The 57,671-nt window shown below is 63.4% G+C and carries 47 protein-coding genes and 1 pseudogene (1 of these 48 running past the window's edge); 21 read left to right on the top strand and 27 right to left on the bottom strand.

What is annotated here, in order from left to right:
- Nucleotides 1–678: the 3' portion of a GMC family oxidoreductase gene (locus FFS10_RS11165; RefSeq protein WP_137894489.1), read on the top strand. The gene continues 936 nt to the left of window position 1, outside the view; 678 of the gene's 1,614 nt are visible here — the last part of the coding sequence; the start codon falls outside the window, past its left edge; the stop codon is at nucleotides 676–678.
- Nucleotides 679–991: 313 nt separating this feature from the next.
- Here the strand turns inward: FFS10_RS11165 and FFS10_RS11160 are convergent, their stop codons facing one another.
- The 3 genes from FFS10_RS11160 to FFS10_RS11150 form a co-directional block, all read right to left on the bottom strand.
- Nucleotides 992–2,497: an aldehyde dehydrogenase gene (locus FFS10_RS11160; RefSeq protein ID WP_137894487.1), complete on the bottom strand. Its 1,506-nt coding sequence runs from the start codon at nucleotides 2,495–2,497 to the stop codon at nucleotides 992–994.
- Between the two features lie 199 nt (nucleotides 2,498–2,696).
- On the bottom strand, nucleotides 2,697–3,461 hold the full coding sequence (locus FFS10_RS11155; protein ID WP_137894485.1) for a glucose 1-dehydrogenase: 765 nt from the start codon (nucleotides 3,459–3,461) through the stop codon (nucleotides 2,697–2,699).
- Nucleotides 3,462–3,623: 162 nt separating this feature from the next.
- Nucleotides 3,624–4,610, bottom strand: a complete 987-nt coding sequence (locus tag FFS10_RS11150) for a Bug family tripartite tricarboxylate transporter substrate binding protein (RefSeq protein WP_137894483.1) — start codon at nucleotides 4,608–4,610, stop codon at nucleotides 3,624–3,626.
- A 427-nt stretch (nucleotides 4,611–5,037) separates the two neighbouring features.
- Here FFS10_RS11150 and FFS10_RS11145 point away from each other — a divergent pair, with 427 nt between their 5' ends.
- The 3 genes from FFS10_RS11145 (at nucleotide 5,038) to FFS10_RS11135 (ending at nucleotide 7,989) form a co-directional block, all read left to right on the top strand.
- Nucleotides 5,038–6,006 carry a Bug family tripartite tricarboxylate transporter substrate binding protein gene (locus tag FFS10_RS11145; protein ID WP_137894481.1) on the top strand — a complete coding sequence of 323 codons (969 nt, stop codon included), beginning with the start codon at nucleotides 5,038–5,040 and terminating at the stop codon, nucleotides 6,004–6,006.
- Between the two features lie 618 nt (nucleotides 6,007–6,624).
- On the top strand, nucleotides 6,625–6,852 hold the full coding sequence (locus tag FFS10_RS11140) for a tautomerase family protein (RefSeq protein WP_137894479.1): 228 nt from the start codon (nucleotides 6,625–6,627) through the stop codon (nucleotides 6,850–6,852).
- A 243-nt stretch (nucleotides 6,853–7,095) separates the two neighbouring features.
- A complete protein-coding gene (locus tag FFS10_RS11135) occupies nucleotides 7,096–7,989 on the top strand; it encodes a LysR family transcriptional regulator (RefSeq protein ID WP_137894477.1) in 894 nt (297 codons plus the stop codon).
- 339 nt (nucleotides 7,990–8,328) lie between these two features.
- Here the strand turns inward: FFS10_RS11135 and FFS10_RS11130 are convergent, their stop codons facing one another.
- The 12 genes from FFS10_RS11130 to FFS10_RS11070 all read right to left on the bottom strand — a co-directional run bounded on the left by FFS10_RS11130 (nucleotide 8,329) and on the right by FFS10_RS11070 (nucleotide 21,239).
- Nucleotides 8,329–9,291 (bottom strand): Bug family tripartite tricarboxylate transporter substrate binding protein, encoded by a 963-nt coding sequence (locus FFS10_RS11130; RefSeq protein WP_137894524.1) that lies wholly within the window; start codon nucleotides 9,289–9,291, stop codon nucleotides 8,329–8,331.
- 155 nt (nucleotides 9,292–9,446) lie between these two features.
- A complete protein-coding gene (locus FFS10_RS11125; protein WP_137894475.1) occupies nucleotides 9,447–9,770 on the bottom strand; it encodes a hypothetical protein in 324 nt (107 codons plus the stop codon).
- A gap of 57 nt (nucleotides 9,771–9,827) precedes the next feature.
- Nucleotides 9,828–10,817 (bottom strand): Bug family tripartite tricarboxylate transporter substrate binding protein, encoded by a 990-nt coding sequence (locus FFS10_RS11120; protein WP_137894473.1) that lies wholly within the window; start codon nucleotides 10,815–10,817, stop codon nucleotides 9,828–9,830.
- A gap of 101 nt (nucleotides 10,818–10,918) precedes the next feature.
- Nucleotides 10,919–11,968, bottom strand: coding sequence for a zinc-dependent alcohol dehydrogenase family protein (locus FFS10_RS11115; protein ID WP_137894521.1), 1,050 nt, complete (start codon nucleotides 11,966–11,968; stop codon nucleotides 10,919–10,921).
- A gap of 83 nt (nucleotides 11,969–12,051) precedes the next feature.
- Nucleotides 12,052–12,978, bottom strand: a complete 927-nt coding sequence (locus FFS10_RS11110) for a LysR family transcriptional regulator (protein ID WP_137894471.1) — start codon at nucleotides 12,976–12,978, stop codon at nucleotides 12,052–12,054.
- A gap of 442 nt (nucleotides 12,979–13,420) precedes the next feature.
- Nucleotides 13,421–14,458, bottom strand: a complete 1,038-nt coding sequence (locus FFS10_RS11100; RefSeq protein WP_137894467.1) for an amidohydrolase family protein — start codon at nucleotides 14,456–14,458, stop codon at nucleotides 13,421–13,423.
- Between the two features lie 33 nt (nucleotides 14,459–14,491).
- Nucleotides 14,492–15,256 carry an SDR family NAD(P)-dependent oxidoreductase gene (locus tag FFS10_RS11095; protein ID WP_171015951.1) on the bottom strand — a complete coding sequence of 255 codons (765 nt, stop codon included), beginning with the start codon at nucleotides 15,254–15,256 and terminating at the stop codon, nucleotides 14,492–14,494.
- A 28-nt stretch (nucleotides 15,257–15,284) separates the two neighbouring features.
- The gene (locus FFS10_RS11090; protein ID WP_137894463.1) at nucleotides 15,285–16,256 is read right to left on the bottom strand and encodes a Bug family tripartite tricarboxylate transporter substrate binding protein; all 972 of its coding nucleotides are present in this window, start codon (nucleotides 16,254–16,256) and stop codon (nucleotides 15,285–15,287) included.
- A 92-nt stretch (nucleotides 16,257–16,348) separates the two neighbouring features.
- The gene (locus FFS10_RS11085; RefSeq protein ID WP_171015952.1) at nucleotides 16,349–17,263 is read right to left on the bottom strand and encodes an NAD(P)-dependent oxidoreductase; all 915 of its coding nucleotides are present in this window, start codon (nucleotides 17,261–17,263) and stop codon (nucleotides 16,349–16,351) included.
- A 269-nt stretch (nucleotides 17,264–17,532) separates the two neighbouring features.
- Nucleotides 17,533–19,671, bottom strand: a complete 2,139-nt coding sequence (locus tag FFS10_RS11080; protein ID WP_137894459.1) for a xanthine dehydrogenase family protein molybdopterin-binding subunit — start codon at nucleotides 19,669–19,671, stop codon at nucleotides 17,533–17,535.
- Nucleotides 19,668–20,666 (bottom strand): FAD binding domain-containing protein, encoded by a 999-nt coding sequence (locus FFS10_RS11075; RefSeq protein ID WP_137894456.1) that lies wholly within the window; start codon nucleotides 20,664–20,666, stop codon nucleotides 19,668–19,670. The genes FFS10_RS11080 and FFS10_RS11075 overlap by 4 nt, the downstream gene beginning before the upstream one ends.
- 3 nt (nucleotides 20,667–20,669) lie before the next feature.
- The gene (locus FFS10_RS11070) at nucleotides 20,670–21,239 is read right to left on the bottom strand and encodes a (2Fe-2S)-binding protein (protein ID WP_137894454.1); all 570 of its coding nucleotides are present in this window, start codon (nucleotides 21,237–21,239) and stop codon (nucleotides 20,670–20,672) included.
- A 194-nt stretch (nucleotides 21,240–21,433) separates the two neighbouring features.
- On the opposite strand from FFS10_RS11070, the gene FFS10_RS11065 reads away from it, so the two are divergent.
- Complete coding sequence (locus FFS10_RS11065; RefSeq protein ID WP_137894452.1) at nucleotides 21,434–23,041, top strand: GMC family oxidoreductase; 1,608 nt, start codon at nucleotides 21,434–21,436, stop codon at nucleotides 23,039–23,041.
- A 34-nt stretch (nucleotides 23,042–23,075) separates the two neighbouring features.
- Nucleotides 23,076–24,553: pseudogene (locus FFS10_RS11060) on the top strand (NAD-dependent succinate-semialdehyde dehydrogenase).
- Nucleotides 24,554–24,732: 179 nt separating this feature from the next.
- Here FFS10_RS11060 and FFS10_RS11055 read toward each other — a convergent pair.
- The 4 genes from FFS10_RS11055 to FFS10_RS11040 all read right to left on the bottom strand — a co-directional run bounded on the left by FFS10_RS11055 (nucleotide 24,733) and on the right by FFS10_RS11040 (nucleotide 29,086).
- On the bottom strand, nucleotides 24,733–25,095 hold the full coding sequence (locus FFS10_RS11055) for a LysR family transcriptional regulator (protein WP_137894450.1): 363 nt from the start codon (nucleotides 25,093–25,095) through the stop codon (nucleotides 24,733–24,735).
- Between the two features lie 432 nt (nucleotides 25,096–25,527).
- The gene (tcuB, locus tag FFS10_RS11050; protein WP_137894448.1) at nucleotides 25,528–26,685 is read right to left on the bottom strand and encodes a tricarballylate utilization 4Fe-4S protein TcuB; all 1,158 of its coding nucleotides are present in this window, start codon (nucleotides 26,683–26,685) and stop codon (nucleotides 25,528–25,530) included.
- A complete protein-coding gene (gene tcuA / locus FFS10_RS11045; RefSeq protein WP_137894446.1) occupies nucleotides 26,672–28,075 on the bottom strand; it encodes an FAD-dependent tricarballylate dehydrogenase TcuA in 1,404 nt (467 codons plus the stop codon). Before tcuA ends, tcuB begins: the two co-directional genes overlap by 14 nt.
- Nucleotides 28,076–28,132: 57 nt before the next feature.
- Nucleotides 28,133–29,086 (bottom strand): LysR family transcriptional regulator, encoded by a 954-nt coding sequence (locus FFS10_RS11040; protein ID WP_137894444.1) that lies wholly within the window; start codon nucleotides 29,084–29,086, stop codon nucleotides 28,133–28,135.
- 489 nt (nucleotides 29,087–29,575) lie between these two features.
- On the opposite strand from FFS10_RS11040, the gene FFS10_RS11035 reads away from it, so the two are divergent.
- The 15 genes from FFS10_RS11035 (at nucleotide 29,576) to FFS10_RS10965 (ending at nucleotide 46,360) form a co-directional block, all read left to right on the top strand.
- Nucleotides 29,576–31,336, top strand: coding sequence for an FAD-dependent oxidoreductase (locus FFS10_RS11035; protein WP_137894442.1), 1,761 nt, complete (start codon nucleotides 29,576–29,578; stop codon nucleotides 31,334–31,336).
- A gap of 49 nt (nucleotides 31,337–31,385) precedes the next feature.
- Entirely contained in the window at nucleotides 31,386–31,682 is a 297-nt protein-coding gene (locus FFS10_RS11030; RefSeq protein ID WP_137894440.1) for a hypothetical protein, read from the top strand.
- Complete coding sequence (locus FFS10_RS11025; protein ID WP_137894438.1) at nucleotides 31,679–33,454, top strand: thiamine pyrophosphate-binding protein; 1,776 nt, start codon at nucleotides 31,679–31,681, stop codon at nucleotides 33,452–33,454. The genes FFS10_RS11030 and FFS10_RS11025 overlap by 4 nt, the downstream gene beginning before the upstream one ends.
- Nucleotides 33,455–33,472: 18 nt before the next feature.
- Complete coding sequence (locus tag FFS10_RS11020; protein WP_137894436.1) at nucleotides 33,473–33,880, top strand: Zn-ribbon domain-containing OB-fold protein; 408 nt, start codon at nucleotides 33,473–33,475, stop codon at nucleotides 33,878–33,880.
- 22 nt (nucleotides 33,881–33,902) lie between these two features.
- A complete protein-coding gene (locus tag FFS10_RS11015) occupies nucleotides 33,903–35,069 on the top strand; it encodes a thiolase C-terminal domain-containing protein (protein ID WP_137894434.1) in 1,167 nt (388 codons plus the stop codon).
- Between the two features lie 30 nt (nucleotides 35,070–35,099).
- Nucleotides 35,100–35,567: a MaoC/PaaZ C-terminal domain-containing protein gene (locus FFS10_RS11010; protein ID WP_137894432.1), complete on the top strand. Its 468-nt coding sequence runs from the start codon at nucleotides 35,100–35,102 to the stop codon at nucleotides 35,565–35,567.
- A 65-nt stretch (nucleotides 35,568–35,632) separates the two neighbouring features.
- Nucleotides 35,633–36,853 carry an acyl-CoA dehydrogenase family protein gene (locus FFS10_RS11005; RefSeq protein ID WP_137894430.1) on the top strand — a complete coding sequence of 407 codons (1,221 nt, stop codon included), beginning with the start codon at nucleotides 35,633–35,635 and terminating at the stop codon, nucleotides 36,851–36,853.
- Nucleotides 36,854–36,929: 76 nt separating this feature from the next.
- A complete protein-coding gene (locus FFS10_RS11000; RefSeq protein WP_171015954.1) occupies nucleotides 36,930–39,005 on the top strand; it encodes an acetate--CoA ligase family protein in 2,076 nt (691 codons plus the stop codon).
- A 10-nt stretch (nucleotides 39,006–39,015) separates the two neighbouring features.
- Nucleotides 39,016–39,798 (top strand): enoyl-CoA hydratase/isomerase family protein, encoded by a 783-nt coding sequence (locus FFS10_RS10995; RefSeq protein WP_137894426.1) that lies wholly within the window; start codon nucleotides 39,016–39,018, stop codon nucleotides 39,796–39,798.
- Nucleotides 39,799–39,834: 36 nt separating this feature from the next.
- The gene (locus FFS10_RS10990) at nucleotides 39,835–41,259 is read left to right on the top strand and encodes an aldehyde dehydrogenase family protein (RefSeq protein WP_137894424.1); all 1,425 of its coding nucleotides are present in this window, start codon (nucleotides 39,835–39,837) and stop codon (nucleotides 41,257–41,259) included.
- A 37-nt stretch (nucleotides 41,260–41,296) separates the two neighbouring features.
- On the top strand, nucleotides 41,297–42,046 hold the full coding sequence (locus FFS10_RS10985) for an electron transfer flavoprotein subunit beta/FixA family protein (RefSeq protein ID WP_137894422.1): 750 nt from the start codon (nucleotides 41,297–41,299) through the stop codon (nucleotides 42,044–42,046).
- 2 nt (nucleotides 42,047–42,048) lie between these two features.
- Nucleotides 42,049–42,981: an electron transfer flavoprotein subunit alpha/FixB family protein gene (locus tag FFS10_RS10980; protein WP_137894420.1), complete on the top strand. Its 933-nt coding sequence runs from the start codon at nucleotides 42,049–42,051 to the stop codon at nucleotides 42,979–42,981.
- An 88-nt stretch (nucleotides 42,982–43,069) separates the two neighbouring features.
- The gene (locus tag FFS10_RS10975) at nucleotides 43,070–44,236 is read left to right on the top strand and encodes an MFS transporter (RefSeq protein ID WP_137894418.1); all 1,167 of its coding nucleotides are present in this window, start codon (nucleotides 43,070–43,072) and stop codon (nucleotides 44,234–44,236) included.
- Nucleotides 44,237–44,419: 183 nt separating this feature from the next.
- Nucleotides 44,420–45,187 (top strand): SDR family NAD(P)-dependent oxidoreductase, encoded by a 768-nt coding sequence (locus FFS10_RS10970; protein WP_137894416.1) that lies wholly within the window; start codon nucleotides 44,420–44,422, stop codon nucleotides 45,185–45,187.
- Nucleotides 45,188–45,376: 189 nt separating this feature from the next.
- The gene (locus tag FFS10_RS10965) at nucleotides 45,377–46,360 is read left to right on the top strand and encodes a LysR substrate-binding domain-containing protein (RefSeq protein WP_137894414.1); all 984 of its coding nucleotides are present in this window, start codon (nucleotides 45,377–45,379) and stop codon (nucleotides 46,358–46,360) included.
- Nucleotides 46,361–46,378: 18 nt separating this feature from the next.
- Here the strand turns inward: FFS10_RS10965 and FFS10_RS10960 are convergent, their stop codons facing one another.
- The 8 genes from FFS10_RS10960 to FFS10_RS10925 form a co-directional block, all read right to left on the bottom strand.
- The gene (locus tag FFS10_RS10960) at nucleotides 46,379–47,371 is read right to left on the bottom strand and encodes a Bug family tripartite tricarboxylate transporter substrate binding protein (protein WP_137894412.1); all 993 of its coding nucleotides are present in this window, start codon (nucleotides 47,369–47,371) and stop codon (nucleotides 46,379–46,381) included.
- Between the two features lie 38 nt (nucleotides 47,372–47,409).
- Nucleotides 47,410–49,083: a GMC family oxidoreductase gene (locus FFS10_RS10955; protein ID WP_137894410.1), complete on the bottom strand. Its 1,674-nt coding sequence runs from the start codon at nucleotides 49,081–49,083 to the stop codon at nucleotides 47,410–47,412.
- A 66-nt stretch (nucleotides 49,084–49,149) separates the two neighbouring features.
- A complete protein-coding gene (locus tag FFS10_RS10950) occupies nucleotides 49,150–50,637 on the bottom strand; it encodes an aldehyde dehydrogenase family protein (protein ID WP_137894408.1) in 1,488 nt (495 codons plus the stop codon).
- 165 nt (nucleotides 50,638–50,802) lie between these two features.
- Nucleotides 50,803–51,882, bottom strand: a complete 1,080-nt coding sequence (locus FFS10_RS10945; protein WP_249931249.1) for an amidohydrolase family protein — start codon at nucleotides 51,880–51,882, stop codon at nucleotides 50,803–50,805.
- Nucleotides 51,883–52,029: 147 nt separating this feature from the next.
- Complete coding sequence (locus FFS10_RS10940; RefSeq protein ID WP_137894406.1) at nucleotides 52,030–53,025, bottom strand: Bug family tripartite tricarboxylate transporter substrate binding protein; 996 nt, start codon at nucleotides 53,023–53,025, stop codon at nucleotides 52,030–52,032.
- A gap of 525 nt (nucleotides 53,026–53,550) precedes the next feature.
- Entirely contained in the window at nucleotides 53,551–54,753 is a 1,203-nt protein-coding gene (locus tag FFS10_RS23490; RefSeq protein WP_249931248.1) for an SDR family oxidoreductase, read from the bottom strand.
- Nucleotides 54,754–54,803: 50 nt separating this feature from the next.
- Nucleotides 54,804–56,039: an ABC transporter permease subunit gene (locus FFS10_RS10930; protein WP_249931247.1), complete on the bottom strand. Its 1,236-nt coding sequence runs from the start codon at nucleotides 56,037–56,039 to the stop codon at nucleotides 54,804–54,806.
- A 9-nt stretch (nucleotides 56,040–56,048) separates the two neighbouring features.
- Nucleotides 56,049–57,611, bottom strand: coding sequence for a sugar ABC transporter ATP-binding protein (locus FFS10_RS10925; protein ID WP_137894404.1), 1,563 nt, complete (start codon nucleotides 57,609–57,611; stop codon nucleotides 56,049–56,051).
- Nucleotides 57,612–57,671: the final 60 nt, after the last annotated feature.

The following is a 57,671-nucleotide window of genomic DNA, read 5'->3' as shown; positions in this document are numbered from 1 at the left end:
CGTGGCCTGCGGAAGTACTGGCAGGGCTTGCGTTACCTGTTGACGAAGACTGGGTACCTTGCCTTGGGGTCTTCTCAAGTCGCTGCCTTCGTGAAGAGCCGACCGGAGGAGGACTATGCGGATCTTCAGATCAGCTTCAGACCGATGTCGTTCACCTACCATGGGAACGGTGTCGTCGAGGTAGACCGCGAGCCATCGATTGCAGCGTCTGTTTACAAGTTGCGTCCGGCGGCGAGCGGAACCCTTACTCTTCGCTCGCCTGATCCATCCCAGCCTCCTGTGATCCAGCCCGAGTTCTTGACACATCCGGAAGATGTCAATGCCGTGATTGCGGGCATCCGACAGATTCGCCAAATTCTGGCGACAGAGCCGCTGGCCTCTCGGGTCATCGAGGAAGTCATGCCAGGTTGTTCCGTGCAGACCGACGAACAACTTCTGGAGTACATGCGGGCACATGGAAACTCTGCGATGCATCCTGCGGGCACCTGCAAAATGGGGCGGGACCCCATGGCGGTAGTCGACGAGCGACTGCGTGTCAGGGGTGTCGACCGGCTCCGCGTCGTCGATGCATCGATCATGCCGCACGTGACTTCCGGAAACACGAATGCCCCGACGATGATGATCGGCGAGAAGGGCGCAGACATGATCGCGGAGGATGCCATCGCGCGCCGTCAATGAAGGCATGAAAGTGGCAGGATTCACGCTGGAGTCGGAGGTGCACACGAACGCGGTATCTGTCTGGTCCAGCTCCAGCCCGGACGGCCGATGCAGAACGGCTGGATCGAGAGCTTCGAGGGGAAGTGCCGCGGCGTGCGTCTCAACGAGCAGTGGCTCAAGATCTTGACGAGGCACGCTGCGCCGCGGCCACTTGGCGATAGAACTGCAGCGAGGTCGGGCCTCGCTGCGCGAGGCCCTGGACGCCAAGAAGATGGGCAACCTGCGTTCAAAGACCGAGCCAACGCAGTCGGACCTGCCCGCGCTCCCTGAACGACTAGGCGTAGAGATTCGGGAACTGCCCTGTAGTGCTGATCATTGTGGTTCGATTCTCCAAGAATGGAGCCAGAGCGTCGATGCCCATCTCGCGGTCCCACCCGCTGGCCTTGAAGCCGCCGTAGGGCGCCGACCAGCGCGTCGCGTTGTAGGTATTGACCCATACCATGCCAGCCTCGATGCGCTGGGATACGCGCAGCGCGCGGCCCACGTCGCGCGTCCACAGCCCTGCCGTCAATCCGAATGGCGTGTCGTTGGCGATGGCAATCGCCTCTTCCTCCCCGTCGAACGGGATCATCGAGGCCACCGGGCCAAAGATCTCCTCGCGGGCGATGCGCATCTGGTTGTTGACGCCAGCAAACACGGTAGGTTCGACGAAATAGCCATTGGCGAGCTCAGCGGTTTCAATGCGCCGTCCGCCAGTCACGAGTTCGGCGCCATCGTTCTTGCCGATCTCCACATAGGACAAAGTCTTCTTCAGCTGAGCCTCGTTCGCCTGCGGACCCATGCGCGAGGCCTCGTCGAGCGGCATGCCCACGCGCACCGTCTTGGCACGCTCGCGGAACATGTCGACGACGCGGTCGTAGATGGGTCGCTCGACCAACACCCGAGATCCCAGCGCGCAGCTCTGACCGCAGTTCCGCCACGCCATCGCGGTGGCGGCATTGACGGCCTGTTCGAGATCAGCGTCAGCGAAAAGGATGTGCGGTGCCTTGCCACCCAGCTCGAAGCTGAAGCGTTTGAGCGTTTCGATGCCGCCATGCAGCATCTTCTTGGCGGTGCCTCCCTCGCCTGTGAACGTGATCCTGCTGACGTCCGGGTGCTGGACGAGGTGCGCGCCCGCGCTGTGACCGTAGCCAGGCACCACATTGAACACGCCGGGCGGGAAGCCGGCTTCGTGAGCCAGGCGCGCCAGCTCCAGCGCCGTTACAGAAGTGTGCTCGGACGGTTTCAGGATCACCGGGCAGCCGGCGGCAAGAGCCGGGCCAATCTTCACGCAGGTCGTGAACAGTGGCACGTTCCACGGCGTGATGGCGCCGACCACGCCAATGGGCTCCATGGTCGTGAAGACGTGCATGCTGTCGTCGATCGGAATCGTGCGACCCTGTGCCTTGTCGGCGAGCGAGGCAAACCATTGGTAGTACTGCGCCTGTGCCGCGATGCTGACGCGCAGGTCGCGGATGACGCCACCGCAGTCGCGCGCTTCCAGCACGGACAGTTCGGGCACCGCGTCGCGAAACAGGTCGGCGAAGCGGCGCAGCAGCGCGGCGCGCTCATGTCCCGGCATGCGCCGCCAGGGACCCTGGAAAGCCTGCCGCGCAGCGGCAACGGCTCGGTTGATATCCTCGACCCCTCCCATCGGCACAACGGCCCAAGGGCGACCGGTCGCAGGATCGATGCTCTCGGCAAGACCACCGTCAATGGGCTTGACCCATTCGCCCCCGATGTAGAGGTGCTCGTAACGATGCAAGGCGGCGTTCGAAGAATATTGAGTTGCGATATCCATGGACGACTTCTCCTTTGCTGGATTTTTCTGTGAAACCCGAACTGCAGCGAATGGAGGCCATTCGCTCAGCGGTTGCTAAATTTGCTCTTGTATCGGATGGGCCAGTAACCAAGCCCATCCCATTACAGTCATGACACGCCGTCCATGCGTTCCAGCGCGCACCTAGGCAGCTTGTCTACTCCACGACGGGGCAGTGGGCTCAGCCAGCCATATATCCGCCATCCACGGTGAATGCTTGCCCGGTCGCATAGGAAGCCCTGTCCGAGAGCAGCCAGCAAACCATCTCGGCGATTTCCTTCGGATCGGCCAGGCGCTTGAATGGTATGCGTGCAAGGATCTGATCGCCTCTGCGCGTCATGGCATCCTTTAGCAGATCCGTATCGACATATCCCGGGCAAATGGCATTCAATCGAATCTTGGGCGCGTACTCCAAGGCTGCCGTCTTCGTCATACCGACGACGCCATGCTTGCTGGCCGCATAACCCGATGTGGTAGGGAATCCTGCAATGCCTGCGAGCGAGGCGGTATTGACGATAGAGCCACCTCCGTGTTCAAGCATATGCTGAATTTGTTCGCGCATGCACAGCCAAGTGCCCTTCAGATTGACCGTGACAACACGGTCGAATGCATCTTCTTCCCAGTCCGCGCTGAAGCGGCCACCTTGACCAACATGCCCCCCAGCAATACCTGCATTGTTGAAGGCGCCGTCCAAACGATGAAATGCGCGAACGGCCGAATTGACCATCGCCTTGACCTCTTCGGTTTTGGTCAGGTCGGCCACAAGCGAGATCGCTTCTCCACCAATAGAGCGGATGAGCTCGGCAGTCTCAGCTGCACCCTTGTCATTAACGTCCGCCACGGCCACTCGGGCTCCCTCTTGGGCGAAAAGTAAAGCCGCTTGCCGGCCAATACCGCCTGCAGCGCCTGTGACCAATACCGATTTTCCCTCAAGCATCCGGCTCATGAATCTAACCACCTTTCATTAAAAATACCACGCGGAAGGATGGCATCTGAACGCCATTGACAAAGAGCATGGGTGAGGCCATCAGCAGGAAAACACCCAAGACCCACATCAAACCCATGAATTCCCGCCAAGCAGATGCATCCCTGCGGGCCTAGACTCTCATCAATTAAATTTGATGTTCAGCGTCTTTCCAAGGTCACGCCACTTGGAAATTTCACTCTCAAGATATTGACGAAGCTCCGCAGAAGTCGACGTCGTCGCCTTTATGTTGAGACCATCCAGACGCTGCACCAAATCAGGCATCTTGGCCGCCTTGTTGAAAGCATCATTCAATGTTTGCGCAGCTGCAGGAGGCATGCCGGCAGGCCCGAGCAATCCGTAAATGGAATAGACGCCCATTGATTTCAGAGATTCAACGCCCGCCTCCCCAACCGTCGGCGTATTCGGAAGCGTCTTCATACGGCTTTGGCCCGTCACAGCAATGGCTTTAACCTTCCGATCATTGATAAACGGAACCACCTGCGAAGAGACAGGAATGCCAAAATCTACCGTGCCAGCGGCCAGCTCACGCACCACGTCGGCATCGCTCTTGTACGGCACATGAGTCATCTTGATGCCAGTGACATTCATGATGTATTCCGTGAGCAGATGATTGCCAGCCCCCATTCCTGCCGTGGCAAAGAAAAGCTGATTCGGACGTGCTTTCGCATAGCTGATCAACTCGGCAAGCGAGTTAACCGGAAGGTCATTCTTCACTGACAATACAGCATTGACCTCGGCAATCCTTGCGACGTGCGTGAAATTCTTCAGAATATCATAAGGAATATCCGAGCGAACACCTGGCCCCATTGTCAATGCGCCAGCCGTTCCGAGCCACAATGTATAGCCGTCAGGCGGGCCAGAAAGTACCGTTTGTGCGGCCAGTTGCTCGAAAGCTCCCGGCTTGTTCTCAACGAGAACCGGAGTATTCAAAATTCCTTGGAGCTTTTCAGCATAAATTCTGGCCACTGTGTCGGCGGGCCCCCCAGCACCATAACCGACCAAGATCTTTATTGGACGTGAAGGGTACTGCTGAGCATGCGCACCAGTCAGGAGCGCGCACCCCAACACGGTGGCAAAAATAAATCGGAAAACAGACATCAATTTCATTTCGTCTCCTCGTCAGCACGCTTACTGAGCGCGAGTGTTGAACACATTCCAGAATGTTTGGTAACCACTGACCAACAACCAAGCCACAGACCACCCCGTTGAGGTGATTCGCAGTCGGCCGCGCATCCGGCCCCTTACTTGCTCGCAACTCTTCTTTGGTCTACGAGCTGAGGCCATGATACAAGGAAAATTATTGGATGGCACTGGTTTCGATCAGTGAAACTGTGCGCTCGCACTCAAGTCAACCCGCAGTGACCTTCCCTCTGTAGACGTACCAATCGAGAGGTAGGAAGTCCGCGCGAACACAGGGAATACCCGGTTTTCGTTCTTCTTAACGCCCAATCCCGCACCTCCCGCCATTCATACACTGCAAGGCTCGCAAGGAGCGCCGTCGGTGCGTGCGCATTGCTCTCAAGGATTAGGGATCATGGAACGCAGACATTTTCTTGCAGTGACAGCGGGCGGGGCGGTGGCTCTGTCCGGCGCTGCGCTGGCCCAGACCTACCCCCGCAGGCCCGTGCGGATGATCGTGCCGTTCGCAGCCGGCGGATCCACGGACGTGATTGCCCGAGCTCTCAGCGAAGGGCTGGGAAGGGATCTCGGCCAACCGGTCGTAATCGACAACAGAGCAGGCGCGGGCGGCGCCGTCGGAACGATGGAGATGCTCCGCTCAGTGCCGGATGGTCATACGGTCGCGATGGTCTCGTCGTCGAATACGGCTGCCGTGCCGGCCATGAACCCGAAGATCGGCTACAACCCCGTCGCCGACTTCACGCCGATCATGAACATCGCGGCCGTTCCCTGGCTGATTGCCGTGCACCCAAGCTTCCCGGCCCGGAACTACAAGGACTTTCTGGCCGAACTTAAGAGACGACCGGGACACTACTCCTATGCTTCCTCTGGCGTGGGCGGCATCCTGCACCTGCAGATGGAGGTGTTCAAGAGCCTGACTGGTATATTCGTCACCCACATACCCTATCGCGGGGCAGGACCCGCCGTTGCGGACGTGATGGCGGGTCAGGTGCAGATCGCGGTCGACAGCCCCACATCCATCCCGGCAATCCGCGACGGACGCCTGATACCCATCGTGGTCGCTGCACCGCAGCGAATGAAGGAGCATCCGGATATGCCCACATTTGCCGAAGTCGGTTTGCCGCAATTGAACCGCATGTCCCACTTCGGTGTGGTCGGCCCCAAAGGCACGCCCCGGGATGCTGTGGATAGGCTCAATCTCGCGCTCAGGCGAGTGCTTCAGGATGCCGGTGTTCGCGCGCGGCTCGAAGGCTCCGGCGCGACCATCGTGGCCGGCTCGCCAGCCGAGTTCTCCAGGGAAATCAAGGAGCTCTACGAGCAGCTCCAGCGCGTGGTGGCCGAGCGCAAGCTCACCACGGAGTGACCGGAGGCAGCCGCTGCGCAGCATGCAGTCCGCTGCATGACGCGGCACGCGCGGCTGAGCCTCGTGCCCCATAGGACGGACGTATGGCCGCTCGGAATTCGCCGTCGCGACGAGCGATCAGGTGCAGCGTCTTGTCTTTCAGCGTCTGACCGATGCCGGGTGGAGGTCGGTTGCCCACTTTTCGAGCGTAACGATGGTCGCGGCGCATTGCCGACCCACGACCGGTGGCTGCTCGTCATTGCCTGCTATGTCGCGCGTACGGGCTGCGCCTAGCGCTTGCTGCGCAAGACATTCCCGCCCTGGCGCGCGGTCTACGTGGTTCACGGCGCGACCGAAAACAGTGAAGCTGTGAGCTCGGTTATGGGATTCACGATTCAAGGGCAAGGTCAATGCTGACGCTTGGTCTGCGGCGTAACTGAACGGAAGTGGTGCGGGATTTGACCGCTTGGGCGGTCAGGTCGACGGTGGTCAGCAACCAACCTTGCAAGTTGAACTTGATGCCACCATAATGGTTCCTATGGACAGCATCAGTTTCGGCCATAGAAACCGTATCGAACGTTGTCTTTGATGAAGCAGGGGGTCGCCCCCAGCTCATGGACCGGTTCAAGGAGAGAAGACATGCCTCACGTGATCATCAAGCTCTGGATGGGCAGGACGGAGAAGCAGAAGAACCGTCTCGCTCAGGAAGTGTGTCAAGCAGTTATGAACGCGCTGGGCAGCGACGAGTCGTCGATCTCAGTTGCAGTGGTGGACGTGGAGCCCTCGCAATGGCAGGAGAAGGTCTACAAGCCTGACATCCTCGGTAATCCAGACAAGATCTACAAGCGGCCCGGCTACGAGCCTTGATCGACCGCCCCCTCTAGGAATGCGCGGCATGTCGACCTTTGGCGGAGTTGAAGTCTCCTTCGTGCGCCACCTCGGCTTCACGCTCGCCAATGAAAGAGGCGGGCGAGTCGCAGGTGGACTTTGAACCCAAGTCGGAGTATTGCGAAGCCTCCGTCGTGCGCGATGGGCTAAGAACTACACCGTTCAGGGGCAAGACCAAGTGCGCGCGCACACCATGCGTGGACAGTTAGCAAGGATCGACGAATGTCGCGCGACAACATCACCGACGTCATTGCATTCCTGGCAATAGCCAAGGAGCGCAGCTTCACCAGGGCCGCGGCGAAAATTGGCGTCTCCCAATCAGCCCTGAGCCACACAATCCGAGGACTCGAAGAGCGTATCGGCGTGCGGCTTCTCACCCGCACGACACGCAGTGTGTCGCCTACAGAAGCGGGCGAGCGATTGCTGCAGACGGTTGCTCCCCGGTTCGAGGAAATCGAGTCAGAGCTCGCCGCCGTGATTGAATTGGGTGAAAAGCCCGCAGGCACGATTCGTATCACCGCGACCGACTACTCGGTGGATACGGTAATTTGGCCAAGGCTGGCGAAGATCCTGCCAAAGTACCCGGATCTGAAGGTGGAAGTCCACTCCGACTACGGCCTGGTCGACATAGTGGCTCAACGCTATGACATGGGTGTGCGTTGGGGCGACCAGGTTGCGAAGGACATGATCGCGGTTCGCATTGCACCCGACGTGCGCATGGTCATCGTTGGCGCGCCTTCATACATTGGGAAACGCCAGCCGGTGCGCGAGCCGCAGGATTTACTGAGGCACAACTGCATCAACCTGCGGATGACCAGCAGCGGCGGCGTGCTCGCGTGGGAACTCAAGAAAGGCGACCGGGAAGTGCCGGTGAAGGTCGATGGTCAGAGCACATTCAATGGCGTTTATCAGATGCTTAACGCGGCGGTTGCGGGCTGCGGCCTGGCATTCATCCCCGAAGACCTGGCGCAACCCTACGTTGCCGCCGGGCAGCTGCAATACGTACTAGAGGACTGGTTCCCCACCTTTCCGGGATTCCACATTTACTATCCAAGCCGGCGCCAGTCCTCTCGGGCGCTTGCACTCGTTGTAGATTCTCTGCGCTACAGACCGTGAAAGTGAGTGGGCAGGAGATTCATGATCCCGCAGCCCGGTGTCATCCTGTTTGGCCGCCTCGAAGGAGGTGCAGAGGCTCTCGCTGTCCCCGGCAAGGTCCAGGTGACGATTGATGTCGCAAAGTAAGCGAGGCGGAGTTCCCGCCAAACGGTGACGCACCTTTGAAAGATCGAAATCCTCGACTTGACGGTCCTGCGTGCGCTGCGGGACTGGTGTAAAGCGGGCAGGCACGCTGCCCGCCGGGATGCACCAGTGCGTTGGGCATCGCGCTCCGCGATTCCGGGGCGTCCCGGCGCGGATGTCAAAGGATGTTTCCGTGCGCGGGTGGAGCGAAGCTCGTCATTCAGCCAGCGTGATGAATTTCGAGAACGCCTGCCACTTGGACAAATCCTTCTGGATATACGCGCGAAACGCTTCGGGATTGCCGACGCCGGGCTCCGCCACCAGCTTTTCTTCCATGTGTGCAACGACGTCTGGCATCGTGGACACGCGGTTGATCGCGTCGTTCAGCTTGGCGACGATGGCCGGCGGCACGCCGGCAGGTCCCACCAGGCCGTAGAAGCTGTAGGGATCGATCCCGTCCAGGCCCTTGAAGTCGGACTCCGTCAGGCTGGGCACGCCGGGAAGCGCCTTCACACGGCGCGAACCCGTCACGGCCAGTGCGCGGACCCGGCCACCGGTGATGGAGGGCAGGGCGCCCTGCACCGAAGACATCCCCAGCTGAATGGAGCCGGCGGACACCTCCCGCATGATGTCCGCGTCCGACTTGTACGGGATGTGGGCCATCTTGATGCCGGTGAGATTGAGTAGGTAGGCCGTCTGCAGGTGGCTGGAGGCGCCCACGCCCGACGACGCGTAGTTGAGCTGCGTCGGGTTGGCGTTCGAGTAGGTCGCCAGCTCGCGCAGGTTGCGCACCGGCAGGTTCTGGCTGACGACGATCACGCCAGGAACGCTCGCGATCAGGCCGATGAGGCTGAAGTCCTTCATCGGGTCGTAGTACAGGTTCTTGCGCAGCCCCGGGCCCTGGGACAGCGAGCTGGCAGTCGCGAGATAGAGCGTGTAGCCATCCGGCGCCGCGGCGATGGTCGACTTGATGGCCACGGTCTGGCCGGCGCCGGGCTTGTTGTCCACGATGACCGGGGCCTTGAGCACCTCGGACATCTTCAGCGCGTAATAGCGGGCGATGGCGTCCGTGGTCCCGCCCGCGCCGAAGCCCACAATGATCTTGATGGGCTTTGAGGGGTATTCCTGGGCCTGCGTGGGCGCCGACAGAGCGGCGGCGCAGATCGCCAGCACGCCCATGACAAAACGTCTCTTGCTCATTCCGTCCTTTCGCGCCGCAGCGCAGCGGCCTCGATTGCGATGCATATGCCATGCTACCACTGGTTTCTAGTAAAGGCATAGGTTTCAATGAATGAAACCATAAAAATGTGAGTGACCTCTCAAGATCACCCCTTTCAACGTCTTTTGCCCGAAGCCTTGAGCACCTGGTCGGTTGCCGCATGTGTCTGGCGATGGAGCCCTCCACGTAACCCTTTGGCCACGGCGGGCTTGACCGCGCGCTTGGAGGTGACCGGCTGCTTTGGCTTCAGGCGAGCTGCCAGCTGCAACAGCTGCCCGGGATCGTCATCGGCGCAAGGCAGGTGCTCGGCCGGCAACGTGAGCACCATCGCCTCATAGCCGCTGGTGATCTCCGCCGTCAGGTGGTACGTGGACACCTCCAGCTCGGGATGCAAGGTCCGGTGCGCCTGCTCGGTCACACGCTTGAGCAACGCCAGCAAGGCCGCCACTGCTCAACGCGAGCACACCCCCCACGAAACCGAGAAAAAGACGCCTGCTCATTCCGGCCTCACCCCAGAGACCTTGATCCTTTGCTCCTGAACTTGGCGATCCTTGATCAAGAACTTCCGGAAGTCTTCGGGTGTCGACCCCACGGCCACGTAGCCGTATGGATCCAGCTGGGTCTCCTTGAACTTCCGATCGTTCACGATCTTCTTGACCGCTTGGCCAATCTTGTCCAGGATCTGCGGCGGCGTGCCCGCAGGAGCCACCAGGGAGAACATGAAGTCAGATCGTTCCGGGGCGATGGAAGTCTCGCTGAAGACGGGTGTATTGGGCAGGATGCTCAAGCGCGAAGTTCCTCCCACGACCAGCGCTTTCAGTTTGCCTTCGCGCACGTAAGGCACTGCCCCCGATACGCCCACCCAGCCAGCATCAATCTGGCCGGAAAGCAAGTCCTGCAGCATCGGGGTGGCACCTTTGTAGGGGACATGGGTCAATTCCAGTCCGTTGTTCTTGGCCAGCATCGCCATGGGCAGGTGCAAGACGCCTCCCACCCCGGCGGATCCGTAGGTGAGTGGTTTCGTCGCCGCGCGGCTGCGGGCGAGCGCCACGAACTCGTCGAGTGACTTGACGGGCGACGAGGCCGGAGCCACCAAGACCAAGGGTGCCGAGGCAATCATGGTGATGGGTGCAAAGTCTTTTTCAGGGTTGTAGGACAGCTTGCTGAACGTGAACTGGTTGATCGCCAGGGGCGTTTCCGTGCAGAACAGCAGGGTATAGCCATCCGGCTTGGCGTTGGCCACCACCTGAGCTGCCAGGATCTCGCTGGCTCCAGCCTTGTTATCCACAAAAAACTGTTGTTTCAGCTCATCGGTCAGCCTGGCCGCGAGTGCCCGCGCAAACACGTCCGTGGGACCGCCTGGCGGGTTTCCTATGATCACCCGAACGGGTTGTTCAGGGTAGTCTGCCGCGTGGGCGAGCGGGGACAGCGCCAATCCCGCTGCCGCGACCACATTCGCCACCAGCGCACAAAGTTTCTTCAACATACCGTCTCCTTCATCGAATTCACAGGAATTGCATCCATGCCAGATGGCTGGGCAGTCATCCGGCAGCGGCCTCGCCGCGCGGCATGGCGCAGTGCCAATACCTACATCAGGAACAGCGCCTTGCCGGTCGCCTGGCTGTCAAACAGGCGGTACGCCTCGTCCGCCTGATCCAGCTGCCAGCGGTGCGTGAAAATCGCATCGACGTCGATCCTGCGATCGGCGACGAAACGCGCGCATTCCGCCTGGATGAGCGTGGAGAAGGTCCAGGAGCCGATCAAGGTGATTTGCCGGCGCAGGAAATCCGCCGATACATCGGTCTTGAACTCGCCTCCCTCGCCCACGAAGCAGGCCTTCCCCCAGACCTTCAGGCACCGGATGGCGGCAATCCGTCCCGCCTGAGAACCTGACGCATCAAGAGAAACGTCCGCGCCTTGGCCATGCGTGAGATCCTTGATGGCCGCCACGGCATCGTCGGCCGACGGGTTAATCACGGCATCGGCGCCGAACGATCCGGAAAGCGCCAGCCGCTCGGTGCTGATGTCGAGGGCGATCACCCTCGCCCCCATGGCTTTCGCCATCTGGGTGGCAGCGAGGCCCACCGGGCCTTGCCCGAAGATCGCGACGGTATCGCTCCCCAGCAGCCCGGCCCGGTGCAGTGCCGAGAAGGCCGTCCCCGTGCCGCACGAAATGGCCGCTCCGGCCGCGAATGACAATTCGTCGGGCAGCGGGAGCACGGTCATGGCGGGCACTTTCATGTATTTCGCGTGCGCGCCATGGTCGTTATTGCCGTAAGAGTGGATCGGGATTTCCTGGCACAGCTGCTGCCAGCCGGACCGGCAATGGCTGCACGTGCTGCAGCCGGCATAGTGGTGCACCATCACGCGATCGCCGACGCGGCCAATCGACGCCGGCACGGCCGGGCCGATGGCCGCGATGATTCCGCAAGGCTCGTGGCCGCCAATGACCGGGCCGGCCTGGTACTGAAAACGCGCACTGGCGGGGGTTCCCTTGGGGCGGCGGTAGTAGTGCAGGTCGCTCCCGCAGAACCCCGATGCCTTGATTTCCAGCACGATCTCCCCCGGTCCCGGCACGGGATCGGGAAAGTCAACGAACGCCACCTCTCGGCCGCCAGGAAAAGTCAAACCGCGCAATTGTGTCTCCACGTTGTTTGAGGGAGATCACAGTGTAGGAACCCGGTGCGCGGCGCGGAACTGATGCAGCGCTGACAGGGATTTCACTCCACGTGAATACCCGCGCCCGGCCACTGCCCGCTGTCCACCAGGGTGCGCGCCGCCTCGCTCAGGACGTTTCTTGCCGCCAGCGCCGCTGGCGACATCTCGTTGTCGCTGAGGCTGGACAGCACCGTCCTTCGGCGCGCACCCTGATCGGCGATCTCAAAGCGCTTGAAAGCTTCTCCGGTCAAGCGTGTCGTCGCCGCGCCGGACTGGATGGTCGCGGCGATCCCGGCGCAGACCATATCCATCAGCACGGCCAGCCCATCGACTTCCAGCAGGATGTTCGGTTCGCACCGCGCGCGCGCGAATGCCGCATCCACTGCCACGCGCATGCCTTGCGACCCCAGCACCAGCGGGACATGCGCGAGGTCGGAAAGCCGGACGGTGGAGCCTTGAAGCTCCGCGAGCGCCGGCATGTCTCGCAAACCGATGAGGAACAGACGTTCCTCGACGAGTGGCAGTGCACCCCAGCGCGGTATTGGGCCGCCTTCGAACAGCACCGCGAGATCGAGTTGGCGCGCGTTGAGCATGGCCACGAGGTTGGTCGACAGGCTTTCGACCAGGTGAATACGGATGTCGGGGTACCTGTGTCTCATGGCGGTGACAAAGGGTACGGCCAGGATGGCGGAGGTGGAAGACGCCATGCCCACGCTGACGTGACCCGACAGCCGCGCCTGCTGGGCGGCGATCACGGCGTCGTTGGTGTGGCGCAGCGCCAGCTGGGCCTGCCTGTAGAAGGCCATGCCGGCGTCGGTGGCCTTCACGCCGGTGGCGGAACGGTACAGCAGGCGGGTGCTCAGCTCACCCTCCAGGCGGCTCAACTGCTGGCTCAGGGCCGATGTGACGACACCAAAATCCTTGGCAGCCCGACTGATGCTTCCCGTCTCCACGACACGGACGAAATAGCGCAATTGCCGAAGTTCCATGGGACACCTCTGAAGGGTCTTGTTGCAGTGACGGATGGGCGGAAGAACCACCTCGATCGGAGGCTGGATCTATGCCAAATGCATCATGGCCAAAGTATATTGACAGCATGTGGTCACCGTGACCGCGTGCGTAGGGTTTCCAGGAGACACATTCATCGCATCTGCGCAGAACGCCCAGCGGATTCGGATGGCCGGTCAGGTGGTGACCGCGACGCTGAACCAGAGCGACGCCGCCAGGAAATTGGCGCCGATGCTGCCGCCGTCCATCCAGAAGTACGACCTTATGCGCAGGGAAAACTCGATTCAGGAGTGGAAGTTTTTGACATCCCCGGCTCGGTCCAGGTGACGGTGGAACTTACCTCATGAGGCGGGCCTGGCCCCGGTCAGCCGCCTGGCGGCGATTCGCGGACGGCTCCGGGCCATCCGCATCCGCGCTGTTCTCTCAATCGTCCGCCAACCGGTAAACCCGCCTGGCGGTGCCCGCGAAGATCATCCGCTTCTCGTCCTCGGAACAGCCGGCCGTGATGTGCTTGAACATGTTCCAGACGGTGCCGTAGCCGAACCCCGCCTTGTCCACCGGAAAGTTCGACGACGCCATGCAACGCTCTGCGCCAAACAGTTCGATGCATGGCTCGATGTACGGCCGCCAAAGCTCCGCGAGCTGTTTCGAGGTGGGCGGACATTTCGCGGTCGTGAAGTCGAAGTTGGACAGGTTCATCAGGACGCCACCGAGCTTGACCGTCACGTTCGGGCAGCGTGCCAGTTCTTTCATGCCCGCCAGCCAGACCGCATGGTTTTCGGCTTCCTTGTCCGCATACGAGCTGTGGCCCACCGGGCTGCCCGAATGATTGAGCACGATGCTGGCGTCGGGGTGCGCGCGCGCCAGCCCGGCTACGTCCGGGATCTGGGGGTGGTAGATGCTGGCATCGAACGACAGGCCCAGGGAGGCAAGCACGCCGATCCCCTTGCCGAATTCGGGATCGAGGTACAGGTGGGGCTGGTCCGCGCTGTACCTGCCCTTGACCACCGGGTCTGCATCCCACTTGGCCCGCTGGCGCACTCCCCGGAACCGGCCGTTGCCCGCGTCCAGGTGCGCTTCGATCACCTCGCGTGCGCGCTCGCCGAGCGTGAGGTCGGCATAGCCCACGATGCCTTGCGCAACGCGCGACCGGGTGTATTTGCCGCTGTCCGCCATGGCCGCCATGCCCACGGCAAACTCGGTCTCTCCCACGTACTTCATGTGTTCCGGCCCGCGGGCGCGGTACATCATGAAGCACTCGACAAACACCGATGCTTCCACGTTGTGGCCGCAGGCGGCAAGGTCGCGCGCGTATTCCTCAATGAAATAGTGGTAACCCCCCAGGTCCCACAGGTGCAGATGGGCGTCCACGATGGGCAACTCGGGTTCGAGCGCCTCCTCCGGTTCGGCGCGCGAGAGCCACTCTTCATTGGGCGTCATGACGCCGCCGGTGATTGCCATGAACTGTTACTCCTGCAAGTATGAATCGAACCGTCATCCCGCCTGTTCATCGAACGCGCCCAGGATAGGCTGGATGCGCCTGAGAAAGCGTTCCTTGGAACCCGACGAGGGCGTGACGTACAGCTGTCCCGCTTCGATGCCCGCGAGCGCCGCCTTGGCGAGCGCGTGCGGCTCGATCATGTTGGGCGGCAGCGTGCCACCGCCAGCAGGCAAGCCAACGGCGCGCCGTCCCATCGGGGTGTTCACGACGGCGGGGCACAGGACCGTGACGCCGACATCCGGAGCCCCGTTCGCATCGAGATCGGCCCGCAAGGTCTCGGACAAGGCGATGACGGCGTGCTTGGCCGGGCTGTAGTCGGACATGCCAGGCACGGTGGACAGGCCCGACATGGAAGCCGTGTTCACCACATGGCCCGAACCGCGCTCGACAAACAGCGGCACGAATGCCTGGATGCCGTACGCCACGCCCCAGTAGTTCACCTCGAACAACCGGCGCCACGCGGCAAGATCAAGCTGCCACGCCGGACCCGTGCCATGGTACAGGCCGGCGTTGTTGCAGAGCACGTCCACGGTGCCGAAGCGGGCCAGCGCCTGCTCCCGGAGTGAGCGCACAGCCTCCCGGTCCGACACATCGGTTTGCACACCCAGCACCTCGGTATCCAGGGACGCGAGCCGCTGTTCGGCCTGACGCAGCGCGGCCGCATCGATGTCCGCGATCACGATGCGCAGGCCCCGGCGGGCAAAGGCCTCGGCCAAGGCCAGGCCAATGCCCTCAGCCCCCCCGGTGACCAGGGCCACCTGTCCACGCCCAAGCGTTGTCACTCGCTCATTCCTTGGCGAGCTTCAGATCATTGGCCAATTTGCCAAACTGCTCGATTTCCTTCGAGATGTAGTCGCCAAACTCGGTGGGGGTCATGAAGGTCGGGTCGGTGCCGTCGGCCACGAATCGGTCAACCAGGTCCTTGCTGCTGGTGGCGTATTTGAGGGAGTCGGAAAGGCGTTGCACCACATCAGCCGGTGTGCCAGCTTTCACAATCAGGCCCAGCCAATATGTGTACGTGACGTTGATCCCTTGTTCGACAAGCGTCGGAACATTGGGTAGTGGTGCGATCCTTGAGGGACCAGTGACGGCCAGTGCTCGCATCTTCCCGTCCTTCAGGAAAGGTGCGCTACCAGCATAGCCATCGAAAAAGATCGGCACACGTCCAGCTACCACGTCAGGGTACGCGGCCGAAGCACCTTTGTAGGGAATGTGCTCCGCCTTGACGCCAGCGTTGACCAGCATCAGCTCGCCAGCAATGTGCGGGGCGCTGCCAATACCCGGTGAAGCAAATTGCAGAGGCGTGGCTTTGGCGCGTGCAATGAAGTCTTTGAGAGCCTGATCGGGTTGACCGCCTCCTACCTCTACGATTATTGGTCCGCGCAGCATGGGCCCCAAGGGGATGAAGTCCTTCAAGGGGTCGTAGCCAGGGTTTTGCTTGAGCCTGGGTTGCGTGGAAAACGGGTTGGACTGGGAAAGAATGGTGTAGCCGTCGGCCGGTGCCTCTTTCACAAGGCGGGTTCCCAGGGTCGTGTCACCGCCTGGGCGGTTGTCGATGATGATCTGCTGCCCCAGTTTCTCGCTCATCTTCAGGGCGACCAGGCGTGTCGTGACGTCCATCGCACCGCCCGGCGGCACCGGCACGATGATGCGAATAGGCTTGCTTGTTGGCCATGGGTCTGCGGCGAGTGCTTGCCCCGTGGCGGCGAACGCAAGCGCGAGCGCCGTCAAACCGAGTCCGAAAAACTTTCTGTTCATGCTTGTCTCCTGTCGTTGTCGTGGCGCTCATCGGGTGCGCAGGCCATGGAAGCGGCGCAAGACTTCCTCGGCCCGGTTGTGGGTTTGCCGGATCAGCCCTGAACCGTGACGCCAGCGAGTTGCTCGTAAACCTTGACCAGGGTGGCGCCGCCGTCCTCGCTGCCCAGGCCCTGGGCGCGGGCCATCTGGTAGACCTGCTGGGCGGTGGTGGTCATGAACAGCGGAAGCTTCAGCGACTTGGCCAGCGCTGTCTGCAGTTCGATGTCCTTGAAGCTGATGTCCAGACGGATGCCGTCGAAGTTGCGCTCCAGGATGCGGGGCGCGGAATACTCGAACGCCACGCTGTTGCCGGTGGCCCTGAGCACCGTTTCCACCATTTGCCTGGGATCCAGGCCAGCCTTGGTGCCCAGCACCAGCGCTTCGGCCACCAGCACCCAGTTGATCTGGCACAGCATGTTGTTGATGAGTTTCATGGTTGTGCCCTGCCCGATGGGGCCGAAGTGCACGATTTCCGCGGTCATCGACTGCAGCACGGGCCGGGCCTTTTCCAGCACCGCTTCCTCGCCGCCCACGTAGGCCTTGAGGGTGCCGGCGATCGCGCCTTTTTGCATCCCGCTGACCGGCGCGTCGATCAGGCCCACGCCCTTGGCCGCCAGCTTGGCGTGCATCGCGCGCAGCATCTCGGGGTCGATCGTGCTCATGCTGATGATCACGTCGCCCGGCTGCGCGCCGTCGATGAGGCCGCCCGGGCCAACGATGACCTCCTCGGCTTGCGCGGTGGTGTCAACCATCGAGATGACGATGCTCGCCTGCCGGGCGACATCCGCCGGGCCGGTGGCCGCGCGGCCGCCCAGGGCGCAGATGGCATCGAGCCGTTCCTTCAGAACGTCATAGGCTGCCAGCGCGTGGCCCTTCTTCAGGATGTTCTCCGCCATCGGCTGGCCCATCATCCCCAGACCTATGAAACCAACGGTTTTTTCTCTTGAGGGGTTTTGCATCTCGGTCATCTCCAGTTTGTGGTTGATATGCCAGTGTGAAATGGACTTCCTGCAACGACATGCTGGGAGGCTGTCTTGCATTTAATGAAACTAGTTTCTTTCATTGAAAACCCATATGTGCCATAGCCTTGCGGTCGTGAACGGCAAAGGCATCTTGGCCCGCTACCTTGAGTCTAGGAACAAGGTACCTGTTGCGGTAGTCATGCGGGCGTGAAAAGGTCTTCACTTTTTGTAAATGTCCACGTCTGGTCCGTGGTCCGCATGTTTCCAGCCTGGGTTCAGATCAATTTGTCAGGCGTGACAGGAAGCTCGCGAATCCGCTTGCCCGTGGCGTGATGGATGGCGTTGGCGATGGCTGGCGCCACCCCCACCATGGCAATTTCCCCCAGGCCCTTCACGCCCAGCGGGTTGACGTGCGAATCCTGTTCTTCGACAAACAGCACATCCATGACGGCAGGAGCATCCGCATGCACGGGGAGCGCGTATTCCGCGAAGTTGGCGTTCGCCACCCGGCCATTGCGCGGATCGACCACGGCATGCTCCATCAGTGCCATGCCTACGCCACCGATCATGCCGCCAATGCACTGGCTGCGGGCCAGTTTGGGATTGACGATGCGGCCGGCGCCATAGGCCCCGACCATGCGGCGTACGCGGACCTCGCCCAGGTCCTGATCGACGGCGACCTCCACGAACACCGCGCCGAAGGCATGCATCGAGAACCGCTGCGCGGCATCACCAGGCCGGCTGTCCACAGAGGCTTCCACGGGTTGTCGCAGTCGGCGCAGGGCCTCCGTCAAGTCATCGACTCCTGCCCGGGCCAGTGCGTCTTCGCGCGCTTGGCGGCAGGCGGCCTGGACAGCGCTACCTACACTGGCCGTCGTCATCGAGCCGCCATGTACCGCCGCGCGGGGCAGGCAGTTGTCGCCGAGCGTGAACGTGACGCGATCCATCGGAAGGCCCAGCGCGTCGGCGGCCAGCTGTGTCATCGATGTCCAGGTGCCCGGTCCCATGTCGCTTGCCGCGCTGCTGACTTGCGCGGTGCCATCCGGCAGCAGGCGCACATGGGCGGAGGCGGGCGCGAAATGCGTCGGATAGGTGGCGGTGGCCATCCCCCACCCGAGCAGCCAGCGCCCGTCCCGCATCGAGCGCGGTGCCGGGTTGCGGCGGCTCCAGCCAAAGCGCTCTGCCGCGATGCGGTAGCACTCCTGCGTCGAGCGGCTGGAAAACGGCAGGTTCTTGAACTCATCGTGCTGTGGTTCGTTGCGCAGGCGCAGCTCGACGGGGTCCATCTGCAGCGCGATGGCCAGTTCGTCCAGTGCCGATTCCAGTGCAAACAGGCCGCTCACCTCGCCGGGCCCCCGCATGAACGTGGGCGTGTGAACATTCAAGCGCACGATATGGCGCAGGGTGTGGACATTGGGGCAAGAATGCAGGAACCGCGTGGCATTCAGCAGGGCTTCGGCGTACTCCTCGTAGGTGGAGGTTTCCTGCATTCCTTCGTGCAGGATCGACGACAGACGGCCGTCGCGCGACGCCCCCAGGGCCATGCGCTGCAGGGTGTGCGGGCGGTAGCCCACGCCGTAGTACATCTCGCGCCGCGTGAGCACCAGCTTGACCGGGCGCCCGGTCACGCGGGCGCCCAGGGCCGCCAGGGTCACATGGGGCCAGGCCCGCAGTGCGGCCCCGAACGCGCCGCCGACGAAGGGCGAAACCACATGGACGTCCTGCGCGGCGATCCCGAACACGGCCGCGATCTGGTCGGCGGTGTGATGCACCCACTGCGTCTTGTCCCACAGCGTCAGGCGGTTGCCTTCCCAGGCAGCGATCGTGGCATGGGTTTCGATCGGGTTGTGGTATTCCCGCGGTATGCCGTAGCGTTGGTCGACCTGAACCTCTGCTGCAGCGAAAGCTGCCACCGGATCGCCCCGCCGGGTTTCGATGGGGTAGCGTGACGCTGGGTCGGGCTGCGCGGGCTTTGTCCGCTCAAAGTCCGTGACCGCAGGTTCGGGGACGTAAGTGATGCGAACCAGTGTGGCGGCGTATTGCGCTTGCTCCAAGGATTGCGCCACCACCAGCGCAATGGGCTGTCCCTGGTGGCTGACGATGTTGTCCTGGAGGACATGCAGACGCTCACCGATGTCGGGATCGGGCCCCGCCTTCTGTGGATGGTAGGGCAGGCGAGGCGCGTTCTTGTGGGTCAGGACCGTCAGCACACCCGCGGCGCGTTGCGCGGCGGTCGTGTCGACGGAGGCAATTACGCCGTGCGCAATTGTGCTGCGCACGATGGCGGCATGGACGACGCCGGGAACAGGGAACTCGGCGGCATAGGTCGCGCGGCCAGTCACCTTCAGCCGCCCGTCCACGCGGCTGACAGGAGAACCCGCCGAAGGGGCGGGTGCGTGGGCGATATTGCTCATGTCCGCTCTCCCGCCGCTTCGACTGCGCGCACGATGGCGCGCTGCAGCAACTCGACCTTGAAACGGTTGTGTTCACGCGGCCGTGCCCCTTCGATGGCCAGTGCCGCGCCGCGCTGCAGCGTCTCCCGGTCCAGGCTCGCGTCCGCCAGCGCCGCCTCGACGCCGGGAACACGCCAAGGCTTCGTCCCCACGCCTCCCAGCGCAATGCGTGCCTGCCGGATCCGGTTGCCTTCCATCTCAAGGGCCACGGCGGCGGAAACGACCGCAAACTCGAACGACGCCCGGTCGCGCACCTTGAGATAGTGTGATCGCCAGGCCACCGGACTCGCCGGCACCGTGATCGCGGAGATGACCTCGCCGGCCTGCAGCACCGTTTCGATGTGCGGCGCGCTGCCGGGAAGGCAGTAAAAATCGGTCAGCGCCACCGTGCGCTCGCCATCCACGCTGCGCAAGTGGACGGCGGCATCCAGGGCCACAAGCGCAACCGCCAGATCGGAAGGGTGGGTTGCAATGCAGTTCTCGCTCGTGCCGAACACGGCGTGCCAGCGGTTCTCGCCTTCCATCGCTGCGCAGCCCGTACCCGGCTTGCGCTTGTTGCAGGCGCTGTAGCCGGTATCGCGGAAGTACGGGCAGCGGGTGCGCTGGAGGAGGTTCCCGCCCAAGGTGGCCTGGTTGCGCACCTGCGGACTGGCGGAATTCAGCAGGGCCTGCGAGATCACGGGGAACCGATCGACGACCACGGGATGGGCCGCGAGCTCCGCCATGGTCGCGGCAGCGCCCAATCGCAAGCCTTGCGGGTTTTCTTCGATGCGGCTGTCCAGGAGACCCGCCAGGCTGACCAGGTGATCCGGATGGCGGATGTGTTCCTGCAAGAGCTGCACCATGTCCGTGCCTCCGGCGATGTATTCGGTCACGGCATTGCCGCGGCCGGACTGTGCGCCAGAGGCCAGGGCGGTGGCCAGGTCGCTGGGGCGCTTGAGTGCGAAAGGGTGCATGGTTCAGCCCCCCGTCGCGGGTTTAACCGTGCCAGCCACATCCATGATGGCCGCCACGATGTGGTCGTAGGCGCCGCAGCGGCAAAGGTTGCCGCTCATCCACTCCCTGACCTCCTGCGGCGAACCGGCATGGCCTTCGGCGATGCACGCCACACCCGCCATGATCTGGCCTGGGGTGCAGTAGCCGCACTGGAAGGCATCGCGTTCGATGAATGCTGCTTGCAGCGGGTGAAGGTCATCGCCTTGGGCGAGGCCTTCGATCGTCACGATCTCACGCCCTTCGGCGAGCGCGGCGAGCGAGAGGCAGGACTTGACGCGCCGGCCGTCCATCAGGACGGTGCATGCGCCGCACTGTCCCAGGCCACAACCCTTTTTGGCGCCTGTCAGTTGCAGGTGCTCGCGCAAGGCATCGAGCAGCGTCGTGCGCGCATCGAGGCTCAAGCGGCAATCGACCCCATTGACACGAAGCGCCACATCCATGGGGGGCGGTGACGTCGAGTCCGGCGCAGTTGAAATGCAAAGAGGATGATTTTTTTCCACGGTCGGTCGGCTCCTCGACGTTTTCAGGATCATGCGTCGGCTGCAGTATATGGATGAATTCATTGAACGGTATTTGTTTCGTTCATTGAAACATTTTAGATGGACGGCAGCCATCCATGGCAGCGCCTAGAGATTCACGAAAGGTGAAAGCCATGTCACGAAACGATGGCTACCCCAACCAGGGTCTCGTTCCTAGACTCGGCGCTGACATTGAACATTCCGACTGCATGGACACCTACGACTACATCATCATCGGCGCGGGATCGGCGGGCTGCGTGCTGGCCCGGCGCCTGTCGGACAACCCCGGGCACAAGGTGCTGTTGCTGGAGGCCGGGCCGCCGGCGGACACGTTCTGGGTGCACACGCCCGCCGGCATGGCCAAGATGTTCTTCCACGAGCAGTTCAACTGGAACTACCACACCGAGCCCATGCCCCGGCTGCGCCAGCGGCGCATGTACTGGCCGCGCGGCAGGGGGCTGGGCGGCTCCAGCGCCATCAACGGCCTGGTCTACATCCGGGGCCACCGCAACGACTTCGACCACTGGGCCCACCTGGGCAACCCCGGCTGGAGCTACGAGGACGTGCTGCCGTACTTCAAGAAAATGGAGCACAACGAGCGTGGCGGCGACAGCTATCGCGGCGAGAACGGTCCGCTGTGGATCAGCGATCCGGTGGTGCGCCACCCCAGTTCGTACGACTTCATCGAATCGGCCGCCCAGCTGGGCATCCCACGCACCGACGACCTCAACGGCGCACTGCATGACGGCGTCGGCTTCATGCAGCACAACATCCGCAAGGGCCGGCGCCATTCCGCCTACATGGCCTACGTGGAACCCGTGCGCCACCGCCGCAACCTGAGCGTGCGGACCGGCTGCCAGGTCCAGCGCATCCTGTTCGAAAACCAGCAGGCCCAAGGCGTGGAAGTCATTGAAGGCGGCCAGCGGCGTGTCGTCAAGGCGGCCAGGGAGGTGATTCTGTCCGCGGGCGCGCTGAATTCCCCGCAGCTGCTGATGCTCTCGGGCATCGGGCCGGCCGCGCACCTGCGGCAGCATGGCATCCCGCTGGTGCTCGATGCTCCTGGAGTGGGGCAGAACCTGCAGGACCATTTCTACCTCCATTGCAGCTACCGCTGCACCCCAGGGAGTTCGTACAACCGCGAGATCAGCGGCATGCGCAAGTACTGGCAAGGCCTGCGCTACCTCGTTACGCGCGGCGGCTACCTGGCACTGGGTTCGTCGCAGGTGGCGGCCTTTGTGAAGAGCCGCCCCGAGGAGGCGTACGCGGACCTGCAGATCAGCTTCCGCCCGATGACGTTCACGTACCACCCGAATGGCGTCATCGCGGTGGATCCGGTGCCGTCGATGGCCGCTTCGGTGTACCGCCTGCGGCCCAAGGGTTCAGGCAGCATCACCCTGCGTTCGGCCGATCCGATGCAGGCGCCGGTGTTCACGCCGAACTTCCTGAGCGACCCAGAAGACATCCACGCCATGATCCAGGGCATCCGGCGGATCCGCGAGATCATGTCCACCGGACCGGTCGCGGCACGGGTCATCGGGGAGCACCTGCCCGGCCCGGGCGTGCAGACGGACGAGCAAATGCTGGACTTCATGGAAAAGCACGGCAACTCGGCCTTCCATCCCGCCGGCACTTGCAAGATGGGGCGCGATCCCATGGCCGTGGTTGACGAGCGCCTGAGGGTCAGGGGCGTCGAGCGGCTGCGCGTCGTTGACGCATCGATCATGCCCATGGTGACTTCGGGCAACACCAACGCGCCCACGATGATGATCGGCGAGAAGGGCGCGGACCTGATCGCGCAGGACGCCATCGCGCTGTAGCCATCAGCGCATTGCAACCCAACGGATTCCACCCATGACACAGACCACTTCAGACACCACCTTGTCCCACGTTCAAGCGGAGTACCCGGGCATCGGGCTCTTCATCGATGGCGAATGGATCCATGATCGGCCCGCTGGCCAGGAGGTCAGGAACCCGAGCGACGAACGCGTTCTCGCCCGCGTTCCCCAAGCCAGCTTCGACGATCTGGCCCGCGCCTTGAATGCCGCGGCCAGCGGCTTCCTGATCTGGCGGGACACACCGCCGCCAGAACGCGTCGCCATCATCCAGAAGGCGGCGGCCCTGATACGGGAACGCGCGGAAGGCATCACGCGGATCATCACGCTGGAAACGGCAAGACCCTCGCGGAGGCCCGCGCGGAGGTCGACCGCTCGGCCAGCTTCTTCGACTGGGACGCGGCCGAGTCGCTGCGCAACTATGGAACCATCGTGCCATCGGAGCCGCAGATGCAAAAGCTCGTGCTGCGCCAGCCCGTGGGCCCCGTCGCGGCATTCACGCCTTGGAACGTTCCCCTGAGTTCACCATCGCGCAAGGTCAGCGCGGCGCTTTCGGCGGGTTGCTCCATCGTTCTCAAGGCCGCCGAAGAAACGCCCGGCGCTGCCTGCGCCCTGGTGCGATGCTTCATCGATGCCGGCCTGCCCCGCGGCGTGCTGAACCTGGTCTTTGGCGATCCCGATCAGATATCCACCACGCTGATTGCATCGCCAGTCATTCGCATGGTCACGCTCACCGGCTCGGTCCAGGTCGGTAAGCGACTGACCCAACTGGCCGCCGCGTCAATGAAACCGGCGCTCATGGAGCTTGGCGGACACGCGCCCGTGCTGATCTGTGACGGCGTCGATGCGGCAGAACTGGGCCGCCTGGCCGCGCGGGGCAAGATGCGCGTGACGGGGCAGATCTGTGCCTCTCCTTCGCGCTTCATCATTCACCATCGCGTGTATGACGAGTTCGTGGCGGCGTTCGCCAGCGCTGCCCGTGATCTCCGCGTGGGCGACGGCCTCGATCCGAACGCACAGATGGGACCGGTGGCGAATGCACGTCGTCTGGCGGCCATGCAGGCGCTGGTGGAGGACGCGAAGGGGCGCGGCGCCCGCGTGGCGGCGGGCGGACACCGCATCGGTACGCGGGGATATTTCTTCGCCCCCACCGTGCTTGCCGAGGTGCCCCTCGACGCCGACGTGATGAGACACGAACCCTTCGGTCCGCTGGCTGCCTGCGTGTCCGTGCACGATCTGGATGAAGGCCTGGCGATGGCGAACAGTCTTTCCGTCGGGCTGGCAGCCTATGCATTCACCAACTCGCTGCACGAGAGTGAACGCATCATGCGCGAGCTGGAGTGCGGCGTGCTTTCCGTCAACCACTTCGGCGCACCGGGCGCGAACGCCCCGTTCGGCGGCGTGAAGGAAAGCGGTATTGGCCGGGAGGGAGGCGCGAGCAGTCTCGACGCGTACACCGTGACCAAGACGGTTCTGCAGCGGGCAGCATGCGTCTGATCCGCTGATCCCGGCTTCAACCTGCCCTCAACGTCGCAGGTTTCGACCTGGTCTCGATGCACTTGGTCCTTCGCGCAGAGACGATATCACCGTTGGCTGCGGCCCGGAAGAAGCATCGGCGTTCGTGGCGTGCTTCATGGCATGCCGCGCTGACGGCGTGGGCACGCGGCCACAACACGCTACGCCGCGACAGGCAGCTGTGCGGACGCGGGGCTCGGGATGTACGAATTCTTGGCGAGTGGGGGCTGTGTCGCCGCGAGGTCTTCGGCGGTCGCGATTTGCCTAGTGAGGATTTCGAGCTGGTCGAGGATGATCCGGGCGTGCAGCACGAAGAGCTTGCCCGCGTCGGTCAGGTGAAGCCCGCGATGATCCCGCACGAACAGCGGCCTACCCAGCGTGCTCTCCAGAGCGCTCAGCCGTTGGCTGCCAGCCGAAATCGAGCAGTGCGCGCGCTTGGCTGCCGCAGACAGCGATCCCGTCTCTGCGCAAAGGACGACCAAGCGCATCGAGACCAGGTCGAGGCGTGCGATGTTGAAGTCCATGATGTCAGTCCAGCGCAATGAGGTCGGGATCAGCGGTTCATACGCGCGCCGTCCTTTGCAGAACCGTCTTGGTCACGGTGTACGAGTCTAGGTCAGGGGTCGCCCGCGGCACGGGGTCGAGCAGGCGCTCGTCGCACGGGCTGCAGACCTCTAGCCAAGGTCGACGGTCACAGCTCCACTCGCCGTCTACGAACAGGCCGATGCGCGGATAGGCACCTCGCGCGGATTGCTCGGGCTGAGCCGGGTTCGAATGGAGCACCTCAGCGCCTCCCTATTCCACCCGCCGAACGGACGGCGAGAGTTGTCTCAGCGGGCAATCCGGCGAAAGTTCATCTGGCTGCATATATTGAATGCTAGGCCTGGATATTTCGATAGTCAATCTAGGTTTTACCTAATGGAACCTATGCTGCAGAGCAGTGGAATTGAGAAGACTCAATCCGAGCTCAGTTGCAGCCGATTCGGCTGGCGCCGCTCTATCGCGTATTTGAGGAGTGCCGCCGTGCGGTACACCGCGTGAGCAAACTTCCCGTAGGGCAGCAGCGCGAACAATGCGAGGACCACACCGAGGTGAAGGGCGAGCAGCAGCGGCATGGCCGACGTGTCACGGAAAGCAAGCAGCGCCAAGCCGGTGAGCGAGGTGAAGAACAGCAGGCCAATGAACCCCAGATCCATCGGGCGCTGTTGCGGATCGCCGTGCAGTGGATGCCGCCTGATGTTCAGCCAGAACAGCCCGGCTGGTCCGATGAGAAGGCCGACGCCTCCCGCCGTGCCGAGCAGCACAGGCAGGCTGACGATGTCATAGGGTGCGTGCCAGCCGAACACGTAGTGGTAGATCGTGGCCACTGACGTTGCGGCGAAGCACAGCATGAAACCGTAGAAGGTGAAGTGGTGCATCCGGCGGCGCCAGAGGGTGAAGCGGTCGTTTGCATCGTTGCAACCATCACCGTGTCCACCGTCCAGGTACTTCAGGGTGAGAACGTTGCGCGCGGCCTCCGCCACCGAGCCTTTCGCGAGGTCGCGGTCCACCGGCGCAGTCTGTCCGCGCCAGAATCGGGTCGCGCCGATCCCAAGTGCCAGTACCGCAAACAGGAACACCGCTCCGAACATGGCCGCCATGAGATTGTGCGGGAAGATGGCGTAGAAATTCCCGGCGAGCGGCTCGCGGATCAGCGAACCGCTCATGGCGATGGCCATCGCCAGAAACAGCGCGAGCCCGAGCGCCACGGCAGTCGAAACTGCGAGCCCATTGCGGCGGTATGCCCCTGCAAACGCTGCTGGCCAGGCAAACTCTTCGTAGGTCTTGACGCGCACCTGAGCCATCGCACGAGGCACATTCACCGCGAACTCGTGGGGTGGGGCGTACTGGCACGCGTGCAGGCAAGCGCCGCAGTTGTGGCAAAGATTGGCAAGATAATGCACATCCCCGATGCCGAACTCCAGGCGGCGCGTCATTGCCGGGAACACCGCGCAGAAGCTTTCGCAGTAGCGACAGGCGTTGCAGATCTGCATTTGGCGCGCCGCTTCGGATTCCGCGGATCCGCCGCCGGCCAGGGCGACCGCATCGCGGGTGAGTTGATCAAGCTGCTGCATGTTCGCTCCCCACTCGCGCAGCGGCCGCGGCTTGCGTCCCGGCAATACGTCCGAACGCGGTTCCAATGCTCATTCCAACTCCTGCGGTATAGCCACGGCCAAGCACGTTGCCGGCCATCATTTCGCCTGCGACAAAGAGGTTCTCGCTCGGCACACCATTGAAGTGCACCTGCGCCTTCTCGTTGATCCTCAGGCCAAGATAGGTGAAAGTGATGCCCGGTCGCAGCGCGTAGCCGTAGAAGGGCGCTGTGTCGATCGGACGTGCCCAGTGCGTCTTGGGCGGGGAGAGGTTCTCCGTATGGCAGTCGTCGAGCACCGTGTGGTCGAACGTCGCGACCCGGCAGGCGGCGTTGTAGTCGTTCATCGTCTTCATGAAGACGGCTTCGTCGAGCTGCAGCTTGCGAGCCAGCTCCGGCAGGGTCTGGGCTGTCACGCCGGGGAAGACCGGCGGCATGAAGCGGCCGATCGCCTTGCTGTCGATGATGCAGTAGCCGATCTGGCCAGGCTGCAAGGCGACCAGCCGGCCCCAGATGGCATAGCGCTTGGGCCAGAAATCCTCGCCCTCGTCATAGAAGCGTTTCGCCTCGCGATTGAGCATCACGCCCAGAGATACGGCGTCGACGCGCGTCACGATGCCACCGTCGTAGAGCGGCGCGCGCGCGTCGATCGCAACACAGTGTGCCTGCGTCGGGTCGCCGATGATGTCGGCGCCCTGATCCATCATGTGCTTGATGAGCACGCCCTGATTGAAGCGGGTCCCGCGGATGAGAAAGTTGTCGGCCGGCCACTCGCCGCGCTCGTTCTGTCCCCACGCCTCGCGCAGCCACTCGCGGTTGGATTCGAAGCCGCCGGCGGCCAGCACACAGGCTTTCGCCTCGATGCGCTCGTTGCCAATGCGGGCGGCAACGAACTGGCCGTCACGGATCTCGAGCGAGTCCACCGGCGCGTTGTACCGGATCTGGACCCCCAGATTCTCGGCGCTGCGGTAATAGGCGTTGACCAAGGCCTTTCCGCCGCCCATGAAGAACGCGTTCGTACGGGACAGATGGAGCGTGCCGGCGAGCGAGGGCTGGAAGCGAACCCCGTGCTTGCGCATCCAATCCCGGCAAGACGAGGAAGCGCGGATCGTGAGTCGCGCAAGCTTCTCGTTGGTGGCGCCGCCCGTAACTTTCAGCAGGTCCTGCCAGAACTCTTCCTCAGGATAGGCGTCCGAGAGAACATCCTGGGGCGCATCGTGCATGCAACGCAGGTTGCGTGTGTGCTGGGAATTACCGCCGCGCCATTCGCGCGGCGCCGACTCGAGGAGCAATACGCTGGCACCCGCCTCGCGCGCCATGAGTGCCGCGCACAGGGCTGCGTTGCCCCCGCCAATAACAAGTACATCGACCATGCCTCCACTGTAGGCAGTTGATCGCGTGCCGGGAAGCGGGCAGTGAAGATCGACCCATCACAATTCGTGATGGCCTGAGTGATGGTGCGGCCGCGCTCCGACCCATTCACCGGTGCGCACGAGTTCGCGTGCGCAAACCGACAGGACGACCCTGGCAGCGATGGCCGCGGGGGACAGTTCATCGTTGGACAGGCTGCACAGGGTGCAGATGCGGTGCGCCTCGGGATCAACGATCTCCGCCAGCTGGAACCGCTCCGATGCGTCCGGGTAGCGACGCGTCGCGGACCCGGGCTGCAGGGTGGCTCCGAATCCCGAATCCACGGCATCCATCAGTACGGCGAGCGAGTCGATCTCGCTCGCAATTGCGGGCTTCAGGTGCAAACGAGAGAACGCCGCGTCGAGGACCGCGCGCAATCCATGGGATGCCGTCGGCAGGATCAGCGGCACGTTCTCGAGGTCGGATAACCGGATCCGGGGGGCAAGAGATTCGACGGCAGGATGGCGCGCCGACTGGATGAAGAAGAGGCGTTCTTCCAGAAGAGGCGTGACGGTCCAGCGTCGGCCGGGGTGTGACCCATAGAGCACGGCGAGATCCAGTTGGCGCGCATTCAGCAGGTTCGCAAGGTGGCCCGAGAGGCTTTCCACGATGTGCAGCCGTACATCAGGATATCGCTCGCGCATGGCGCGAATGAGAGGAACACCGAGCACTGACGCGGTGGTAGGAGGCAGGCCGACACTGACGGTGCCGGAAAGACGAGCTTCCTGAGCGGCCCGAACGGCCTGGTCGGCGTGGCGTACCGTGAGCTGCGCCTCGCGCAAGAAAGCGAGGCCCGCTTCGGTGGGGGTGACCCCTTTACCGGAGCGCAGGAGCAGGCGTGTCGACAGTTCGCCCTCGAGTCGTGCGATCTGCTGACTCAGCGCCGACTGCACCATGTCCAGGTCGGCTGCGGCCCGACTGAAACTTCCGAGTTCCACGACCCGAACGAAATAACGCAACTGACGAAGCTCCATGGTTTTGTCTCCAGGCGGTGGGGCGTCACACGGATCACAGTCTCCTCTTCAAGATACCGACGCGGCCTTGCCGTGTCAGGAGGGTTTCGAACTTCCGAAAGGAAGCGAGCTGGCGAAGTAACCCTGATTGCCAGTATGCATGCGAAGTTGGTTAGCAGAAATTACTTGACAGCCCATAAAAAGCGTCTGGACGTAAATGACGCCCCAGGGCAAAGTTCTGCGTGAGCGGTTCGAGATCCAATGAGGCGACAGGCTGCGACGCTCCTGTCCAGAGGTGTGGCAACGAGGTATCTGCGGGGTCGCGGAGCGAAGCTGCAGTCGACATCGGAGTGCATGGCCGAATGATGCAGGGCGAGTGATTTCTGGGCGGCAGCACTCTCAGGAACCGGGAAATACGGGCAGACATGAAGTTTCAATGATTAAAACACGGTTCATTCATAGGTACAATCGCCGTGGATTAGAGGACTGTCCATCGCAAGGTGACGTGCAATGAAGAGCGACGTGTATGACGTGATCGTGGTTGGGTCCGGGGCTGCAGGGCTGGCAGCGGCGTGCACGGCAGCCGCCCATGGCAAGCGGGTTCTGGTGCTCGAGGCAGCCGACCGCATCGGAGGCACCACGGCCATTTCCGGCGGGATGGTGTGGATTCCTGCCAATCACAAGATGAACGCCGCGGGTATCGAGGACAGCCTGGATGCGGCGCGCAACTACCTGAACCATACGGTCCCTGGCTCCGTCGAGGATCCGCGCATGCAGGCGTTCCTCACGCGGGGGGACGAAGCCATCCGCTTTCTGGAGGCGCACACCTCCCTGCAGTTGCAGGCTGTTCGGCGATACCCGGATTACTACCCCGACACGCCAGGTGCCACTGCCGGTGGCCGTGTGCTAGAGCCTGTCCCGTTCGACGCCACCGCACTCGGCCCGGCATTCGCCCAGCTGCGCGATCCCTTGCCCGAGTTCATGCTTTTCGGCGGGATGATGGTGAGCCGGGAGGACCTGCCTATCCTGCGGCGAGTGGGGCATTCGCTCGGTGCCGTCTGGCACGCCACGAAACTGGTCGCCCGCTACGCTATGCAGCGGATCCGAGCTCACCGCGGCACGACCCTGGTGCTGGGCAATGCACTGGCCGCACGGCTGTTCAAGTCGGCCCGCGACTTGGATGTGGAAATCGCCATCGAGGCGGCCGTGGTCGGCATGATCATGGAAGGTGACCGTGTCGCGGGCGTGCGTGTGAAGCGTGAAGGCCAACTGCGGCAGCTGCGCGCGAACGACGCTGTGATCTTGGCCACCGGCGGCATCTCCCATCACCCGGATCTGCGGCGCGACTATATCCCCGCAGCTGCGGGGGAAGTGTCCGCAACTGCGAAGTCAGGCGCTGGGCGAGGGGGAGCGCACCTCGCGGGCAGTCTGGGTGCGAAGCTGAGCCCGAGCGCCGCCACAGTCGACGATGCCCTGGCCTTCTGGGTGCCGGTGTCGAAGTTTCGCCGGGCGGACGGATCGCAGGCCGTTTTCCCGCACACGGTAACGGACCGAGCGAAGCCCGGCCTCATTGCAGTCAACAAGGACGGGCGCCGGTTTGTCAATGAAGCGGTCTCGTACCACGAGTTCGTCCGGGCGCAGTTGCGAGACTCTACGGACAACATCCCGGCCTGGCTGGTGTGCGACAAGGACTTCCTGTGGAAGTATGGCTTGGGCCGTGTTCGACCCTTCGCGCTGTCGATCAAGCGTGACCTCGAAACTGGCTACCTGAAGCGCGGCAAGACGATGGAGGAGCTCGCAGAGGTTCTCGGACTTCCGGTCCGGAACTTCGTGGATACGGTCCACCGCTTCAACCTGGCCGCTGTGCGAGGCCTCGATAGCGAGTTTGGCCGAGGATCCAACATCTATCAGCGCCATCTGGGCGACGTGGACCAGCGGCCCAACCCCTGTGTCGCGCCCATCAGGAATGGCCCTTTCTACGCCGTCGCCGTGTACCCGGCCGACCTCGGGATGGCCGCGGGGATCGTCACGGACGAACACGCTCGCGTGCTCAGGAAAGACGGACAGCCCATAGCGGGTCTCTATGCGTGCGGCAACGACATGCACTCCGTCATGAACGGAGCTTACCCCGGGCCAGGAATCACCCTTGGGCCAGCGCTGGTGTTCGGCTATATCGCGGGATCGCATGCCTCTGGCAAGGGGGCGCTGGCGGGCTGGGCTGGCGAGATGGGGGCTTCATCTCAACAAACGGCAAGGAGGGCGGCAGCCTAGACGGGAAACCGAGTAGATCGGCCGCGACAGCGCTTGTCGATGTCGGAAATTGACACAGACCAAAGTGTCTGCAAGGTTCCAACTGTCGGAACTCGATTTGACTACTGAAATCATTGGGGGTAATATTCACCTTGATGAGATGAAGGTGTGGATGTCTCGCGCAGTGAAGGCGAGCCCGGCCTTGGGCGAACTGCGTGGCCTGTTAGTGCCGGCCACGTTCTATGCAGGCTGGCCGGTGCGCTTGGCTGCAGATAGGGCGGCGCTGGAGCCTCTGGAAGCAGACGGCAGGCGACAGCCAGATTCAACGAAACACGGATACAAGCTTACGAAAGCGAGGAATAAATGAAAGGCAGCGAACTCATTGCCGAGTACCTGGTGCAACAAGAGGTGCCCTACGTTTTTGGCATCTGCGGACACGGAAACGTGGGTATGCTGGATGCGCTCCACCAGGTGCGCGACAAGGTCCAGCTCATTTCGCCGCGTCACGAGCAGTGCGCCGGTCACATGGCTGACGCGTATTTCCGTGTGAAGCACCGTCCGGTGGCCACGCTGACCTCCACCGGTCCCGGCTCGGCCAACATGGTCATGTCGCTCGCCACTGCCTTGTCTGACTCGTCGGCCTTTCTGGCCATCACCTCGAACGTGCCCACCTCCCAGATGAACCGGGCGCCTTTCCAGGAACTGTACAAGCACAACCAAGCTGACTTTCCGAACGTGCTTCGCCCGGTCGTGAAGCGCAGCTTCCAGCCTTCGCGTGTGGACATGCTTCCGCTGGCTCTGCGCCAAGCCTTCGACACCATGGTGACCGGACGCCCGGGTCCGGTGAATCTCGACATTCCGTACAACCTGTACCAGGAAGAAGCCGACGTTGCCGTGCCGCCCAAGTCGCACACACTCGGCCAGCAACGCCCGGCCGCCTCGAACGCGGACGTCGCTGCCGTGATGGAGCTGCTGCGCGAGGCCCAGCGCCCCGTGTTCTTCATCGGCCACGGCGCGACGCTGTCGGAAGCCGGCCCTGAGATGACCGCGCTGGCGCATCGCCTTGGCGTACCGGTGATCACCTCGCCCAATGGCATGGGCTGCGTTCCCGCGGACGACATGATGACGCTGGGCTTCATCGGCCGAAACGGCGCCTACCCGGCCAACCAGGCGGGCCGTCACTCTGACCTGGTGATCACGATCGGCACGCGCTTCGACGACCGTTCCTCCTCCAGCTGGCACCCCGGCTATTCCTGGAACTTCCCCAAGACCAAGCTCGTTCACGTGGACATCGACCCGCAGGAACTGGGCCGCAACTATCCCCCCACCGTGGGCATCGTCGCGGACTGCAAGGTCTTCTGCGAACAGCTGCTCGCCGCGGTCAACGAAGAACAAGTCGATTCGAGCCGCTTTGCCGGCTGGCGCGACCAGGTCGCGGGCTGGCAGCGTGAGTGGGAAGCCTTCGTTCGCCCGAACTTCAGCTCCGTCACGACGCCGATCCGCCCCGAATACGTGGTCGGAGCCCTGGACGACGTTCTGCCTGACGATGTGATTCTGTCGCTGGACTCGGGGGTGCATCACAACTGGTTCATGCAGTTCTGGAAGCCGCGCCGCACCCAGAGCATGCTCAACAGCTGGGGCTATTCGTCGATGGGTTTCGGCGTTTGCGGTGTGCTGGGCGCTCAGCTCGCTGCCCCTGACCGCCCTTGCGTTGCCGTGGTCGGCGACGGTGGCTTCACCATGACCCCCTACGTGGTCTGCACCGCGGTTGAATACAACCTCCCGTGCGTGTGGATCGTCTGGAACAACTTCGCATGGGGCGCGATCCGCGACATCCAGTACGGCATGTTCGGCGGCCGGGAACTGGGCACCGCGTTCTACAAGGGCGAGCAGGGCCCCGGCGGCGAGCGCTACAACCCCGACTTCGCGGCCTGGGCGCGCGCGGCCGGAGCAGACGGCATCACGGTCACGCGCAGCGAAGACCTGCGCGGCGCCGTTGAGCTGGCACTGCGCAACCGCCGCCCCTGCGTCATCGACGTCCATGTGGACAGCGAAGTGCGTCCGCCTTCCACCGGCACGTGGCAACTGCCGCCCACGCCGTTCAAGGAGCCGATGTTCGGCAAGCCGTGGGTTGCCTAAGCGCCGGAAAGGGAGTCCATGATCACCCCGCTGCCTCAACCCGAGCCGAACGCCGACTCCCGGCCGTACTGGAGCGCGGCCAGTGAAGGCCGACTCCTCATCCGCGCGTGCAAGGCCTGCGGCGCCAAGCACTTCATGCCACGTCATCTGTGCCCGGAGTGCTGGTCGGACCAGCTCGAATGGGTCGACAGTGCCGGCCGTGGCACGGTGCACAGCTTCAGCATCGTGCATCGCGCACCCACGCCCGAGTTCGCGGCCGGCACGCCGTATGTGATTGCCATGGTCGATCTCGACGAAGGACCGCGCATGTTTGCCAACGTGATCGGCGAAGGAGCCCTGGCCGTGGCCATCGGCGACCGCGTGAGGGTGACGTTCGAGGAACGCGGCGACGGAATGAAGATGCCGCAATTCACCCGCGAGGCCTAGGGAAAGAGATATGACCCAATCCATGTCCCTGAAGAACAAAGTGGCGATCGTCGGCGTTGGCGAGTCGGACATCGGCAAGGTGCCCGGCATGACGGGGCTTGGCCTGAACACCCAGGCGATGCGACGCGCGCTGGACGACGCCGGCCTCAAGGTCTCCGACGTCGACGGCCTGCTGACGGCCTATTCCTTCACCGAGTCGTACACCATGCTGGGCTCGTCGCTTAGCGAGTACACAGGTCTGAAGCCGCGCATGTGCGCCTCGATGGTGGCCGGCGGCGCCAGTCCCGGCATCATGCTGCGGCACGCGGCGCAGGCGATCGCCATGGGCTTGGCAGAGACCGTTCTGGTCTGTGCCGGCGAGAACCGGGCCACTGGCCTTGGACGCGAGGCAGCCATCGCCGTGCTGGCCAACGTCGGCCACCCGCAGTTCGAGAAGCCCTATGGCGGCTCGATCCCGGGTTTCTACGCGATGGTCGCCCATCGTCACATGCACGAGTACGGAACGACGCGCAACCAGCTCGCCAGTGTGGCGGTCAACACGCGCGCCCATGCCGCCCTGCATCCGAACGCGCAGATGAAGGCGCCGCTCACCATCGAGCAGGTGCTGGCATCCAAGCCGATCGCCGATCCGCTGCGTATGCTCGACTGCTGCCTGATCTCCGATGCGGCGGGAGCCTTCGTCGTCACGTCGGCCGAGCGGGCGCGCGACCTGCGCCAGAAGCCGGCCTACCTGCTGGGCGTAGGCGAGATGCACACGCACGAGCACATCATGTGCGCGCCCAGCCTGACCCACTTCGGCGCGGCGCAATCCGGGCGCACTGCCTATGAAATGGCGGGCGTCAAGCCCGCCGATATCGACGTCGCTGAGCTCTACGACTGCTTCACGATCGTCCCCATCATCGAGCTCGAAGAGCTCGGGTTCGTGGAGCCCGGCGCCGGTGGCGCCTTCTTCGAAGCGGGGCACGCGCGCATCGGCGGCAAGCTGCCGGTCAATACGCACGGGGGCATGCTCTCCCACGCGCATGCGGGCGCTGCCGGCGGTCTGTTTGGCATCGTCGAAGCCGTGCGTCAGCTGCGCGGCAATGAAGGCGAGCGTCAGGTCCACGGTGCCGAACTTGCACTCGTGCACAACGAAGGCGGGATTCTGTCTTCGCACTGCACCGTGATTCTGTCCAACCAGAAAGGCTGAGCTGCCAGCCCCACCACAAAGGAATCTGTAATGACGCTCTCCTACAAGCCGCGTGGCAAATACTTCGAGGACTTCCAGGTTGGGGACGAGCTCGTGACTCCCGCCCGCACGATCACCAGCACGGACATCGTGAACTTCGCGTGCATCTCCGGTGACTTCAACGAGGTGCACGTCAACCACGAGTACTGCAAGACCACTCCCTTCGGCGAGCCCATCGCCCATGGCCCGCTGATCTACGCGATCATGGGCGGCCTGCAGTACGCGAGCGGCATCAACGACGGCACGATGCTCGCCCTGCTGGGCATCGACAACTGGCGCCTGCTCGGCCCCGTGAAGCACGGCGACACGATCCGCATGCACTCGCGCGTGATCGAGAAGAAGGAAACGAGCAAGCCAGACCGCGGCGTGATCGTTTTCGAGCGGCGCTGCATCAAGCAAGACGGCAGCGTTGCGCAGGAGATGAAGACCACCCTGATGTACAAGCGCCGGCCGACGTAATCCGGCCGAAACCCACTTTCCAGACTATCCGCCGCGCCGCGGCCCCAACGCAAGAGGAAATATCCATGAATTTCATGCTGTCCCCCGAAATCGAAGCCGTCCGCGACATGGTGGGCCGGTTCATGCAGAACGAAGTTGTTCCGGTCATGGAAGACTTCGAAAAGCGCCAGGAATTCCCGCGCGAGCTGATCAAGAAGGCCGGCGAAGCTGGCCTGTACGGCGCGGTGTTTCCCGAGTCGGTGGGGGGCAGCGACATGGGCTACATGGCCGCCGCCGTGATCATGGAGGAAATGGCCCGCCACGACGTGCGCTTCGGCTCCTGCAACAACCAGCAAGGCGGCACCTGCCCCTCGTGCATCTACACCGCCGGCACGCCCGAGCAGATCAAGAAGTATGTCCCGAACCTGCTGGCGGGCAGGACCATCGGGATGATGTCGCTGTCCGAATCGGGCAGCGGCTCCGACGCCGCGGGGGCGATGAAGACCTTCGCCAAGCGCGATGGCGATGTCTACCGCATCAGCGGCCAGAAGATGTGGGCGTCGATCGCCAACGAGACGGATGTCGGCATCCTCTTCGCGAAGACCGATCGCGACGCCGGCGCCAAGGGCGTGACGGCGTTCATCGTTGAACCGAAGAAGTACCCTGGCTTCAAGGCCCAGCCGATCGACCTGCTGGGCATGTCCAAGGCCTTCCGCACCAACATCGTGTTCCTGGACGACTTCGTGGTGCCGGTCGAGAACCGCCTGGGCGAGGAAGGCGAGGGCTTCAAGATCATCATGCGCGCGCTGCAGCCCGGGCGCGTCAACGTGGCCGCAAAGGCGCTGGGCCTGGCCCAGGCATGCCTGGAAGACGCCGTGCGCTACGCCAACGAGCGCACGGTCAAGGGCCAGCCGATCGGCCGGTTCCAGATGATCCAGAACGACATCGCCGAGATGGCCACGGCGATCGAAGCCAGCCGCGCGCTGGTCTACAAGGCCGCCTACTGCATGGATAACGACCTGCCTTCCAACCGGATCGCGGCCATCGCCAAGTACCACGCCTCTTCCACCGCCAAGCTGTGCGCGGACAAGACCCAGCAGATCTTCGGCGGCTACGGCCTGGCGCGCGAATACCGCATCTCTTGGATGAGGGTGTATGCCGACATGTTCTTCAACGGAGAAGGCTCGGCGAACATCCAGAAGATCCTGATCGCCGAGGACGCTTTGGGCTACAAGCTCGCCGATCGCCATCATGGAAAGACGGGGCTGCGCGACGTGCGCCGTGACGACGTCGGCGCCCCGGCGTAATCCCCGGGGACAAGCGGCTGCCCAGTGTTATGGGCGGCCGAGGGCGCGGATGCGCTGAATTGGAATGGATTCGAATATGAACGAGAAAAGTACCCTGGACCGGCTGTTCCGGCCCGACAGCGTCGCGATCGTCGGCGCATCCCCACAGCGCGGAAGCCCGCGAAACGCGATCGTGCGCGTCCTGCTGAAACATGGCTTCGCCGGCCGCGTTTATCCGGTGAGCCCCAGTCATGCGGAGGTCGAGGGCCTCAAGGCCTACAAGTCGGTGGGCGAGTTGCCGGAGGTTCCCGACGTGGCTTTGGTGATCACGCCGGCGCAGACGGTGCCCGGCATCATCGCCGAATGCGGCGTCAAAGGCATCCGCAACGCGGTGGTGTTCAGCGCGGGCTTCGAGGAAACGGAAGCTGGCAAGGACCACGCGGTACGGCTCGCAGAAGCCGCGCGCAAGTACGGCGTGAACGTGATGGGGCCCAATTGCCAGGGGGCGTGGTCGGTGAAGCATCGCGCGATGCTGACCTACAGCCCGGCGGCGCAGAACCTCGAGACCATCCAGCACGCTCCCATCGCCGTCGTCAGCCAGAGTGGCGCGCTGGCGGGCGCCATCGGTAACTCGCTGCAGCGCGCGGGCATGGGCTGCTCCTACCTGATCAGCGTGGGCAATGAGACCGTGTTCGACGCCCTGGATGCGCTGGAATGGGTGGTCGAACAGGAAGACGTGCGTGTGGTGGCCCTGTACATCGAAGGCCTGAACTGCGCGGAGCGCATGCTTGCCATCGCGGAGAAGGCCCGCAAGCGTGGCGTCCAGATCGTGGTGCTCAAGGCCGGCCGTTCCGAAGTCGGCCAGCAGGCGACTGCCTCCCACACGGGCAAGATCGCCTCGTCCCACGCCGTCTATACCGACGTGCTGGAGCAGGCGGGCGTCATCTCGGTGAACAGCCTGGTGGAGGTCCTCTCCGCGGTGGAGGTGCTGGCGTTCCTTGCCAATCCGCGCATCAGTGGCGACCCCAAGGGCGGCATCTCCGTGCTCAGCTCCTCCGGTGGCGCGGGCGCCCTGCTGGCGGACCACAGCAGCGAAAACGGCATCCCGATGTCGGAATTCAGCCCTGCAACCGCTGACCGCCTCGAGAAGCTGCTGCCGGAGTTCGCACGCAAGGCGAACCCGATCGACCTGACGGGTCAGATCAACACCGTCGCCAACCTGTTCCGCGACACGTGCAACACGATCGCCGAGGACCCGCGCACGGAGGCGATCGTCGTGCAGTACGCGAGCAGCGGCCGCAAGTACCTGCAGGAGGACGGCGAGCTCTTCAAGAGCCTCGGACGGGAACTGCCCGTCATCGTCAGCTTCGTCGGCGAGACGATGGAGCCCGAGGTGCGCCGAGCGTTCCGCGAGGCAGGCGTCCTGCTGGCCGCGGACCCTTCGATCACGATGCAGGCGCTGTCGCTGATCTACAGGCGCCGCCGCTACCAGTCGCTGCCGCCGCTGCCAGAGCGGCCGCCGCTGCCCGAGCGCCCGGCACCGCGGGACTGGGAAGAAACCATGAAGTTCTGCGAAGACGGTGGCGTCACGCCGGCCAAGTGGCTGGTCCTGGGCCCCGAAGACCGCGCTAGGAACGCGTGTGCCGGGCTGAAGTACCCGCTGGTTGTCAAGGTGCTGCCCTCCGACTCGGAGCACAAGACGGAGCTGGGCCTGGTCAAGCTGCGCGTGCAGACGCCCGAGGCTGTGGATGCGCTGGCCGCCGAGTTCCGCGCGAAGATGGGCAAGCCGGGCGCGGGCATCCTGGTCCAGGAGATGGTGGGCGACGGCGTGGAAGTCGTACTGTCCGCGCTGCGCAAGACCGACTTCGGGCCGGTGATCTCGATCGGCACGGGCGGCGTGGCCATCGAGTTGTACCGCGACGTGACGCATCTGGCCCTGCCGGTCACGCGCGAGCAGGTGCTCGCGGCGCTGCGCAAGCTCAAGCTGTGGACATTGCTGCAAGGCTTCCGCGGCAAGCCCGCCGCCGACATCGACGCGCTCGCCGACGCGGCCGTGCGCTTCGGCGACCAGTTCCTGGCGGCGAGCGACGTGCAGGAGTTCGAAATCAATCCGGTGATCGTCGGCGCGAAGGGCGAAGGGCTGCGCGCCGTGGATGCTCTCGTGATTGTGTAGGGGAAGCAGAATGTCTAGTGAAGAAATTGGTGTCGCTCTGGACGGTCACGTCGCAGTGGTGGAACTGCGGCGTCCGCCCAACAACTTCCTCGACGTCGACCTGATCGCTGAACTCGCGACGAAGCTGGAGCGTCTTGACGAGGAGCCCCAGTGTCGCAGCATCGTTCTGGCGGCGGCAGGCAAGCACTTCTGCGCAGGCGGCAACCTCAAGCAGCGGCTGGAGGTGGAAGCTCGCGGGGAATCGTTCGTGCCAGCGACGCGCCACATCTACAAGGAGGCGCGCCGGCTCGTGGGAACACGCAAGCCGATAGTCGCCGCCGTGCAGGGCAGCGCGATCGGTGCGGGCCTGGGGCTGGCGGTCGTGGCGGACTTCCGCGTCACCTGCAAGGAAGCCCGGTTTGCCGCGAACTTCAACGCCATCGGCTTCGGGCCGGGTTTCGGCCTGACTGTCACGCTGCCGCGCCTGGTGGGACAGCAGAACGCGCGTTGGCTGTTCATGACGGGCAAGCGCATTCCCGGCGACGAAGCCTTCGCCATGGGCCTGGCCGATCGCCTCGTGGAGCAGGACCAGGTGCGCGCCGTTGCGATGGAGATGGCGCAGGAAATCGCGCGCTGCGCCCCGCTTTCGGTGCAGTCCACGCGCGACATGCTCAACGCCGGCTTCATCGCCGAGTTCCGCGCCGCCACCGAGCGCGAGTCCTTCGAGCAGAACTGGCTGCGCCAGACCAACGACTACAAGGAAGGCGTCGAAGCCGCCTCGGAACGCCGCGAACCGAACTTCACGGGCACCTGACCGGCGCCCGAGAACACTGAACAAGGAAACCTTGACATGACAGAGTTGATTGATGTCCGCCTGCTGATCGCCGGCGAATGGCAGGACGGCGCCAGCCAAGCTGAGGTGCTGGACAAGTTCCGCCTGACGCCCTACGCCCGCACCCACATCGCCTCACAGGAGCAGGTCCGCGCGGCGGTGGCCGCGGCCGAGGCCGCGTTCCGAAAATCGACGCTGACGGCCCATGACCGTGGCGCCATCCTCGACCGGGCTGCCGCCATCATCGAGCGGGATGGCGACAAGTTCATCAAAATCCTGCAGACCGAGGGCGGCTTCACGCTCTCCGATTCGCAGGGCGAGCTGCGCCGCTGCATCCAGACCTTCAAGCTGTCGGCGGAAGAAGGGCGCCGCCTCGTCGGCGAAGTGATCCCCCTCGAAGGCGCCCCGCAACAAGCGGGCCGCCTGGGCTTCACCATCCCGGTGCCGCTGGGCGTGATCTGCGCGATCACCCCGTTCAATGCGCCGATCAACACCGTGGCGCACAAGATCGGCCCGGCGATCGCCGCGGGCAACGCCGTGGTGGTCAAGCCCTCGAGCAGCACCCCCAACACCACCAACATGCTGGCCGCCGCCCTGATGGAAGCCGGCCTGCCCGCGGGCCTGATCTCCGTGATCCACGGCGGCTCCAAGGTGGCGCACTGGCTGATCGCCGAGCCGGCGTTCAAGTTCTTCGCTTTCACCGGCAGCACCGAAGTCGGCCGCGACATCCAGCAGCGCGCCGGCCTGCGCCGCACCCAGATGGAACTTGGCAGCATTGCCTTCACCATCCTGAGCGCCGACACCAACCTTGACGTCGCCCTGCCCAAGGTGGTGGGCGCCGCCTACCGCAAGGCAGGCCAGGTCTGCACCTCCATCCAGACCCTGCTGGTGGAACGCAGCCGGATGGCCGAGGTCGAGGCGCGCCTGACCGAGATGGTCAACAAGCTGGCCTATGGCGATCCGTTCGATCCCAAGACCCAGGTTGGACCGGTCATCAGCTTGGCGTCGGCCCAGCGCATCGAGAGCTGGATCGAACAGGCGATGCAGCGCGGCGCGCGCCGCCTCGCGGGCGGCCCGCGCCAGGGCGCGGTGGTTCCGCCGACGCTGCTGGCCGACGTGGACGACAGTTGCGACGTCAGCTGCAACGAGATCTTCGGCCCGGTGATGACGCTGGTGCCCTACGACACACTGGACGAGGCCATCGACCGCGTCAACTCGACGCCCTACGGCCTGGCCACCGGCTTCTTTACCAACCGCCTGGACGAGGCAATGAAGGCCGTGCGCCGCCTGGATGTGGGCGGCGTACACATCAACGAGACATCTAGCTCCCGCGTCGACCTGATGCCGTACGGAGGCACCAAGGATTCCGGCTTCGGCCGCGAGGGCCCGCGCTACGCCGTGCACGAAATGTGCGAAATGCGCATGGTGAGCCTGTCGGTCTGACCGAGCTTCAAGGAAACAAGGAATTGGAAGAGCAAAGATGAAAGTGTTGGTCGCTGTGAAGCGCGTTGTCGACTTCAACGTCAAGGTCAGAGTCAGGTCGGACAACACGGGGGTGGACATCGCCAACGTGAAGATGAGCGCGAACCCGTTCTGCGAGATTGCGGTCGAGGAGGCCGTGCGCCTGAAGGAAAAGGGACTTGCCACGGAAGTCATCGCCGTCTCCTGCGGCGTTCAGCAGTGCCAGGAAACCCTGCGCACCGCCATGGCCATAGGCGCCGACCGCGCCATCCTGGTCGAGACGAATGAAGAGCTGCAGCCCCTGGCCGTGGCCAAGCTGCTGGCCGCCCTGGTGGCCAAGGAACAACCCGGCCTGGTGATCCTGGGCAAGCAGGCCATCGACGACGACGCGAATCAGACCGGCCAGATGCTCGCGGCGCTGGCCGAGCTGCCCCAGGCCACCTTCGCCTCCAAGGTCGAGGTGGCGGGCGACAAGGTACAGGTGACGCGCGAGATCGACGGGGGCCTGGAAACCCTCAGCCTGTCGCTGCCCGCCGTGGTCACCACCGACCTGCGCCTGAACGAGCCGCGCTACGTGACCCTGCCCAACATCATGAAGGCCAAGAAGAAGCCGCTGGAGACCGTCAAGCCCGAGGACCTGGGCGTCGATGTCACGCCGCGCCTGAAGACCCTCAAGGTCTCTGAACCCCCGAAGCGCGGCGCCGGCATCAAGGTGCCCGACGTCGCCACCCTGGTGGACAAGCTCAGGAACGAAGCGAAGGTGATCTGATCATGACTGCATTGGTTATTGCCGAACACGACAACGCCTCCATCAGGGGCGCCACGCTCAACACCGTCACCGCGGCCGCAGCCTGCGGCGGCGAAGTCCATGTGCTGGTCGCCGGCCACAACGCCCAGGCAGCCGCCGAAGCCGCCGCGAAGATCCAGGGCGTGGCCAAGGTGATCCTGGCCGACGGCGAAGCCCTGGCCCATGGCCTGGCCGAGAACCTGGCCGCCCAGGTGCTGGCCCTGGCCGGCAACTATAGCCACATCCTGTTCCCGGCCACCGCCGCCGGCAAGAACGTGGCCCCGCGCGTGGCCGCCAAGCTGGACCTGGCCCAGGTCAGCGAGATCACCAAGGTGGTCTCCCCCGACAGCTTCGAGCGCCCGATCTACGCCGGCAACGCGATTGCCACCGTGCAGAGCCTGGACGCCAAGAAGCTGATCACCGTGCGCAGCACCGGCTTCGACGCCGCGGCAGCGAGCGGCGGCAGCGCCGCCGTCCAGAAGATCGAGGCCGTGGCCGCCAGCGGCAAGAGCGCCTTCGTCTCGAGTGAGATCGCCAAGAGCGAGCGCCCCGAGCTGACGGCCGCCAAGATCGTGGTCTCGGGCGGAAGAGCCCTGGGTTCAGCCGAGAAGTTCAACGAAGTCATCACCCCGCTGGCCGACAAGCTGGGCGCGGCGATTGGCGCCAGCCGCGCCGCGGTGGACGCGGGCTACGCCCCCAACGACCTGCAGGTCGGCCAGACCGGCAAGATCGTGGCGCCGCAGCTGTACATCGCCTGCGGCATCTCGGGGGCCATCCAGCACTTGGCGGGCATGAAGGACGCCAAGGTGATCGTGGCGATCAACAAGGATCCGGAGGCGCCGATCTTCTCGGTGGCCGACTACGGGCTGGAGGCCGACTTGTTCACGGCGGTGCCGGAGCTGGTCAAGGCACTGTAAATCCGTCGGCGATGCTCTCGCGGCGCGAACATCGGGAGGGAGCGATGCGAGAACGATCTTCTCGGCGGGCGGCGGCTCGGCGCACGTGATGGGCAGGCGCGGCAATCTAGGCGCGGAGATTGCGCCGGCCGTACTCGGCCAGGTCTGCCTGCACGCAGCCATGGCCGGCGCCCGCATGTCGGCGCCGCTTCTGGCGTTGAGCCAGGGTTACGGCAAGGGGGCGACAGGCTTGTTGGTTGCCCTGTTTGCCGCGACGCAGATCTTCCTGTCCCTGCCCGCTGGGCGCTACGCCGACCGCCATGGCCTGAAGCGACCGCTGATGATATGTGTCGTGGCGGCTTCCATCGGTGTTGGACTCGCCGCGGTGTGGCCGGTTTATCCCGTGCTCTGCGTCACGGCCTTGCTGTGCGGCGGTTCGGTGGGGGCCGCCACGATTGCGCTGCAGCGCCATGTCGGCCGCGCCGCCGAGTCAGCGGCCGAGTTGAAGAAGGCGTTCTCGTTGCTCTCGATCGCGCCGGCCAGTGCGAATTTCGTCGGCCCTCTGCTCGCAGGGTTGCTGATCGACCATGCGGGATTCCGAGCCGCATTTGCGGCGCTGGCCTGCCTGCCGGTGATCAGCTGGCTCTTGTCTCGCAACGCGCGCGAGTTTGGCGCTAACGAAAAGGTGCCGGCCGGGCCGCCTGGCACGGCGTGGGAGCTCATGGCTCAGCCCGGTATGCGCCGCCTGATGTTCATGAATACGCTGATGACGTCATCCTGGGATTTCCACGGCTTCATGGTCCCGGTGCTAGGGCATGAGCGGGGCATCTCCGCATCGGCGATCGGGACGATTCTGGGTTCCTTCGCCGTCGCGGCCGCATTGATTCGGGTTTCAGTGCCGGCGATTGCGGCCCGTGTACGCGAGTGGGTGCTGATCACAGGGGCGGTTGCGCTCGCAGGTATCGTCCTGCTCGCCTACCCCTTCACCCTGTCGCCGTTCACGATGGCTGTGTGCTCTGCGCTGCTCGGGATGGCGCTGGGATCGGTCCAGCCGATGGTGTTGAGCATGCTGCATCACATGACGCCGAGCCATCGCCAGGGCGAGGCCTTGGCGATGCGGTTGATCTTCACCAACGCCTCGGCGCTGACCATGCCGATGCTGCTGGGTGTAGCAGGCGGCGTGGTTGGCGCAAGCGGGGTGTTCTGGCTCATGGGGACGGTCGTGGCGGCTGGCAGCCGCGTCGGCTTCGGCCTGCGCGACGTGCACACCGAATAGGTCGGCCACGTGTCTCTCGCAGCAGGGAATTACCGATGCCGATTTGCCATCCACCACCGAAAACGTGCCGTTCAACGCCCGGCGTTTCGGCATCGCCGACATCTATAGCCAGGATGCCGTTACCACCATTCTGATGTAGTCCTTCGCAGCTCGACCGATGCAGACTCAACTCTGGGCAGCCGCATGAAATACATCCTCGTTACGGGTTCGACGGAAGGGCTCGGTCTCGCCGCGGCACGTAGTCTCATGGACGAGGGCTACGAAGTCATCCTCCATGCTCGTTCATCCAGTCGATCTGCCGCATTAGCCGCTATCGCCCCGCGCTCGGCAGGGGTTGTCATTGGGGATTTGGGCAGCGTTGAGGAAACGCGGTCCGTGGCCCAGCAAGTCAACAGGATTGGCCGGATGCACGCCGTCATCCACAATGCCGGCACCTACGGAGAATCGAGGCGCAATTCCACACCCGAGGGGCACGCTCAGATTCTCGCAGTCAACACGTTGGCGCCTTACATGCTGACGGCCTTGATCGAGCGTCCGAAGCGTTTGATCTACCTCAGCAGCTCAATGCATCGGGGGGCGGGTACTTCCCTGCGCGACATCGATTGGGTCGAACGTCGCTGGGATCGGGATAGCGCCTACTCGGAAAGCAAACTGTACGTCACCGCACTTGCCCTGTCGGTGGCCCGGCTTTGGCCGGATGTGCTGAGCAGCGCCGTCGATCCAGGCTGGGTTCCCACCAGAATGGGCGGTCCCAATGCTCCCGACGATCTGACCCAGGGATATCTTACGCAGACATGGCTCGCTGTCAGCGAAGATGCCGCCGCAAGAGTCAGTGGCGGGTACTGGTATCACCGGGTACAACAGAAGTCCACACCAGAAGCGCTCGATCCAGATTTTCAGGATCGGCTCATGGCGAGGCTCGCCGAACTGACAGGTATCTCGCTATTGTGAAGCGAGTGACGGGTTCATATCGGAGATTCTGACTATCCGAGGATCGAAGGACCCGAGAGGACGGCTCGTTCGGCTCGATTGCGGTAATGGAAGGTAAGGCGACGTTCCGCCTGTCCTCCCATGGGATCATGCGCCGTCGAGGCGAGGAGTAAAATTGGTTCCATCTAGTGAACTATTGGACTTCTGGCCATGGATCTGCGGCAATTGAGATACTTCGTTCAGATTGTCGAGAGCGGAAGCCTGTCCAAGGCGTCGCGCCAGCTGTTCATTGCCCAGCCGGCACTGAGCACGCACATGGCCAGACTCGAGGAGGAAGTGGGCAGGCCCTTGCTGGTGCGTTCAGCACGCGGCGTGGTGCCGACGCCCAACGGCGACGCGCTGTACCGCCACGCCAAGTTTCTCGTGCGTCAGTTTGACGAAGCCGTGTTCGTGGCGCGCCAGGAATACTTCGACCTGAAAGGGCGTGTGACCATCGGTCTCGCTCCGGAAACCGCGTGCATGCTGGGATTGCCGCTGCTGAAACACATACGGGAAAAGTACCCCGGCATCGTCCTCAATGTCGTCGCGGTGCACTCGGGTTACCTGGAGGACCTGGCGCGCTCGGGCCAGCTGGACGTGGCCATCTTGTTCAGCAAGACGGCTGCAAACGAATTGACTTTCGAGCCGCTCCTCGAGGAGGAGGTCTACGTGATGCTCCCAAGGAACAGCGGGATCCTTCCGGAATCGAAGGCATCGTTGACGCTCGCCGAAGCGGCGGCGCTTCCGCTCATTCTCCCGAGCACGGGATACGGATTGAGGCGGCAGATCATGCTGGAGTTCGAGCGGGCAAACTTGCAGTATGAGGCAGTTGCCGAGATCGACTCCCTGCTGCTGGCCATGCGGTACAGCGCCAAGGGCGGCGGCGTCACCATTCAGCCCATGGCGTCGACCCAGGCCTTCGACTTACCCGAGGGGTGGCGGTGCCTTCCAATATCCGACGCGCGGATGATGCGAACCAATTACCTCTACACATTGCCGATCCAAAAGCTGTCCGCAGGAGCTTCCGTGGTGCGTTCCGAGCTGAAGAACGTCGTGCGCAATCTCGTGGAAAGTGGCAGCTGGAAAGGCGTCCGGTTGATCGAAGAGGCCGCCCCACGGATATCAGCGGAGGACGCCGGACGCCGCGCAGTCTGATGCGCTGCCGGCCAGCCGTCAGTCCATCGATGCACCTGAAGTCTTGATCCGCTCTGCCTGTCGCGGACGGTCCTTGGCAAGAAAATCGGCGAGCTCGGCAGGGGTGGATCCGACCACCCTGAAGCCAAATGGCTCCAGGTACTTCCCTTGGAACTCCGGGTCATTAAGGACTTTCCGGATTGCGTCGGCGAGCTTCTCGACGACCACCACGGGGGTACCCGCCGGCGCTTGCAAGACGAAGTTGAAATCCGCTTGCACGGGGGCCACCTTCGTTTCGCTGAATACCGGGACTTGCGGCAGCGCCTTGACGCGCATGGGTGCATCTACGACCAAAGCCTTGAGCCTGCCATCATGCACATAGGGAGCCGCACCGGCCACCGCGACCCAGGCGGCTTCCACCTGGCCCGAAACGAGATCCGTGAGCAAGGGCGCGACGCCCTTGTAGGGGACGTGAATCATGTTCAGGCCGTTTTGTTTGGCGAGCATGGCCATGGGTAGATGCAGGACGCCGCCATTACCGGCCGAGGCATAGCTCACCGGCCGCGCTGCAGCGCGCGACCTCGCGAGCGCAACGAATTCCTCAATGGAGTTCGCCGGGACGCTCGGGTTAACGACTAAGACCAAGGGCGAGGACACCAGCCTGGTGATCGGAGCGAAGTCTTTCTCAGGGTTGTAGTTCAGCTTTCTAAAGAGAAACTGATTCTGCGTGAGCGGCACTTCCGTCGACAGCAGCAGCGTGTGGCCGTCCGCGGGTGCCTTGCTGACCTGCTGGGCCGCTATGGCCTCGTTGGCGCCGGGCCTGTTGTCAATGATCACCGGCTGTTTCCAATCGCTTGTCAGGCGCGGTCCTATGGCTCGCATCAGAACGTCCGTGGGCCCCCCCGCCGGATATCCGACCACAACTGTGATCGGCTTCACGGGATAGTCCGTTGCGTTCACAGCGGAAGCTGCGAACAAGCTGGCGGCCGCAGCCGCGGATGCCAGCGCGGAAAAAATTCGTCTCCGTGTCATTGTCTTGCTCCTTCGAGATGAGAGTTGCGTGCAGAAATTCAGGAGTCCGCGCACTCCGATTCCCTTCGTGGCGCCGATTGCTCGCGAGCGGTGACGGGGTGTGCCGCATCGGCCAGAACCATATCGGCGCACTTCTCGCCGATCATCATGCAGGGAACGCTGGTGTTGCCAGAGATGATGGTGGGCATGATCGAGGCGTCTGCCACGCGAAGGCCGATGATGCCATGGACGCGCAAGCGCTCGTCGACAACCGACATGGCGTCCTGTCCCATCCGGCAAGTGCCGACCATGTGCTGCGTGATCTGGCCCGACTTGCGAATGTAATCCAGGATATCCTCGTCGCTTTCCACCTTCGGACCGGGCGCTATTTCCTCGGCGATGAAGTCGCGCATCGGCGCTGCACGAGCGATATCGCGGGCACGCCGCACTGCCGCCACGGCGGTCTTCCGGTCATACTCAGTGTCGAGAAAGCGGTATCTGATGGCAGGCGGTGCGAACGGGTCTGCCGAGCGGATGTGGATCGACCCCGTGCTCTCCGTACGCTGGACGTGCGTGTACATCATGAATCCTTCGATGTCCGACATGCGACGGCTCTTGCCCGTCTTGATGTCGATGATGTAAGGACTGACGACCATCATCACGTCGGGTTCCTTCAACTCCGGGTAGGAACGCGCGAAGACCCGCATCGAGCCATGGCCCTGGGCGATCAGGCCCTTGCGCAGGAACACCCAGCGCAGGATCTCGATGCCAAGGCGCCAGCCATGCCCCTTCCTGGCGAGTGAAATGCCCGGCTGGTTGAAGCGCCATTTCATGATGGCCGCATAGTGGTCCCTCAGGTTCTCGCCGACGCCCTTGAGCTCATGCACCACCTGAATGCCATGCTGACGCAGGATGTCGGGATTTCCAATGCCCGAGAGCTCCAGCAATTTTGGCGTGTTCGCAGCGCCGGCTGACACGATCACCTCGCGCGTGGCGCGCACCTCGCGCATCACGTCGTTGCGTTGAAACCGAAGACCAACACACCGCTTGCCATCCAGAATCAGCGTCGTTGCCTCCGCGCCGGTGAGTATGGTCAGGTTCTTCCGCTTCCTGGCGGGCTCAAGGTATTGGGTTGCGGTGCTGTGACGCTCGCCGCGGTAGCCGGTGAGCTGCGCCATCGCCACGCCCTCTTGCGACTTTCCGCTGTAATCGGGGTTGTAGGGAATGCCCGTCGCTTGCGCCGACTTGATGAAATAGTCAAAAAACGAAGAGAGCTTCTTGCTCTCTGTGACCTTGACCGGACCATTGCGGCCACGGTACTCGTCAGAACCGATCTCGGTGCTTTCGATCTTCTTCAGATACGGCAGAACTTCCTTGTAGCTCCAGCCCGTGCAACCCAGCTGGCTCCAGGTGTCGTAATCGAGCTTCTGCCCCCGGTTGTACACAATGGCATTGATCGCACTGCTGCCTCCGAGCAACTTGCCGCGCGGAGCAGCAATGCGTCGGTTGGCATGGGTCGGGTCGGGTTCGGACTCGTACCGCCAGTCGACGGCGGGGTTGTCGACCAGGAAGACCACGCCCAAGGGCGGGCGAGTCCAGATGTACTTGGCGCCCTTGACACCGGCCTCGAGGCACAAGACGGTGTACTTGCCATTCTCGCTGAGCCGGTTGGCCAACACACCGCCGGCGGAGCCGGAGCCCACCACGATGAAGTCGTAAGTATTTGATTGCATAAGCTGTCTTCGATTCTGAGGTCTTCGCGCAGGCACGCGCCTGCGCTGGCAAGAATGGATTGCGCGTCAGTCGCCGTTGATGCAAACGCTCTTTTCGTAGAGGAAGCTTTCGATGTGGTCGCGGCCGCCCTTGACACCGTAGCCGCTCTGCTTGAAACCGCTGAAGCCCACCGCCGGATCAGCAAGGCCGTAGCAATTGACCCAGAGCTTGCCCGCCTTGAGGCCATGGATCGATTTGAGCATCGTGGCAACATTGCTCGTCCACACTGCGCCGCCCAGGCCGTAGATCGTGTCGTTGGCCAGCGCCAGCGCTTCGTCAACCGTGTCAAACGGGATCACCGAGGCGACCGGCCCGAAGATCTCCTCGCGGGCGATGCGCATGTCGTTAGTGACTTGATTGAACACCGTCGGCTCAACGAAATAACCTTCGGACAGACCGCCACCCAAACGATTTCCGCCGGCCACGAGCCGCGCGCCTTCGTCGCTACCAATCGTCATGTAGTCGAGCACCCGCTCCATCTGTTTCTTCGAAACGACTGGGCCGAGCTGGGTCGCCGGGTCGAACGGGTCTCCCACCTTGATCTTCTTGGTGAACTCGACCATGCGCGCCACGAACTCTTCCTGGATCGAGCGCTGCACGAAGACACGGGTACCTGCCGAGCAGATCTGTCCGGTGTTGTGGTAAACACCCATCGCCGCCCCCGGCACCGCCTTTTCGAGATCGGCGTCGGCGAAAATGATGTCGGGCGACTTGCCGCCCAGCTCGACCTGCACACGCTTCATGTTGCTCGCCGAGGCCTTGATGATCTCGCGCCCGGTGGCGGTCGACCCGGTGAAGGCGATGCGGTCGACATCCATGTGCGAGGCCAACGCCGCGCCCGCCTCCGCGCCATAACCGGTGACGATGTTGACCACGCCCGGCGGCACACCGGCGTCCATCAACAGCTCGGCGGTGCGCAGCGCGGTCAGCGATGCGTCTTCTGCGGTCTTGATCACGGTGGTGCACCCCGTGGCCAGCGTACCGCCCATGGTCCACCACATGCTGATCATCGGCCCGTTCCACGGGATGATGCTGCCAACCACGCCAATCGGCGCTTTCAGCGTCAGCGTCGTGTAGTTGCCCGGCAGCGAGTTAGGGATGGTCGTGCCGGTGTAGTTCAGCGCCTGGGCGGCGAAATACTTCACGGTCTGCAACACGCCGTTCTTCATCGCCTTGGTGCGAGAAAATGGCGCGCCCATGTCGAGAGATTCGAGCGTGGCAAGCTCCTCGAAGTTGGCCTCCAGCACATCCGCGACCTTGAGCATCAGCATGTAGCGCTGGTGCGGGGTAAATCGGCTCCACGGGCCCTCGAAGGCCCGGCGGGCAGCGGAAACCGCCAGATCGACATCCTCCTTGCGGCCGCGTGCCAGCGTCGCCAGCACCTGACCGGTGGCCGGATTGAAAGTCTCGATGCTTTCGCCAGACACGGACGGCCGCCACTTTCCGTCGATGAAGTGGTGCTTGTCCCTGCTGGACAGAAACGGTGTCGAAACCTCCGATGACTTTGCTTCCATGACTGCTCCTTTCATTTCGCTTACTTCCATGCGGGCAGTGTAGGAGCCCAATGGCATATTGAGGAAATACTGTTTTCCGAGCAGAGCCATCGCGGCAACTTATGGTCCGAGTCCCATCGCCGGCGCAGCCGCTCGGGTGCCTGCCGGTAGGCAGGGGATCCAGACCTACGTCTTCGACGACTGCCCAAGGGATTCAGGCAAGCGGTACGCGCGGATCGCCGTTCCTGCGAACAGGTCTGACTTTTCGGCTTCGGAGTACCCATCCGTCAGCCTCTTGAATGTGTTCCATAACACGCGCGCGGAGCATCCGCACTTGTCCGGCGGGAAATTTGACTCGAACATCGAGCGGGCGGACCCAAAGGCCTCAATGCAAGTCTCCACATATGGCTTCCAACTTCGGGCAAGCTCAAGGGAGTCTGGCGGAAAATCGCGGTCGATAAAGTCGGAGCCGTGAAGCCGCGAGTTGAATCCACCGATCTTCACCATGACGTTTGGACGACGCGCCAGTGCTTTGATCGACCGACTCCACTGTGCGATTGCTTCTCCACGGTGCATGGCGTACGGCCCTGTGAGAGCGAGGCCACCCGCATGGTCGACAATCACCTTGGTCTCCGGAAATGCGTCCACCAAGTCAATCAGCTGGGGGAGTTGCGGGTGATAGACCCAAGCGTCGAAAGTAAGTTCATATTTGGAAAGCCTGCTGAATCCTTCTCGGAAGCGGCGATCCAACAAGAGATCTTTCGGAGGTGGATTCATCAGGACATTGACTTCAGGGGTCGCGTCCCATGCAGCCATGTGTCGAATCCCGCGCAGCCGGTCCGGCGCACGTCGGAGATGCTCTTGCATCACCTCTTCGGCAAAGGCGCCGAGCGTGAGGTCGACCTTGGCGACGATCCCTGCGCACGCGCGAGCGGGACCGTAGTGGCCGCTTGCGAAGCTGGCTGCAACACCATTGGCATACTCGACTTCACCGACGCTCTGGAAGCGTGGGTCACCATTGGCGCGATACATGGACGAGCATTCGACGTAAACCGTCCCCCGAATATGGTGTCCGCAGTTGATGTCCTGGAGCAGCTCGGGGAGAAGGTACGGCGAAGCCCTGTGCCAGAGGTGGTGATGCGGATCGACGATCGGGCGCTTCGGGTCGATGACATCTTCCGTGCGCAACCCCAACCATTCGTCGTCGACGAACAGCTGAGGCGGAATGCCCCGTTGGGGCTTGCTTTTCTCCTTGGGCGGGTTCACACGCCGATTCCTTGTAGTTGGCTGTCCCCCTGAGGGAGGGAACCCGCGTCCGCTACCCCCAGCCGATGCGCCTTGCTGTACTCCCCCGGAGAAGCAGTTGCCACTCCCCTGAGGTGTCGGGGTGCGGCTGAGCCTGCACTGGGACGGTCAGAACTCAATCTTGACGTTGTTGCCTACCTTGCGCCACTTCGCGATTTCCTTCTCCACGAAAGACTGGAACTGGTGAGGCGTGGCGGGCATCGGATCGATGAAGTAGTTTTGAAGCTGAGTCACCAGGTCCGGTTGCGCAGAGATCTGGTTGATCGCCCGATTGAGCTTGTCGATGATCGGCGCGGGCAATCCCGTAGGACCAACTAGTCCATAGTATGTAAAAGGCCCGATGCTCTCGAGATCCTTGACGCCCGTCTCAGAGGCGCTCGGCACGTTAGGAAGGAACGACAGCCGCTTCGCATTGATCGCCATCAGCGGCCTGACCTTGTTGGCCTCCGCAAGTGGCGCCATGGCACGGCCGAGAGTGAAGGCCACTTGTACCGTTCCAGCGGCCACCTCCCGTGCAGCTTCGGGATCCGACTTGAACGGGACGTGAAACAGCTTGGCTCCTGTGAGGTTCATGAAGAACTCGGCGCCAAGGTGTCCTGCCGAGCCGACACCAGCCGTACCATAGCTCAGCTTGTTGGGATTCTCCTTCGAATAGGTGATCAGCTCACCGACCGTCCGTACGGGAACATCCGGGTGTACGTAAATCATGCCACCTGCTGTCCCGAGATGCCCAATGAAGCTGAAAGCCTTCAGAGGGTCGTAGGGCAGGTCTTTGCGGATCCCCGGCCCTTGCGACAGCGAACTTCCGGTTGCCAGATAGATCGTATGACCATCGGCCGGGGACATCTGTAAGGTGCGGATCGCATTGATCTGGCCGGCGCCCGGCTTGTTTTCGACATATACAGTCTGCCCGAGAACTTCCGAGAGCTTCTGGGCATACAGGCGAGCCAGTGCATCCGCACTGCTCCCTGCAGCGAAGCCGACGATCAGCCGGAGTGGGCGAGTCGGATACGCGGTGTCGCTGGCAGCTTGCGCCATGGATACAGTAGGAACGACAAGCGCAGCGGCGATCACGAGAATCGAACGGATGGATTTCAGAAACATTTTGATTATCCCAGTTGATGATGATCTAGTTGAACGACCGATTGCGGATACGCTATGAGGGGTTGCTGCGCCTCAAACGTCGCAGCGCCGCGCTCGCGACGACCAGTTGTCCCGCTTGCATGCGTTGCAGGCTGCGGCAGCCGCCAAGGGGCAGGCGACATCCCCAACGAATGCTTGGGTGCTGAGAGGCGTCGACTGCCGGCGGAGAGCGTGCTACGGAACCTCTTGGCGGCAGCGGACAATGACCCTGTCTCCGTGCAGAGCACGACCAGCCGGATCGACGTCAGGTCGGCCCTGGCGATGTTGATAACGTGCATCGCGTCGATGTCTCCAGTACACGGCGCCCGAGTCTTCGGGCACACCTTTATGAGGGCGTACTGTGACGCGGGTTGACTGGCTTGAGAACTACTGTTTTCTTAGAGGCCCCATAGCGCAGCGATATGGGGCGATCCGGACCCAGGACCTCGCCTGACGCGGGAACACGAAGTAGCCCGTACGGCGCGAGGCCGCGGGCTTGCAGGATCGTCAGATCCCGGCCGTCTGGCCACCGTCCACGACCATGGCGTGACCGGTGGTAAAGCCTGCTTCTTCGGAGCATAGCCAGAGCACGGTGGCTGCGATCTCCTCGGGTTTTCCCATGCGCCCGATCGGCTCTTGGGCGATCACGCGGGCTCGGCCTTCTTCGGTGCCTCCCGTGAACCGCTCGATCATCGGCGTGTCGATGATGCCGGGGCACACCGCGTTCACTCGAATGTTCGACTTCGCGTACTCGAGTGCCGCCACCTTGCTGAGTACCGTCACGCCAAACTTGGCGGAGCAATATGCGCCCTGGCCGCGGATTGCCATGATCCCGGCCCCCGAGGAGGTGTTCACGATCGCCCCGCCGCCGGACTTCAGCATCAGCGGGATCTGATACTTCATACAGAGGAAAACGCTGCGCAGGTTGATGCGGATGACGCGATCAAACTCCTCCTCAGCGAGGTCTGCTATTTGTGCCACTGGCTGTTCGGAGCCGGCATTGTTGAACGCCGCGTCCAGTCGGCCGAACGTCTGAATGGTCTTGTCTAGAGCCGCCTTGATGTCCTCACCGCGCGACACATCGCATTTGACCGCCAGTGCCTGGCCGCCGAGCTCTTTGATCATGTGGGCGGTATCCTGGCTGCCCTTTTCCGAGATGTCGGCGATCACCACGCTGGCGCCCTCGCGCGCGAAGGCAAGCGCCGTCGCGCGCCCAATGCCATTGGCTGCACCGGTCACGAACGCCACTTTGCCTGCGTATCTTCCGTTTATCTTCGCCATGTCGTCTTCCTTTGACTCTTCACGTTGCTTGTTCGGGCTGGGCTGTGGCCGAGTTCCCGGTGAGCCGCGAACTGCTTCGGACTTCAGGCCATTTCCTTGCTTTCGACCGGCAGGACCTCGTCGACCTGTACCGACACGATGACAGGGGGTTTTTTTCCCTTGGGGCCCCAGGTGCGCATGCGCGTTGGGCGCTCGCCGCTCGATGGGGCGAACCCGAAGAGGCGACAGGGCGTTCCGTCCGGCATGAATCCGATACCCGGGAGTCGATGCGCAGCAGCGACGCGGATCGATCAAGTCGCGATGCATGTCGTTCCGCAGCATGCCGACCCCCTTGTGCGTTTGTTCGATGAGATCTTCCTGCACTTCGCGCAGCTGTTCCTCGAAACCAGGATTTGCCAGGGCGACGGTGGCAGCGGAAGGTTCCGACATGCCGGCTCTCCTCATACGAGATTGAACTCAAACGCGGCTTCTTGAGCTGGTCAGGCCGACTTCTTGCGACGGCGGGAGCCACCCACGGTGTAGATGGCGGCGGCGGTGACCACGACGGTGCCCTCGATCACGCCCTGATAGTTCGCCCCCAGGTTCAGGATGTTGAACCCGTTGGTCAGCGCGAACAGCAGCAGGGCCCCGGCAAGCGTCTTGACGACGCTTCCCGCGCCACCGAAAAGCGAGGTGCCTCCGAGGATCGCCGCTGCGATGACTGTCAGCTCGGCGCCCTGCAGCGCGCCCGGGTTCACCGAGCGCAGCCGGCTCGCGAACAGCACTCCCGCGAAGCCTGCGGCGGCACTGCACAGAACAAACGCGGCGAGCCTGTAGCGCACGACGTTGATGCCGGACAGCCGTGCTGCCTCCGGATTTCCGCCGACCGCGTAGAGTCGGCGGCCGGTGACCGTGAAGGTGAGGACGAACCACACGATGGCGGCGAACACGACCATGTAGATCACGGTTTTCGGCAAGGCTAGCTGAGAGCCTGAAACCCACGCCAGCGCGAGCAGGCACAGGCCGCCGGCGATCATGCCGACAGGCGCCGGGGGGAGGATCTTCGTCTGCCGATGCGCCCGTACTGCCAGGAAGATGCCCCCCAACACGAGCAGCACGCCGATCACGAGAGTTGCCGTTCCGACTTCCAGGCGGCCGGACTCGAAGGCCCGCATGGCGTCGATCGCCTCGGTGCTCTCGACGGAGAGGGAGCGGCCATCGGTCACGATCAGCACCAGGCCGCGGATGGCGGTCAGTGTGCCCAGCGTGACGATGAATGCGTTGATGCCGAGAAACTGGACGATCGAGCCGTTGAGCAGACCGGCCGCGATCGCCACGAGCATCGCCGTCATCGCGGCAGGCCAGAACCCGATCGCGTCCGCCAGCCCGATCATGACGGCTGCGGCCAGCGCGGCAACCGAGGCGACCGACAGGTCGAAGTTGCCGCTGATGAGGATGACGGTCATGGCGATCGCCATGATCGCGGTCAGCGACGATTGGTGCAGCACGTTCACCACGTTGGCAAGGCTCAGGTAGTTGGACCGGCCTGTATAGGCTGTCGCGATCGAGAGCACGACGACCAGCAGGATCAGGGCGTAGTACACACCCATCTCGCGCAGGCCGAACACACGGCGCCAATCGGTGGCGGCCGAGGTAGAGGCTGGTTGGCCGGAAGCCATGGAGGAGGAGGGGCCTTGTAATGGCACGGCGTGATGTGCGGAAGTCAACTGGTTCATGATTGCTCGCTATGTATTCGGTTGGGCGCCGGTTCCGGCGGCGGGGGATGACAAGGCGCTTTGCCCGCCCGCCAGGAGGATCAGCTCGTGTTCGGAGGTCTCGTAGGCAGCGCGCTCTGCGATGCAGCGGCCGTCCCGCATGACGAGGATGCGGTCGCTGACGGCGAGGAGTTCCTCGAATTCGGATGACACGACGATCACCGACTTGCCCGCTGCGGCGAGTTCGCGCACCAGCATCAGGATGTCGGTCTTGGCGCCGATGTCGATGCCGGCCGTCGGCTCGTCGAGGAGGAACACCTTGACGTCGCTGAACAGCCATTTTCCGATCGTCACCTTCTGGGCATTGCCGCCGCTGAGCTCCGTCACCAGGGTGTCCGGCGACTGCGCCTTGATCTGCAGGCGCCGGATCGCGTCCGCCGCGCGCTTGCGTTCCCGATCTCGCATTGGCAACCAGCGCAGGATGGAGACGCTCTCGAGTGCCGGCAGAGTCGTGTTGCGCCAGATCTCGAAATCGGGGACCAGTCCCTGGCGCATCCGGTCCTCGGGGACCATCGCCAGCCCGGCCTTGACGGCGGCCTGGGTGGAGCGGCCCGTCGTCCGGCCCGAGACTTTGACTTCGCCGAGCGCGTCGGGATCGGCGCCGAAGATCGCATGCAACAGTTCGCTGCGGCCTGAGCCAAGCAGGCCGGCGACGCCGATCACTTCGCCGGCAGCCAGTTTCAGCGAGATGGGGTGCAGCTTGCCCGGCGACGCGAGGTTGCAGAGCTCCAGCAGAGCGGGCCCGTCCGCACGCCGTTGCGCCGGCGTGCGATCCAGCGCAGAGCGCTCCATCGCGACGATCTGCCGACCCACGATCGCCTCGGCGATGCGCGTCTCGTCGAGCTCGCTGGTCTGGGCACGCATGACGGCCTGGCCGTCGCGCAGGATGGTGACGCAGTCCGTCAGCGCCATCACTTCGTCGAGGAAGTGCGAAACGAAGAGGATGGCCTTGTTCTCCACGCGTGACAGACGGCGCACCGTGCGGTACACCAGCTCCCGCTCACCCGCCGCGAGCGAGGCGGTGGGCTCGTCCATGACGATCAGGTCGGCCCCCGTGCCGAGCGCCTGGAAGATCGCCACCATCTGCCGCTGTCCGATCGACAGTTCGCCGACCAGGCGGTCCGGCTCGAGCCAGTAGCCGACGCGCTCGCACAGGTCTTCGAATCGCCTGCGATAGGCACCGCCACGGCGCCAGCGGCCTTCGTCACCGAGGAACACGTTCTCAAGCACCGACAATGTCAGAACCAGGGGGATGTGCTGGTGAATGGTGGCCACGCCCATCGCATTCGCTTCTTTCGGGGTCGACCATTGGACCGGTGAACCCTTCCAGACGATCCGTCCCCCGGACGCGGGGAATGCGCCCGACAGGATCTTGATGAGGGTCGATTTCCCTGCTCCGTTAGCTCCGAGGAGACCGTGGACCTTGCCTCTCTCGATCTCCAGGTCGACGCCGCGCAGAACGACCGCACCATTCGGAAATGTCTTCGCTACGCGCTCAAGGCGCATCAGCGGTCCGCTTTCACTCGCTTGCATCGCAACTCCTGTGATTGCGTTGCATGGCTTAGACCTCGCCGTGGTCGAGTGGGGTGGGAG

This window comes from Ramlibacter sp. 2FC, assembly GCF_005503345.1.
Lineage (GTDB): Bacteria > Pseudomonadota > Gammaproteobacteria > Burkholderiales > Burkholderiaceae_C > SCMQ01.
This window is presented reverse-complemented; position numbering and strand designations above follow the sequence as displayed.

Bases quoted from the DNA above. Each gene is read 5' to 3' on its own strand.
- FFS10_RS11160 (WP_137894487.1), bottom strand. From the start codon at position 2,497: ATGGATATCGCAACTCAATATTCTTCGAACGCCGCCTTGCATCGTTAC.
- FFS10_RS11155 (WP_137894485.1), bottom strand. From the start codon at position 3,461: ATGAGCCGGATGCTTGAGGGAAAATCGGTATTGGTCACAGGCGCTGCA.
- FFS10_RS11150 (WP_137894483.1), bottom strand. From the start codon at position 4,610: ATGAAATTGATGTCTGTTTTCCGATTTATTTTTGCCACCGTGTTGGGG.
- FFS10_RS11145 (WP_137894481.1), top strand. From the start codon at position 5,038: ATGGAACGCAGACATTTTCTTGCAGTGACAGCGGGCGGGGCGGTGGCT.
- FFS10_RS11140 (WP_137894479.1), top strand. From the start codon at position 6,625: ATGCCTCACGTGATCATCAAGCTCTGGATGGGCAGGACGGAGAAGCAG.
- FFS10_RS11135 (WP_137894477.1), top strand. From the start codon at position 7,096: ATGTCGCGCGACAACATCACCGACGTCATTGCATTCCTGGCAATAGCC.
- FFS10_RS11130 (WP_137894524.1), bottom strand. From the start codon at position 9,291: ATGGGCGTGCTGGCGATCTGCGCCGCCGCTCTGTCGGCGCCCACGCAG.
- FFS10_RS11120 (WP_137894473.1), bottom strand. From the start codon at position 10,817: ATGTTGAAGAAACTTTGTGCGCTGGTGGCGAATGTGGTCGCGGCAGCG.
- FFS10_RS11110 (WP_137894471.1), bottom strand. From the start codon at position 12,978: ATGGAACTTCGGCAATTGCGCTATTTCGTCCGTGTCGTGGAGACGGGA.
- FFS10_RS11100 (WP_137894467.1), bottom strand. From the start codon at position 14,458: ATGGCAATCACCGGCGGCGTCATGACGCCCAATGAAGAGTGGCTCTCG.
- FFS10_RS11090 (WP_137894463.1), bottom strand. From the start codon at position 16,256: ATGAACAGAAAGTTTTTCGGACTCGGTTTGACGGCGCTCGCGCTTGCG.
- FFS10_RS11085 (WP_171015952.1), bottom strand. From the start codon at position 17,263: ATGACCGAGATGCAAAACCCCTCAAGAGAAAAAACCGTTGGTTTCATA.
- FFS10_RS11080 (WP_137894459.1), bottom strand. From the start codon at position 19,671: ATGAGCAATATCGCCCACGCACCCGCCCCTTCGGCGGGTTCTCCTGTC.
- FFS10_RS11075 (WP_137894456.1), bottom strand. From the start codon at position 20,666: ATGCACCCTTTCGCACTCAAGCGCCCCAGCGACCTGGCCACCGCCCTG.
- FFS10_RS11070 (WP_137894454.1), bottom strand. From the start codon at position 21,239: ATGATCCTGAAAACGTCGAGGAGCCGACCGACCGTGGAAAAAAATCAT.
- FFS10_RS11065 (WP_137894452.1), top strand. From the start codon at position 21,434: ATGGACACCTACGACTACATCATCATCGGCGCGGGATCGGCGGGCTGC.
- FFS10_RS11055 (WP_137894450.1), bottom strand. From the start codon at position 25,095: ATGGACTTCAACATCGCACGCCTCGACCTGGTCTCGATGCGCTTGGTC.
- tcuB (WP_137894448.1), bottom strand. From the start codon at position 26,685: ATGCAGCAGCTTGATCAACTCACCCGCGATGCGGTCGCCCTGGCCGGC.
- tcuA (WP_137894446.1), bottom strand. From the start codon at position 28,075: ATGGTCGATGTACTTGTTATTGGCGGGGGCAACGCAGCCCTGTGCGCG.
- FFS10_RS11040 (WP_137894444.1), bottom strand. From the start codon at position 29,086: ATGGAGCTTCGTCAGTTGCGTTATTTCGTTCGGGTCGTGGAACTCGGA.
- FFS10_RS11035 (WP_137894442.1), top strand. From the start codon at position 29,576: ATGAAGAGCGACGTGTATGACGTGATCGTGGTTGGGTCCGGGGCTGCA.
- FFS10_RS11025 (WP_137894438.1), top strand. From the start codon at position 31,679: ATGAAAGGCAGCGAACTCATTGCCGAGTACCTGGTGCAACAAGAGGTG.
- FFS10_RS11020 (WP_137894436.1), top strand. From the start codon at position 33,473: ATGATCACCCCGCTGCCTCAACCCGAGCCGAACGCCGACTCCCGGCCG.
- FFS10_RS11015 (WP_137894434.1), top strand. From the start codon at position 33,903: ATGTCCCTGAAGAACAAAGTGGCGATCGTCGGCGTTGGCGAGTCGGAC.
- FFS10_RS11010 (WP_137894432.1), top strand. From the start codon at position 35,100: ATGACGCTCTCCTACAAGCCGCGTGGCAAATACTTCGAGGACTTCCAG.
- FFS10_RS11005 (WP_137894430.1), top strand. From the start codon at position 35,633: ATGAATTTCATGCTGTCCCCCGAAATCGAAGCCGTCCGCGACATGGTG.
- FFS10_RS11000 (WP_171015954.1), top strand. From the start codon at position 36,930: ATGAACGAGAAAAGTACCCTGGACCGGCTGTTCCGGCCCGACAGCGTC.
- FFS10_RS10995 (WP_137894426.1), top strand. From the start codon at position 39,016: ATGTCTAGTGAAGAAATTGGTGTCGCTCTGGACGGTCACGTCGCAGTG.
- FFS10_RS10990 (WP_137894424.1), top strand. From the start codon at position 39,835: ATGACAGAGTTGATTGATGTCCGCCTGCTGATCGCCGGCGAATGGCAG.
- FFS10_RS10985 (WP_137894422.1), top strand. From the start codon at position 41,297: ATGAAAGTGTTGGTCGCTGTGAAGCGCGTTGTCGACTTCAACGTCAAG.
- FFS10_RS10980 (WP_137894420.1), top strand. From the start codon at position 42,049: ATGACTGCATTGGTTATTGCCGAACACGACAACGCCTCCATCAGGGGC.
- FFS10_RS10975 (WP_137894418.1), top strand. From the start codon at position 43,070: ATGGGCAGGCGCGGCAATCTAGGCGCGGAGATTGCGCCGGCCGTACTC.
- FFS10_RS10970 (WP_137894416.1), top strand. From the start codon at position 44,420: ATGAAATACATCCTCGTTACGGGTTCGACGGAAGGGCTCGGTCTCGCC.
- FFS10_RS10965 (WP_137894414.1), top strand. From the start codon at position 45,377: ATGGATCTGCGGCAATTGAGATACTTCGTTCAGATTGTCGAGAGCGGA.
- FFS10_RS10960 (WP_137894412.1), bottom strand. From the start codon at position 47,371: ATGACACGGAGACGAATTTTTTCCGCGCTGGCATCCGCGGCTGCGGCC.
- FFS10_RS10955 (WP_137894410.1), bottom strand. From the start codon at position 49,083: ATGCAATCAAATACTTACGACTTCATCGTGGTGGGCTCCGGCTCCGCC.
- FFS10_RS10950 (WP_137894408.1), bottom strand. From the start codon at position 50,637: ATGGAAGCAAAGTCATCGGAGGTTTCGACACCGTTTCTGTCCAGCAGG.
- FFS10_RS10940 (WP_137894406.1), bottom strand. From the start codon at position 53,025: ATGTTTCTGAAATCCATCCGTTCGATTCTCGTGATCGCCGCTGCGCTT.
- FFS10_RS23490 (WP_249931248.1), bottom strand. From the start codon at position 54,753: ATGTCGGAACCTTCCGCTGCCACCGTCGCCCTGGCAAATCCTGGTTTC.
- FFS10_RS10930 (WP_249931247.1), bottom strand. From the start codon at position 56,039: ATGAACCAGTTGACTTCCGCACATCACGCCGTGCCATTACAAGGCCCC.
- FFS10_RS10925 (WP_137894404.1), bottom strand. From the start codon at position 57,611: ATGCAAGCGAGTGAAAGCGGACCGCTGATGCGCCTTGAGCGCGTAGCG.